Consider the following 57,671-nt stretch of genomic DNA (forward strand, 5'->3'; position numbering starts at 1 on the left):
AGGTCCGCATCATCGCGCAGATATTGGATCAGATCGATGATGGTTTCGCGGGTGGTCTGAAACGTCATAATGCCATCCGGGTTCACTGCATCCCAGATGTTATCGATCCCAAACTTATCGATGATCTTGCCGAGTACGTTTTCGTTCGTAAGCTCCATTGCTTATTTAATGTTGTAAGAGGCTAAAAGGGCCTGGTATTCCGGTGAGTTGCGGCGGCGCAGCGATTCGTTTGCTGCCAGGTCCTGCACGCGCATCAGCCCGTCCAGGATCTGTTCAGGGCGAGGCGGGCAGCCCGGCACGTACACGTCTACCGGTACTACACGATCGATGCCCTGCAGCACGGAGTAAGTATCGAAAATGCCGCCGGAAGAGGCACAGGCACCCACGGCAATCACCCAGCGCGGCTCGGCCATCTGCTCATACACCTGCTTTACCACAGGGCCCATCTTTTTGGCAATGGTACCCATCACCATCAGGATGTCGGCCTGGCGCGGCGAGAAGCTGGGACGCTCCGAACCGAAACGGGAAATATCATAGTTGGCTCCCATGGTAGCCATGTACTCAATACCGCAGCAGGAGGTAGCAAACGGCAACGGCCACAGCGAGTGCTTGCGGGCCAGCCCGATTACTTTCTCGAAAGAGGTGGCAAAAAAGCCGGCACCGGATATGCCATCGGGTGCGTCTACTAATTTGATATCGTTATTTGATTCGCTCATTTTAAGGATAGTTTGATTTCACAAGTGCAGGCGCCTGGTGCCCAATGTTTCAACACCAGCTGACTTGTAAAAGTTTAAAGTCCTATTCCCACTTCAGGATGCCTTTTTTGATCACATAGAAGAAACCGGCCAGCAACAGGCCCATGAACACGAGCATCTGCAAAAAGCCGTCCAGTCCGAAGCTCCGGAAGTTTACCGCCCAGGGGTACATAAAGATGATCTCGACATCAAACAGTACAAAAAGGATGGCCGTCATGAAGTACTTATAGGAGATAGGCGTACGGGCATCACCCACCGACTCGATACCACTTTCCCAGGCGGCGCCTTTTACGGCACTGTTGCGCTTTGGCCCCAGCAGGTGTGTGAGCGTGAGTGCAAAAATCACAAAGCCAAGGGCGGCCATAAACTGAATCAGGATTGGCAGGTAGTCTGATGGCACATACTGCTGATTTACAGCTGGTTCCATAATATGGTTGTATTTTCTGAGATTAGACAGCAAAATTAGGGATAAATCATCAACAATCAAAAGTATAAATCCGAAGTAAAAAGTATAAAATGTGGTGTGCTAGCGGGAGTTAGAAGCAGGAAAAGATACTGATCTGAAGCAGGATTTACAGGACTTTAGGATTTGCAGGATGAAGGGGAAGTATGCACAAGCAGCGGACAAAGGGAAAGTATACATCAACAGTAGCGGAAGACCTCGCAGCGTGCGCAGCTCCTGCGGGTGTCTGGCCGAGAAAAGCTGTTGCTACTTGCACAGACGCTCGCAGGTCTGAAAGACACTGCGAGGTCTTTGGAGGACCCTGCATTTTATAGTGCAAGCGTCCGCTTGTACCTTGCTGCAACCACCTCATGGTGCCAGTACAAGCGGACGCTTGCGCCAGTAGCTGAATTTTCGCCTAAGAGGATAGCTAGTATAAGGCAAGATGCAGCTCAAAAGGCATCCAGTAAATCCGTTCATCCTGTAAATCCCGATGCTGACAAAAACAAAGCGGCCATACTTGCTGGAAGTATGGCCGCTGCTTAAGTATGAAGGCAAGTATAATCTACTTGTCCTCGCCCAGGAACGGATAACGGTAATCAGTGGCGGGAACGAACGTCTCTTTAATAGAGCGGGCCGATACCCAGCGCAGCAGGTTCAGCATAGAGCCGGCCTTGTCGTTAGTGCCGGATGCACGGGCCCCACCGAAGGGCTGCTGGCCAACCACGGCGCCGGTCGGCTTGTCGTTGATGTAGAAGTTGCCGGCCGCATCGCTCAGCTTTTTGGTGGCATGCTCGATGGCATAGCGGTCCTGGCTGAAAATGGCGCCTGTCAGGGCGTAAGGCGACGTGCTGTTTACCAACTCCAGCGTCTCCTCAAAGTTGTGCTCGTCGTACACATAAATAGAGATAACGGGGCCAAAGATCTCCTCGCACATGGTCACATACAGCGGGTTATGTGTTTGGATCACGGTTGGTTCCACAAAAAAGCCTTTCGACTTGTCGTAGCCACCGCCTACTATAATTTCGGCTTCGTTGTTGCTGCTGGCAACGTTGTCGATGTAGCGCGCGATCTTATCAAACGATTTCTCGTCGATCACTGCGTTGATAAAGTTGCCGAAATCTTCGGGCGGGCCCATTTTAAACGACTTCACATCCTCGATCACATACGCTTTTACTTCTTCCCATAGGTTGCTTGGCACGTACACGCGCGACGCAGCCGAGCATTTCTGGCCCTGGTACTCAAACGAACCGCGGGAGATTGCTGTCGCCAGCGCCTTGGCATTGGCCGAAGGGTGGGCAAGTATAAAGTCTTTGCCACCGGTTTCGCCCACAATGCGCGGGTAGGTTTTATACTTGTGGATGTTGGTGCCGATGGTCTTCCAGATGTTCTGGAACACGCCGGTGCTGCCGGTAAAGTGGATGCCGGCAAAATCAGCGTGGTTGAAGATCACATCGCCGGCTGTCGGGCCGTCCACATACACCAGGTTGATCACGCCGCCTGGCAAACCTGCTTCGTGCAGCAGTTCCATGATCATCTGCGCCGCATAGATCTGGGTATTGGCCGGTTTCCAAACCACCACGTTGCCCATCATGGCGACAGAAGTTGGCAGGTTACCCGCAATGGCGGTAAAGTTAAAAGGGGTGAGCGCAAACACGAAACCTTCGAGCGGGCGGTGCTCCAGGCGATTCCAAACGCCCGGCGACGACTCCGGCTGCATGTGGTAGATCTCGGTCATGAACTGCACGTTGAAGCGCAGGAAGTCGATGAACTCGCAGGCAGAGTCGATCTCGGCCTGGAAAGCACTCTTCGACTGGCCCAGCATGGTGGCTGCGTTCAGGCGGGCCCGCCAGGGGCCGGCCAGTAGTTCGGCGGCTTTCAGGAAAATGCTGGCACGCTGTTCCCAGGCCATGTTGGCCCATCCTTCGCGGGCAGCCAGGGCTGCGTTAATGGCTTGTTCCACGTGTGAGGCGTCGCCTTCGTTGAAGTGGCCCAGGATGTGCTGGTGGTCGTGGGGCTGCAGCAGCGGCTTTTTAGTGTCAGTGTATACTTTGTCGCCGCCAATGTACATGGGCACATCTACTTCCTTCGACTTAAGTTCTTTATACGTGCGCTGCAACTCCGCCCGTTCAGGGGAGCCGGGAGCGTAAGCTTTTACTGGTTCGTTAACTGGAGTTGGTACTTTAAAGAATCCGGTTGCCATGCGTTTATAATTAGAATTATAAGTATGAGTTAAGGTATTCAGGAGGCGGCTGCGGTAGGGGCAGCTGCCTCACATGCAAAGGTACGGGGATTTCCGGTAAAAGCCGAATCCGGCCGGGGTATCTGCCTGGCCGCCACGACAGGCACTGCACGGCAAGCGGAGCGCTCCGCCTGCAAAAATTGGATCGATTCTTATCTGCTAAAGTATGACGCCCTGCCGATTGCAGCAACGCGATAGGCTGCAGGAATGCTGTAGCAGGAGGGTTTTTAAACCGGGTATTCTGAAAAAGAGTGGCAGGTACAGAACCATTATTGCACTGTTTCCCGTAAACAACCTTCCGGCACCGCAAATTGGAGCCGTTTTAAAACGAACATACTATGAAAAAGAGCAATAGCACCTACGGTAAAATAATGCTGGCCCTGGCTCTGGGATTTTCCTTCGCCGCCGAGGCCACTAACAATACGTTTACGCTGACCGACAGCGGAAAAGCGGCCATAGAACGCCAGCAGGAAGACAGCGCAACAAAGTTGCAGCAGGAACTGCTGGGACAGTATGCCGATATCAACGCGCTGACGGCAACCAACCTGCGGCAGGCCTATATTACGCTGCTGGAGAACGTGCGCAGCAAGCATGCCACCTGGACCGATCAGGACTGGGCCAAAGCACAGGCTGTGGTTAACAAACTGGACGCTAAGAAAAATACGCTGGAGAAACAGCTGGGCGTAGACGACAAAGGCAAGATCAAGTTACTGCAGGGCGAACTGAGAACCCTCGAAACCAAAGCCGACGCCAAAGACTAAGCGCGCAAGTATAAAGTATAACTAAAGAGCCCGGCCATACTGAACGCAAGTATGGCCGGGCTCTTTAGTTATAACTGAATCTGGCAGGAATGGCGCTACGGGTACGAGGCGCTTACTCTGCCGAGGCGGCGGTAGCAGACTGCTGTTTTACGCGGTACATCACATCCAGCAAGCCTTCGTCAGGGTTATCGCCTGAAAGCTCCCAGAACATGATGCCGCCCAGGTTATGCTTCAGCGCATAATCTGTTTTCCGGGCAATGGACAGCGAATCGTCGTAGGTGGCGAAAAGCTGCTTTTGAGCGTTGTAGCTGTAAGGGGCCTGCGCCGTAGAATCCCAGTAGGTGGTAAAGCCGGTATTGGCCGTAAGATAATTGCCCAGGACGTTGTAGTTTATTGCCTCCTTAAACTTGCCTGGCTGGTACATCCCGTTCAGCTGGTTTGGCACAGCCTCCCACACGCGGGCATAAAAAGCGGCACCCACCACAATTTTGCGGGCAGGCACGCCAATCGAATCCAGGTACTGCACGGCATTGTCGATCGATTCTACCTGACTAGCGGTAGAGTAGAGCGGGGTATGATTGCCTGTTACGGTGCTATTGCCATTTACCAGGTCGTAGCTCATCAGGTTTACGTAGTCCAGCAAGGGCATGATCTTTTCCCATTCCACCGACTGCTGCAGGTACGTGTTAAAGCCACCGGCAGCAAACGAAATGAGGTAGTCATCGCCCATGGTTTTACGAAGCTGCTGCACCAACGCGGTAAAATTCTGTTTGTCTTCGGGCGCAAAACGGTGGCCCGGAAAGCCTGCAATCGTAGGGTATTCCCAATCCAGGTCGATGCCGTCGAGCTTATACTTCTCCGAAATGGCTTTTACGGAACGGGCAAATTCCTCGCGGCCCTGTTGGGTTGCAAACACATCCGAGCAGGTCTCGCAGCCGCCCCAGCCACCCAGCGAGAACATGATCTTGAGGTCCGAGTGCGCTTTCTTCAAAGAAACCAGGTAGGTAAGCGAGGTGCTATCCTGCGGCGTTGGGTGGTTGAGCGCGTTGCCTTCCAGGTGAAAGAAGCTATAGATAATGTGCGTCAGCTGGCTTGCCGACTGGGCATCGATGGTGGCAGGCCGGCCGGTGTAGTAGGCCATGATGGCAAAGTCCTGCCGGCCTGCAGCGTCAGCAGTTGTTTCGGCAGGCGTGGTCTTGCAGGCCATAACAGACAGGGCCAGCACTGCCAGCAGGAGATTTCTAAAGCGTACAGGCACAACGTTCATCGTATAAGTTTGAATGGCATTGTTGGACAAAGGAAATTATGACTAAAGATATCTATGCGTAAAATCTCCTAGTATAGCCACTGAAGGGATGACTATACTCTATCTTGAAGAAATCTGCTGCTGCTAAATTCATAAAGCACGCTAAGCACCTCTCTTCCTGACGTTCGGGAAGACAGCTATTGCTTGGTATGAGCGTACCTGGAAGCCAGCTAGGGCTTTTAAGTTAAGCCAATTAAGTACTTTTTTGCTGAATTTATACTATAAAGTAACGCCTCCTCCTACAATATCTCCATCAACTGGCTCAGGCAGCTGATCTCGTAAGTTGGCTTGGGCCGCAACTTCGCCTTTATCTTATCGGGGTTAAAGTATACCTGGTCGATGCCGCTGGTGCGGGCGCCCTGTATGTCGCATTCCAGGTTATCGCCGATCATCAGGCACTCTTCTGCCTTGCCCCCGATCCGCTCCAGGACATGGGTAAAAATGCGTTTATCGGGCTTTTTGTAGCCGCAGCACTCCGAGGTCACCACCTCCTGGAAATACCCGTTTAGCCGGGCGCCGGCCATTTTGATGTGCTGCATATCTTTAAAGCCATTGGTAATTATATGCAGGCCATACTTGGGTTGCAGGTAGGTGAGCACATCATGCGTAAACGGAAATACGGCTGTTTTGGTGGGGCACAGGTCCGTGTACGCTCTGCTGATATCTTTGGGCACTTCGTGGTGCTGCAGGCCCAGGCCCATCAGGGTTTTATAAAAGCGGGTATCGCGCAGCTCTTTCTGGTCTATTTTGCCTTTGTTGTAAAGGTCCCAGAGGCGGTTGTTCACGGCTTTATACTTCTTGTAAAAGGAGGCACGGTCGAAGCGGCCAAAGCGGGCCAGGTTATACTGCTCGTATAAAGTATACAGGGTTTCTTCGGAGTTCTTCTCAAAATCCCATAAGGTATGATCCAGGTCGAAGAGAAGGTGGGTGTATGTTTTCATATAAGTGGCGCTAACGGCGTATAAGAGATAAAGCGCAGCGGCGGCAAAAGGTTTAGCCGGTGCGCCGGAAAGGCTCCCGGCCCTGGTGCAATAAAAAAGGATCTGAAATGGTTATTAAACGAATTGGCCTGGCCCGTGTCTAAGGAACAGGCCAGCGGCGGGTCAGGATCTTGTTGGCGGCCAGCTCGCGGTTAGAGTACAGGATGCGGTACGTTTCTACATCTTTGTGCAGCAGCGTGTCGCGCTCCAGGTATTTAAAGATCTGCGTTACAAAATCAGCGGCTTCGTCTTTTATGGTATAGTATACCCATTGGTCGAGCTTGCGGGAGGTTACTAGGCCGGCATTGCGCAGGTAAGCCAGGTGGCGCGAAGTTTTGGTTTGCGTAAAGTCCAGCACGTGCTCCAGGTCTGAGGTGCACATCTCTTTGTTCCGCACAATGAGGTGAAGAATGCGGATGCGGGATTCATCAGCCAGGGCTTTAAAAACCTGTTCGCCAAAAGAAAGATTAAAGTGTTTGAGCCTCATAAATTATGTTCGCAGCATAAACAAAATTAGGCAAAAGCTGCTATTATAAAAGAATTAATGATATTATTGTAGAGCATGAACCCACTTCCTCAAAACCATACATGGCGTTTTAAATCCCTGCCAGGGCTGTTATTGCTCTTTTTAATAGGCTTGTGGCTAGCCTTGCCGCAACAGGCAGCCGCGCAGGGGCAGAAGCGGGTGGTGCAATTATCGGGGTTTGTGGCCGTGGGCGATAGCCTCTACGGTGTGGCCGGCGTGAGCGTGTATGTGCCCGGTACCAATCGGGGTACCCAATCTAACCAGTATGGCTTTTTCTCGGTGCCCGTGCTGACGGGCGATAGCGTTGTGTTCAGCGCCATTGGGTATAAAAAGCAGTACCTCCGCATCCCGAAAAGTTACAGCAGCAACAGCTACTCCATTATTATGCAGATGCAGGAAGACCCCACCGAGCTGCCTACGGTGGATGTGTTTCCGTGGGCCACAGAGCGCGATTTCCGCATAGCTGTGGCCAATGTGAAGTTGCCGGACGAAGGCCGCGCCATTGCCACCCGAAACCTGGACCCCGAACGCCTGGAAGAGCTTTTCCGGACAACGCCGATGGATGGCAATGCCAACTTCCGGTTCTGGAGCCAGCAACAACAGCAACAGCAGCAGACACGCTATTTATACCCTACTATCAGTCCCTTTGCTATCCCGGCGCTAATTGATGCCATTTTTAAGGGCAACCCCGATAAGTAAAGTATGCTCATCCGGCAGCAGTACAATGCTGCCATACCTGTAAAAATTCGTTTAGCTTTTCGTTTGCTTGTGCCCGCGCTTACGCGGGTGTCCGGTATTGCCCGTGCGGCAGCATAAAGCCACTGGCGGCTGCCAGGCCATGGCCGTTACAGCTGCCGGAAACCAACATTCTTGTGTTTCGTTATTCGCTTGGGCGGTAAAATGCGTACAATGCTAAAGCGCCCTGATGCAGGCACCTGATACCTGCTGTTGTTAAAGCTAAACTAGAAACACCTATGCTTGAACCTGATAAGCTCTCTCTTAATATTCCGGACACGACAAAACCCCGGGTCGTGATCATTGGCGGTGGATTTGGCGGAATAAACCTTGGCAAAAAACTCAAATGCAAGGATTTCCAGGTCGTTATGTTCGATAAGCAGAATTACCACGGCTTTTGGCCGCTGCTGTACCAAGTGGCTACCGCTGGCCTGGAACCGGACTCGATTGCCGAGCCGCTGCGCAAAATGTTCGGAAGCGATGAATTTGAGGATTTCCACTTCCGCCTGGTGCGCGTTACCAACATCAACCCCGAAATTAAAACGGTTTCGACACTGGTAGGAGACCTGCCCTACGATTACCTGGTGATCGCCACAGGCACTAAACCCAACTATTTCGGCAACGAGCAGATCAAGAAGTTTTCGTTCCCGCTCAAGCAGATACCCGATGCACTGAACCTGCGCAGCCAGATGCTGCAGGTCTTTGAGCAGGCCAATATGACCAACGACCCGGAAATCAGGCAGAGCCTGATGAACTTTGTGATCGTGGGCGGCGGCCCGACGGGCGTGGAGCTGGCTGGTGCGCTGGCCGAGATGCGCCGGCACGTATTGCCAAACGACTACCCGGGCGTGGACTTCCGCAAGATGAATATTTACCTGGTAGAAGGTATGGATCGTGTGCTACCGCCCATGTCGGTGGAGGCAAGCGAGAAAACCTACAAATACCTCCTTGAGAAGGGCGTTATCATCAAGTTGAATACCCTGGTGGAGTCTTATGATGGCACTACGGCGGTGCTCAAGAATGGCGAGCAGATCCAGACCAACACCCTCATCTGGGCAGCCGGCGTGTCCGGGGCACTGATCGACGGCCTGCCGCCGGAGTCGGTGGAGCGAGGCCGGATACTGGTAAACGAGTATAACCAGGTGCTAGGCTTCAATGATATCTTTGCCATCGGCGATATTGCCTTTATGAAAACGGAGGAGTTCCCGCGCGGGCATCCGGGCGTAGCGCAGCCTGCCATACAACAGGGGCAGCTGCTGGCTAAAAACCTGCCAAGGCTTATCCGGGGCGAAGCGCTGGAGCCGTTTAAGTACTTCGACAAAGGTTCATTGGCTATTATTGGACGGAACCAGGCCGTGGCCGACCTGCCAAAGAACATCCACCTGAGCGGCTTTTTTGCCTGGGTTACCTGGCTGTTTGTGCACATCATGTACCTGATCGGCTTCCGCAACAAGCTGGTGGTGCTCAGCAACTGGGTTTACAAGTTCTTTACGTACGAGAACGGCACCCGCCTGATCATCCGTCCTTATGTGCGCAAAGGCGACCGGAAAACAAGGCACTTTATCAACAAGTATAACGCCGATTAACAGGGGAACTGTTGGATGGCTATACTTGCTGCCTGGTTATTTTCTGCGTGCGTGCAGGTGGCGGCCTGACCGGCAAGTATAAAAAAAGCCCCCGGATCATACCTGATCCGGGGGCTTTTTTTATGAAGCAGCAAGGGGTTTACTGCGCGGTGTTCTTTTGAGTGCCGGTGTTGCCGGTGGCGCGCTGCTTTTGCATCGGGTTCTGCTGCTGCCGTTCCTGCTGCTTAAACAACTCGAAACGCGATGGCGCCATGCGGCGTGGGTACGCGTTGTTCGACAGATCGGTGTCGGCTGTTTGCAGGTAAGGGTCCAGCTCGAAGCTGACAACGGGCTTTTCTGTAACAAATACCTTCGTGATCTCCTCGTTGTTATAGCGCCAGATCTCGGCTGGTACGTTTACCACTTCTTCGGAGCCATCTTCGTACTGCATGCGCACGATCAGAGGCATTACCAGACCGCCCAGGTTCTTAAAGCCTACTTCGTAAAAGTTAAGGCCGGATTCCAGTATTTTCTTCTGTTCCGGGGTGATGTCTTTCATAAACGTCTGGTACGTGGCTTTGTCAGCGGCTGTCGTGGCCAACGGGTCGTAGCTGTTGTAAAAATCCTTCAGTTCCGGATTCTGCTCTACCAACGTTTTCTGAATATCCTTCAGGTTGCGCTGCTGCGATAAGGTTTGCGGGGTTTTGTTCTGCTGCTCGCGCTTGCGGGCATTCACAAATTCCGGGTCCTGCGCATCGATCGTGTACCACTTCACGTCACCAATGGCAAGGTCGGTGTGGTCGGTGGTATAAAACCAGCCTCTCCAGAACCAGTCCAGGTCCACACCCGAGGCATCTTCCATGGTACGGAAGAAGTCGGCCGGCATCGGATGTTTAAAGGCCCAGCGGTTGGCATATTCTTTAAAGGCGTAGTCGAACAGCTGGCGGCCCATAATGGTTTCGCGCAGGATATTAAGGCCTGTAGCCGGTTTGCCATAGGCGTTGTTGCCAAACTGCAGGATAGACTCCGAGTTGGTCATGATGGGCACCATGGTGTTTTTGGCACCGCTCATGTAATTTACAATTTTAGCAGGCTCGCCGCGGCCGGATGGGTAGTTGCGCTCCCATTCCTGCTCGGTCAGGTATTGCATAAAGGTGTTCAGGCCTTCGTCCATCCACGTCCACTGGCGCTCGTCGGAGTTCACGATCATCGGGAAGAAGTTGTGCCCTACTTCGTGTATCACCACCGAGATGAGGCCATACTTGGTACGGTCAGAATACGTGCCGTCGGCCTCGGGGCGGTAGCCGTTAAAGCTGATCATTGGGTACTCCATGCCACCTACCGGGCCGTGCACCGAAATGGCTACCGGGTACGGATAGTCGATGGTGTGCTTGGAATAGGTGCGGACTGTGTGGGCTACGGCCTGCGTGGAATACTGCCCCCAAAGCGGGTTGGCCTCTTTCGGGTAGTAAGACATGGCCAGCGTGTTTTTGCCGCCTACGCTTACGTTCATGGCATCCCAGATAAACTTGCGGGAGCTTGCCCAGGCAAAGTCGCGCACATTCTTAGCCTGGAACACCCAGGTCTTTTTACCTTTGGCGTGGTTTTTCTCAGCTTTGGTTGCTTCTTCCTGCGTCACTACTACCACCGGCTTGTCGCTCTTGGCGGCATCGGCCCAGCGTTTCTGCTGCGTAGAGGTAAGCACCTGGCTGGCGTTCTGCAGCTCGCCGGTACCGGCCACCACATGGTCGGCGGGTACGGTCAGGCTCACTTTGTAATCGCCGAAGGGCAGCGCAAACTCGCCGCTTCCCAGGAACTGCTTGTGCTGCCAGCCATTTACGTCGTCGTATACGGCCATGCGCGGAAACCACTGCGCCATTTCATAGAGGTAGTTGCCATCCTCCGGAAAGAACTCGTAACCTGAGCGGCCACCCAGTGTTTTCTGGTTATTGATGTTGTGGTGCCAGTTGATGTTGAAGACAAAGCTCTGCCCGTGCTTCAGTGGGCCCGGCAGGTCCACGCGCATCATGGTGTTGTTGATGGTATACTTCAGGGCCTTGCCATTGCGGTCTTTTACCTGCTCGATCTTAAAGCCGCCGTCAAATTTCTCGCGCGTCAGGTAATCCACTGCCTGCAACGTCATCTTTTCCTTAAGCTCACCCGTCTTGGTAGCATTGCTCATCGAGTTGGGCTCATAGATGTTCTGGTCCAGCTGCACCCACAGGTAAGTCAGCACATCGGGCGAGTTGTTGGTATAGGTGATGGTCTCAGAACCTTTTATGGACTGATTATCGTCGTTAAGCTCGGCTTTGATGGTGTAGTCGGCGCGTTGCTGCCAGTATTGGTGGCCCGGGGCGCCCGAAGCTGTGCGGTAGTTGTTGGGCGTTGGCAGCTCTTGCCCTAGCTGGGCAAATTTAGTGTCCTGCGCCAGGGCCGCAATAGGGCCGGCAACAAGACCTGCCAGCGCCAAACCTGCAAAAAGGTTTCTCATTTGGTTTAGGTTAGGTACTGTTAGGTTAGCGTGATAAGTATAGGATATGGCAATATAATGTTTTAACGTTAAAAGATATTGGTTTCCATCATCAAAATCAAGGCGATGCCTGCGGCGGCGCTGGAAATCACCATGATCCAGTCGCGCTTTTTGGCTTTGAACAGGTTCATGGTCAGGAAACCAAGTATAAGCAGGAGCAATACGATCAGCATCTGGCCCAGTTCAATGCCCACGTTAAAGGCCAGCAACTGCAGCCAGGTATCTGCGCCGCGGCCCAGCAGCGACCGGAGGTAATTGGAAAAGCCCATGCCATGGATCAGCCCGAAAAACAGCGCCATCAGGTTGTGCAGCGATAGGATGGTGGGTTGTTTGGCAGCGGCGCTCTTGAGCTTGAAAAAGTTGGTGATGCAGGTAAAAAGGATCGTAACCGGAATCAGAAACTCAATAAGCGCCGTATCAAACCGGATGATGTTAAACGTAGACAGAGCCAGCGTGATGGAATGGCCAATAGTAAAGCTGGTAACCAGGGCAATTACTTTGCGCCAGTCGCCTAAGGTATAAATGGCGCTCAGGGCCAGCAAAAAGAGCATGTGATCGTAGGCGCCGAGGTTAAAGATGTGGTGGAAACCCAGCTTGAGGTACGTCGAAAATACAGATAACACGAAATGAGCAGCTAGTAAAGGCTAAAAGATAAAGGCAAATTAACCGGAATTGTGCAGAGTTGCAATAAAAGGGTGCTCTGCCGGCGTGCTGAATGTCGGCTCCCTGTTTAAATTATCGACCAACCGGCCAAGTTCCTCTACCAAACCAGGGCAAGTATACTTTCCGGGCGAGGGCTGTAATTTTCTGTGGCGCATGTGCGCAAACTTTATACCTTTAACAAAAGTAGGCCGCAAGCCGGCAATGGTTAAACGCGATCGATATACAGAACCTATACATGAAAAAAATGCAACCCCACACTTCTTCCCGTCTGGCAAAGCTTACAACGCTTGGTTTTGCCGTGTTATCGCTGGCCTTTACGGCCTGTAATTCGTCCGGTACCAAAGAAGCAGCAACCGATACGGCGGCTTCCGAACCTAAAACTGAAACTGACTCTATGGAAACATCGATGCTCTATGTAGGCACCTATGCCGATCCCGACAGCGCAAGCATTTTCCTCTTCCGCCTCAACCCGGCATCGGGCGAGCTGACCCAGGTAAACGCGTTTAAAGGTGGTGAGAACCCTTCGTTCCTGACCCTGGATGCAGAGCGGAAGCACCTTTTTGCCGTAAATGAAACAGGTAATTACGAAGGCCAGAACAGCGGCGCGGTCAGCGCATTTGCCGTAGATCAGCAAACGGGCAACCTCACCTTTCTGAACCGGGTTGCTTCCAGGGGCGGAGCGCCCTGCCATATTTCGGTGGCGGGCGATAATAAGGATGTGCTCGTGGCCAACTACACAGGCGGCAACGTGGCCTCGTTCCGGGTGCAGGATAACGGGCAGCTCAGTGCGGCGGCTGATGTGGAGCAGCACAAAGGCGCCGGCCCGAACAAGGAGCGGCAGGAGGCAGCCCATGCCCATTACATTGCGCCGGACCCGAACAACAAGTTTATACTAGCCGTGGACCTGGGCACCGACCAGGTGCTGGGATACCGCCTTGATGCCGCAACCGGCGCCCTCACGCCGAATGCGCCTGCCGTAGCGTTTGCGGCAAAACCCGGCTCCGGCCCGCGCCACCTGGCGTTCCACCCCAACGGCAAATTTGCTTACCTCATACATGAGCTCAACTCCACCATGACAGCCCTGCGCTACGATGCGGACAAAGGCACTTTTACCGAAATTGAAACGGTAACCACCCTGCCCGCCGGTTTTAAAGGCGAGAGCTACTGCGCCGAGGTGAAGGCATCGGCGGATGGCAAGTTTCTGTATGGCTCCAACCGCGGCGATAACAGCATTGTGGTATATGCCATCGACCAGAATACCGGCAAACTGACCACGGTGCAGCACGTGAAAACGGGCGGCGACTGGCCCCGCGATTTTAACATAGATCGCTCGGGCAGCGTGCTACTGGTAGCCAATGAGCGCTCAAACAACCTTGTAACCTTTAAAATAGACAAAGCTACCGGCAAACTAACGGCCACCGGCCACCAGGTGCAGGTGCACAAGCCTGTGTGCGTGCAGGTAGTGCCGGCGCCTTAACCCGGAAGTATAAAACTGATCTATTCACTAAATAATAATTACAAATTATGTTTGTACACCACGTTTTCTTTTGGTTAGCCAAACCCGATTCGGCAGAAGAAAAAGCGAAGTTGCTGGAAGGTATAAAGCAGCTGCAAGCCGTTGAGCATATCCAGACCATGCATGTGGGCGTGCCCGCCAGCACCGACAGGCCGGTGATCGAGAAAGGATACACTTTTTCGTTGCTGCTCGTGTTCAACGACCTGGCCGCCCACGACGCGTACCAGGTGCATCCTGTCCATAAAAAGTTTGTGGATGATTGCGCCCGCTACTGGTCTAAGGTGCTGATTTATGACGCAGTAGACGCTTAAGGCTAACCTGATCATACCTGCGGTTGCAGGGACGTTTTAGAAGAGCGCCAGCCGAAAGCAGCTGGCGCTCTTTTGTTGGTATGGAAAGCTGCAAACCAAAGTATACCAGTGGAATAGCAGACCTGGGCAAAGCCCGATTGGAGGGAGCCGCCAGCCACATCAGTTGAAAGACCTCGCGGTGTTTTAAAACCCGCGAGTGTCTGGGCAAGTAGCTAGGGCCTAACCACCAGACACTCGCAGGAGCTGCGCGTACTGCGAGGTCTTGAGCACTATCTCAAGTATAAAAACGACTCCTGTCCTAGATCATACCATAGCAATACGTATCCCAGTACCGGGTCAGCAACTTGTCGGCTTTGGCGGTAAAACCGTCTCCCTGGCTGGGTGTGGGGGTAAATTCTCCAAAAACAGCGCCCTTGTCGGTGGCGTAAAAATCTATCCGTACAAAGATCTTATATGCTTTGCTCAGTTGCCGGGCACAGACCAGCATTTCGCCCAGGCACCGGGGCAGGTTTTGCAGCGGTGCAGGCTGGTAAAAGTCGGCTACATTCTCTATTCTCTCCCAATGCTGCGTGTAACAACTGGAAAAACCTGTTTTCGGACTCGTGCGGTTTATAACATCGATAAAGGCAACCTCGCCGTTAAAAACAGAAATTTTATAATCGTCCGGAATCCTGTGAGCCCCGTTTTCATCTTTAACAAATTCTTCGAGCAGGAACTCCAGGTAAGGATTTTCAGCAATAGCCCCGGAGAGTGCCTTTTTTAAATGATCCGGTGTATAGCTCCTGTTATCCATCAGGTTTACGGCCCCGTCCATCAGGAAAACTTTCTGGCTGGAGTGCCCGATGGTAGGCCGGATGACATACTGCGGCGGTAATGCATCAAAATCTATCATGTTTACCTCTCTGCCCCGCCAAAACAGCGCGGGTACACGGCAGCCGTGTTTGCTGGCAAATTCGCGTGCGTTATACTTGTTGCTGAGCTTTCGTTGCCAGTGGGCTACATCCTGCCATTTTTCCAGCGGATCGTAGGCGCGCATCGGGGTGTTACGGATCGTTTCCGCGTCCGGAGCATTCCAGAAGGTACGGTGCCGGTGCTTGATACGCTTGCCGAATTCTTTGGCTTTGATCGAACTTCTAAGTGCTTTAATATTCCGGCCAAGTTTTTTCTGATCAATTCCAACATAGCAGCGCCCTTTAGTCTTACATGATACGGATAAATTAATATTAAAATATTTATAATTATTTGCCTACGTAAGAGATTGTCTCTTTGTTAGGAAGGATGAGCTTGAATATGAGGCAGTAAAGTAAGAGGGGAAGGGAGTGTACACACGAAGGAATGCAAGGGGAAATTATATAAATCTTATGCTCTATTTAAAATATTTATATAAAACAATGTGTAAGTATAAATTTATTTCTATATTCACCATAGGAACTATATTGTTTTAGTTCTAAATAAGAAAGCCTGATCCGTAAACATTTAACATTTAACTCCATGGACTTTATAGATGTTATCAAAGCATTAGGGGAGAAAGCGTCTCGAATGAAAGAAACCATTCAGACGGAGGAAGCTACTAAAATGGCTTTCGTTATGCCCTTTATTTCTGCATTAGGGTATGATGTTTTCAATCCGCATGAAGTTGTGCCGGAATATGTTGCTGATCTAGGTATAAAAAAAGGTGAGAAAGTAGACTACTGCATCCTGAAAGATAATGCGCCAATCGTAATAATAGAATGCAAACATTGGAAAGAGGATTTGAATGTGCACAACTCACAGCTTCATCGTTATTTTCATGTTACCTCTACCCGGTTAGGTATACTTACTAATGGCATTATATTTAAATTTTATACGGATTTGGTAGAACCGAACAAGATGGATGATAAACCATTTTGGGAGTTTAATATCACTGAACTAAGTGAGGCTAATATTTTTGAATTGAAGAAGTATCATAAATCTTCGTTCAGTGTTGAGCAGATCTTGGGTGCCGCATCAGAATTAAAATATTCAAGAGAAGTCAAAAGGATTATGCTTGAAGAATTAGCCAACCCTACGGATGTTTTTGTGAAGCATTTTGTAAAGCAAATCCATTCGGGTGTAATGACGGCGAAAGTATTAGAGCAATTTACGGGAGTAGTTAAAAAGGCGCTGAATCAACTAATTAGTGAAATGATAAGTGATCGTCTGAAACTTGCTCTAGCTACAGAAGAAGATAGAGATAAAATAGTTATTGCCGAAAAAGTAGCAGAAAATACAACTGTAAGCCCGGTGAAAGAGCCCGAGAACAAAGTTATAACCCATGAGATAGAAAAAGAGGCTTTCTTTATCGTTCGCTCTATTCTGAGAACCACAATTGATGCAAATCGCATTTGTCATAGAGACACGCAATCATACTTTGGGATTTTATTAGATGATAATAATCGTAAACCGATTTGCAGGTTTTATTTAGAAGGCACTAAAAAGTATATGGGCATTTTTGATGAAGCCAGAAAAGAAGTAAAGCTGGAGATACCATCATTAGATGATATTTATAAGTATGCCGATCAATTGCTTGCCACCGTGCATGCCTATGAACGAAAACTTGAGAAAGCTTAGCTCCGGCTATAGCAGCAACCGGTACGCTGCCTCCTAAAACAAAAAAGCCACCCAGACGGGTGGCTTTTTTGCGCAACTAAACTCTAAACTAACCTAAACGTCAAACTACCTTTCTGTCGGTAATTCGATGTCCACGTTATTGAAACGTATCGCACCGTTATCTAGTACCGCTTCTACCACAGAATCTTTATTAATCTTACCGGCCAATATTTCTTTGGACAGCTCGTTGAGCACCTGGCGCTGGATGACACGCTTGAGCGGTCGGGCACCGAACTGCGGATCGTAGCCCTGTTCGCCCAGGTAATCCAGTACTTCATCGGTTGCGACCAGCTGGATGCCGGCATCTTCCAAACGCTTCTGGATATGGCCGAACTGGATCGAAACGATCTTGCGGATATCCCCGCGGCTCAGCGGACGGAACATCACTAACTCGTCGATTCGGTTGAGGAACTCCGGCCTTAGCGATTTTTTCAGCAGATCGAACACCTCGTCTTTGGTCTGTTCCAGGATCTCGTCGTGGTTGAACGGTGTCATCTTCTCGAAATTGGCCTGGATGATCTGAGAGCCGATATTCGAAGTCATGATGATGATCGTATTTTTAAAGTTCACCACGCGGCCTTTGCTGTCGGTCAATCGACCATCGTCCAATACCTGCAAGAGGATGTTGAACACATCCGGGTGCGCTTTCTCGATCTCGTCCAGGAGCACCACAGAGTAGGGCTTGCGACGCACGGCTTCGGTCAGCTGACCGCCTTCGTCGTAACCTACATAGCCCGGAGGCGCCCCAATCATACGGCTCACGGCGTGGCGCTCCTGGTACTCGCTCATGTCGATACGCACCATGGCATTCTCGTCGTTGAACAGGTAATCGGCCAGCGCCTTGGCCAGCTCGGTTTTACCCACACCCGTTGTACCCAGGAAGATGAACGAACCGATCGGGCGTTTCGGATCCTGCATACCGGCACGGCTGCGGCGCACGGCGTCCGAGATGGCTTCAATGGCTTCTTCCTGACCCGCTACGCGTTTGCCCAACTCTTCTTCGAGAAACAGTAGTTTTTCACGGTCGCTCTGCAGCATCTTGCTTACCGGTATACCCGTCCACTTGGCTACCACTTCGGCAATGTCTTCAGCGTTCACCTCTTCCTTCAGCATCGGGTTTTCGCCCTGCATCTGGTGTACCTGCTCCTGCAGTTCTTTCAGGTGCGCTTCCGATTCCTGTATCTTGCCGTAACGCAGCTCGGCTACGCGGCCGTAATCACCGGAGCGTTCGGCCTGCTCGGCTTCCAATTTATAGTTTTCGATGTTCTCTTTCTCTTTCTGAATGCCTTCGATGATCTGCTTTTCGTTCTGCCACTTGGCTTTCAGGTCATCACGCTTCGTGGAAAGCTCGGCAATCTCTTTCGAAAGGATAGTTTCCTTGTCTTTGTCGTTCTCCCGGCGAATTGCCTCGCGCTCGATCTCCAACTGCATGATGCGGCGCTGGATCTCGTCCAGTTCCACCGGCAAAGAGTCGATCTCGATGCGCAGCTTGGCCGCCGCTTCATCCATCAGGTCAATGGCCTTGTCGGGCAAAAAGCGGTCGGTGATGTAGCGGCTCGATAATTCCACCGCGGCAATGATAGCGTCGTCCTTGATGCGTACCCCGTGGTGTACTTCATACTTGTCTTTGATACCGCGAAGTATGGAGATGGCATCCTGGGTGCTTGGCTCGTCTACCATCACCGCCTGGAAGCGACGCTCCAATGCCTTATCTTTCTCAATATACTTCTGGTATTCCTTCAGGGTAGTAGCACCGATGGCATGCAATTCACCGCGCGCCAGGGCTGGTTTCAGCAGGTTGGCGGCGTCCATGGCGCTGTCGCCGCCCGCACCGGCGCCGATCAACGTATGGATCTCGTCGATGAAGAGGATGATCTCGCCTTCGGCATCCACCACTTCTTTTATCACTGCTTTCAGGCGCTCCTCAAACTCGCCTTTATACTTGGCGCCTGCTACCAGCAGACCCATGTCCAGGCTCATGATCTTTTTGTGCTTGAGGTTTTCCGGTACGTCGCCGCTCACGATGCGCTGGGCCAGGCCTTCCACGATGGCGGTTTTACCCACACCGGGCTCACCCAGCAGCACCGGGTTATTCTTGGTGCGGCGGCTTAGGATCTGCAGCACACGGCGTATCTCTTCGTCGCGGCCGATCACCGGGTCGATTTTGCCGCTGCGGGCCATTTCGTTTAGGTCGCGGGCGTAGCGCTTGAGCGAGTTATACTTGGCTTCTGCGTTCTGGTCGGTTACCTTGGCGCCACCACGCAGCTCTTTAATCGCTTTCTTCAGGTCTTTTTCATTAAAGCCCACATCCTTCATCAGGCCAGCTACTTTATCACGTCCCGCCAAAATGCCCAGCAGAATGTGCTCGATGGCCACGTACTCATCGCCAAACTCTTTTAAATAGGAGGTTGCTTTCTGCAGGGCCGCTGCCGTGTCGTTTGCCAGGTAGGGGCTACCGCCACTCACTTTCGGATAAGCGGCCACGATCTCGTTCAGCTTGCTGGTAAGAATGTTGCTGTTCACATTCAGTTTCTGAAACAGGAAGTTAGTAACGTTCTCGTCTGTCTGAAGGATGGCTTTTAAAACATGCCCGGTTTCAATTGCCTGCTGCTCATTGCCGCCGGCAATCTCAGTGGCCTTCTGAATGGCCTCTTGGGCTTTGATGGTATAGTTATTAAAATTCATAGCGCTTCGTCTGTTTTCCTCTTAATCTGTTTACGAGGTAGGAAGCAAAGGGTGCACCAATGGGATTATAGGATGATTTTGCTGAAATTATGACAGGCTGTTATTCCTTAAAATGTCCTTTTAAGGACAGAATGGCATAAAAACGTGAATTAAGAGGCGCGATGAAACAACAAAAGGCAGCACTACAGGCTGCCTTTTGTTTTGTAAATGAAAGGTGATTTGCGCTATTCTACTACCTGTAGCTCTACGGTTACCTGCAGTTCATCCTCTACTTTAAACAGACCGCCCATTTTCTTGGGTGAGGCCAACCCTATTTCAGAGAAATTCAGGCAGATGTTGCTTTTTAGGTTACTGACGCCTTTGCCGGCACAAGTATAAAAGCTCACGTTCTGAAGCGGAATAGTTTTACCGCCCACCATCAGGTTTAGGTTGCCTTTGTAGCCTTTGCCCTCCTGCCTCAGGCAAACGACCTCAATTTTGGTGTAGGGGTGCTTGCTGGCGTTCAGCGCTTTCTCAAAATCCCTGTCCAGGAGGATGTTGCCGCAGTTAAAATCTTTGACGGGGATGGCCAGTCTGAGCCTTTCTTCCCGCGGAACCTGCCTGTTCAGGTAAAGCGTATCTTTCTGGCTGCTGCTGGTGTAGGCGCAGTTAATATCGCCCAGCGAAGTGCCTGCTGCTACGGTTACTTTATTTCCCGTGATCACAACAAACGCTTTTTTTTCAGGCAGTACCATCGCGCTCAGCAAAGAGACAGCAACCAGAAAGAGACGAACAGGTAACATGGTTTTAAGTGTTAGAAAGAAATGGCGCCCTCGAACATAAAGCCATTGAACTCGCCGCCGTGGCGGATATCGGAAGCGTCAAAGCCTTTGTACTGCTGCTTCACATATTCGGCTTTGGCCAGGATGTTCTTCGTTACAAACCAGCCGCCGCCTACCTGTATCCTGTTCAGGTTCACTTTGTTGTTCAGCACATCGGGGCTGGAAGCCAGCGGTGCCAGGCGTCCTTCTACCACATTGTAGCGGCCCGCCACGTACAGGTTCTCATTGCTGCCGAAGCGGTACACCATGTCAGTGCCCAGTTGTCGCCAGGTACGGTCTATTAGCTCGTCGTTAGCGCCTAATCTGCCTTTGCCTTTGGCTTGCTCAAAGTTGCCGAAGAACTCCAGGCCGCGGTATTTCACAAACGGGTTCACCACGAAGGCCGTGATGCTGTTGGTAAGGCCCGGGTTGATGTTGCCGGAAGTAAAATGCGTGGAAGGTGTTACGGCTACTCCGCTGGCCACTCTTGCCGGATCCATTACCAGGAAGTAACGGGAGCCGGCACGGTCGCCGCCATACAGGGTGTTTCTTACAGAGCCGGCCGTTGTATATACTGAGCCTGTCAAGCGTACCCGCAGGTCGTTGCTTACCTGGCTATCGTAGCCCAGTTTACCGATGAAAGAGGGCTTGCGCTGGCCCGGGCTCTGGATGCCGCCTTGTACTTCACCTCCTGTAACGGATCCTACTGCCAGGAAATTGCTATACTGGAAGATCGCCTCTGCACCAATTTCGGTGGTGAAGGCATCCATGATGTAGTTTCCTACAAACGGGTTCTGCAGGGCATGAGCATTATCTGTTCTGCGGAAGTGCGCGTCGCCATAGTTAATTTCCATGTGGCCTACTTTGAGGGTCAGGTTTTCAAATACCTTGTCGATCAGGGGGCTGTTGAGGAACTCGGCTTTATCCACCTGAATATAGCCGCCTTTTACCCAGGCCTCGGAGTGGTGGCGGGATGAGAGATAAGTGACCAGGTTTAAGCGAATGCCATCGGCCAGCAGCACATCCAGGTTCAGGTTAGCGGATGCTAGGTTAAAGCCGTTCTCGATAGGCATAAGCTGGTTGAGGTTAACTTCGCTGCCGCCCTGCTGTTGCAGAAGGGCTGTGGCCGTGTTCTTGTGTTTGAGGCCCTGGAACTGCTGGGCAAATCCACCGCCTAGTCGCACTTTAATGCCATCGAAGCCAATTGTGTCCTGCTTAGGTGTTTCGAACGTGTTCAATCCCCTTTTGTCGTAAGGGCGGGCATTGGGCAGGTCGGATAAGGTGATCTGCGCAAAAGCGCTCATACTTAAGCCAAGCAGCAGGCCCAGTGAAAGTGTAAACTTTTTCATGATGATCGGTATTTAATTTCTTTAGTTTTTTGAATAAGTAGCGATGGGCTGGAAGCTTGCCTTGAAGCTCAGCTTAAGCTCGTTGCCGGTTTTTACAGTGCCTAAAAGTGCTGTGGGTGGTTTGATGCCGAAGTCGGTGAATTTGATGTTCGCCTCGCCTGCCAGCTGTACCGTGCCGGATTTTGTGCTTGTCTCCACGTTAAAGGTCACCGGACGTGTGGTACCGGCAATGGTCAGGTTCCCAGTTACCTGGGCGCTGTTATTGTCCAGGGTACGGAAGGAAGTCAGCGTAAACACGATGTCGGAGTATTTGCCTGCCTTAAGCGACTCATAAGCGATCTCGTCCATCTTGGCCGTGCCGCTCTTAACGGAGGCGGTCTTCAGGATAACGGAAGCAGACTTCACGTTTTTAAGCGTGGCACCTTCCAGTGTCATTTCGGCTTTGCCCTGGGCTTGTACCGATGTCATTTCCCAGTCGTGCAGGGTAGAGGTGCCCTGTACTTTCAGTTCGGGCTTGCCGGCCAATTTATACTGGTTCTGGGCGAGCAGCGTGTTGCCCAGGCTTAATCCTAATAAGATGCTCAGCAAGCTGAGCAGTTTTATGGCGCTAATTGTCTTCATGATACAGGCGTTAAGATTGTTGCTGTTTGTATTATTCTGATAGGACAAAGGTAGGCGGCCCTACCCCTGCAAATGATGACAATCGGCAGTGGGGAAGATGATTGAAGTCTCTTTTAGCAAAACCCGGCTATAAACGTTATTTACAGCTTAGAGAGCGGAAAAAATTGGCTTGCTACAACAGGACAGGCAGTGCGTGCAAGACCCGGTAGGAATTGTAAGTAATAAAGGACAGCTGAAGTAAAAATAGGATCGAATGGTTAATGCATTCGATCCTAGTCGTTTAGTGGGGAAGCTGTAGCGTGCAACGAGGTTGATTTTCTGGAGCTGAGTCCGCCAACAGCCGTGTAGGTGCGGGCAGTTTATACTTCACGGCGCAGGCCAAGCTATACTTGTCGCCGTGTCAGAATCCATCAGGCAGCCGGGAGAGACGAAACGCCATTTGACGTTGTACTTGGTGCGCAGCACGTTGGAGATGATTTCATACTTACAGAACAGCGGCCAGATAGAACTCTTCGTTGCGGCTGGTGCTCTATACTTTCCTGCCAGCATATAGCTCAGGAGGCAGGATATTTTGCAATTTCGAATCAGCGCGCTTCCTTTTGATAGGTTTGAATCGCTTCGACCAGGGTGTCGATTTCCTCCTCTGTATTGCACAAGGCAAACGAAACGCGCACCGCTTTTTCCAGGCCCAGGTACTGCATAAGTGGCTGCGCACTGAATTCGCCGACACGCACAGCAATGCCATACTTGTCGTTCAAATATATTTCCAGCGCGCTAACATCAGCGCCTTCCAGCGTAAAGGTTAGCACCGGCTCTCTTTCCGGGGCTGCGCCAAGGATGTGTAGTCCGGCTATCCGCCGAAGTTTCTCCCCGGCATAGTATAAAAGGTGCTGTTCATAGGCCTCGATCGCTTTGTGGCCCACCCGCTCCAGGTAATCCAACAGGGTGCCAAAAGCAATAATGTCGGCATAGGCGGTGGTGCCTGCTTCAAACTTCAGCGGCAGGGGAGCATAGGCGGCATTTTCGAAGGTAACCGTTTCGGCCATTATAGCGCCGCCCTGATAGGGAGGCATTTTATTCAGCCAGGCAGCCTTGCCATAGAGCACGCCCACGCCCGTAGGGCCGCCCATCTTATGTGCCGAGAAGCCGTAAAAGTCACAGTCCAGCTCCTGTACATCTACCGGCATGTGCGGGGCAGTTTGGGCGCCATCCACAAAAACAGGTATCCCTTTTCGGTGCGCCAGGCTGGTAATTTTTTTGATCGGGTTGATGGTGCCCAGCACATGCGATGAATGCACCAGGCTGATGATCCGGGTGCGCTCCGAGATCATACTTTCCAGGGCTTCCATATCCAGTTCGCCGGTTTCGGTAATAGGGACCACCTTTAACACTGCCCCGGTTCTCTGGCAGGCCAGCTGCCAGGGTACAATGTTGGCATGGTGCTCCATTAAGGTGATCAGCACTTCATCCCCTTCCGATAAAAAGGCTCTCTCAAACGCCAGGGCTACCACATTGATGGCTTCTGTGGCGCCCTGCACAAAAATTATCTCTTCCGGGGCGCGGGCATGCAGCAGGTCCGCCACTTTCTGCCGGGTTTCCGCTACTGCTTCGGTGGTTGTTTTACGGGTAGTATGTGCTTCTTCCGGTCTGCCGTATTCAGTGGAATAAAAGGCGGCCAGACGTTCTATCACTTCCTTTGGTTTCTGGCAGGAGCCGGCACTGTCGAGGTATATAAACGGCTTCCCGTTATGTTTTTGGTGCAGCATCGGGAAATCCTGGCGGATGCGCGCCACATCAAAGCCCCCATCGTCTTTGCTGGGTTGGTTTGTTTTGGCTTGTTTCCCTTTTGTTTGTTCCATCGGCTTCTGTTGGGTTTTGTTGTCATTCGGCCGCCACACACCGCTTGCGCAGTTACGGGCAGCTTGCGCGCTGTTTCAGGCACCATTATGCACCAAGACCAGGAATGTATACTTGCTGCCTGGGCGTAAGTTAATGTTTTAGCGAGAATTCCTTCGCTTTAAAGAACAACATCGGGGTTCCAGTTGCCGGCAAAACTTCTCTCCAAAGCGGTACAGACGCCCGGGTTGGCAGGGATTTCTATCAGGCGATTTGCGCCAGAATGTGCACCAGCACATGGTATATGTCCTGCAAAGAAGCAGCGTCGCCGATCGGTTCATCTTTGCGGAACTGCAGGATGGCTGTTTCAGATGCCTCGTCTTCTGCTTCCAGTTTCAGGCTGGCGCTGGTGTGCCGGAGCAGGATGTGGCGAGTCTTTTCGTCAGCGAACAGCTTTTTCAACGTATCAGGCTGGTTGGTGCGGATCATGAAGGCATCATCAAAATCAGGGTAGCCAAGCTTTACATCTTCCATGCCCAGCGCTTTGCCGATCTCGTGCAGGAAATCCTGCTCCTGCAGGTGGAACCGCAGCGGCACCCGGGCCGGTACGGCCGCTTTAAAGGTAGTGGTGGAAATGCCACTTTCAAAACCGCCACCAAGGTCAATATCCAGGTCAAAGAGGGTATGATAGCCGCCCTGGTGCAGCATGGCCGTGTAGCGGATAATGCCTTTCTGCGCCGCCATGTCGGCTGCCACCTGCTGCCAGATCTCCGCCTCGGTGGCGCCTGTAAATTCTTTGATGTTGTCCATTTAAGTCGGGTTGCTATAGTGTTTGCGCCTGCCGGCAATTGGTCTCTTATAAGTATGGCAGCGTGTAAGTATAACTTGCTGCTAGTACAGATGCGAAGTATAAGAACAGCCCTGGTCTGCCGTATAAATAAGGTCCTTGCAGAATGGCAACAGACCTCAACCTGTTTCTCTCCTCATACTTGCTATTTCACTTCGCTTTTAAATACGGCCGCGTAATGATCGGCCAGTCGTGTGGGCTCGGGCAGTTTATACTTTATGGCACAGGCCATGGCTATTTCGGTAGCCGATGCCACGTCCATCAGGTGGCCGGGCGACACGAACACGGGCTTTACGTTGTCGCGGGTGCGGAGCACGTTAGCGATCACCTCGTTTTTGTACACCAGCGGCGATACGGAGCCTTTGGCTGCAGCCGGTTCGGTATACTTGCCTACCAGCACTTTTTTAGCCACACCCATGGTAGGTTTATTTAAATGGAGACCAACATGGGTGGCAATGCCCAGCTTGCGTGGGTGCGAAATGCCGTGTCCGTCCACCATGATCAAGTCGGGCTTTTGCTGAAGTTTTTCGTAGGTTTTTAGCAAGTTGGGCGCTTCGCGGAAGGCCAGGAAGCCGGGAATATACGGCAGCTCCACCGGTCCGTGGTGCCATACTTTCTCCACCACTTCCAGCCCCGGGTAGGTGAGCAGCACGAACACCGATAGGATGGTATCCTCGCCGATAAAAGAGGAGTCGCAGCCGGCAATCAGTTTCAGCTCAAAGTCGGGCTTTTGGATAATGATGCGCTGCTGCAGAACCCGCTGCTGCTCGGTCAGTTCCCGAAGTAAAACCGGGTCTGGTGGCGGAGCATCAAATCTGTTGTAGTAAGCCATATTTTTTAATTACGAATTACGAATTACGAATTACGAATTACGAATTACGAATTACGAATTTTAACCCTAGGCAATCAGCTACTGCATGTAGATTCACTCATTCAAAATTCAGTTATTCAAAATTCAAAGTTACCTCACGCGCTGCAGGGCACCCGCAGGTCTACGAAGAGCAGCTGCCATTGGCTGCCATCATAGCCGAAATGGAAGCGAAAAGAAGTATACGTATGGAGCACGGAGCGTAGCACGCGCTGTTGCAGTTGTTGTACCTGCTGCTCCTGCTGGTGGGGGAGGCTGGCATACTTCCACATATCGTTTTGCCGGAAAGCGGCCCCGGAAGTATAAAAGCAACCATCTTCGGCGTAGCCGGAGCCGCCGTTGTCGGTGCCGGCGCAGTCAAAAGCCGGAAACGGATGCCGCTGCAAAGCGCACGTTTGCATCTGGGCGGCAATAGAAACAAAGGGCTGGCCCTGGTACTGGCGCTTTACGTCCTGCACACGGATATAGTGGCTATAGGCGGGCACGGCGCCCGGCTGCTCAATGAGCCAGAAACCCTCTTTTGGGGAGATAAACGTGTTGAGCAAGGCCGTGTCCTGTGTCTGCAGGGCGGCAAAAAACCTTCCGAAAGCTTCTTCAAAGGCCACCGTGTCGGTGGGCGGTTTTTGGTTTGGGCTGGCGGGCACTATGGCGGGCCGGCGCCCTTCCGCTTCGGGAGCGGGCGCAGGATTGTGTTGGGTTGCCCCGGTGCCGGCATCGCGGGCATGGCAGGCGCTGAGCAGAAGTATAAAGCCGGTCAGGCAGAGAACGTTGTACATAACAGGAAGATCTTATGGGTGCTTACGCAAAGGCTGCCGATTTAAGTTGCCTGCCTTAACCTTGGCCGTAGCAGGTCGTAACTTAAAAAGCATACTTGTTCTATACTTACTGCAGCTATGGCAAACTATATTTTTAACGACAGCGTCCGGATCGATATGCCCGATGTGTCGCTCATCGGGGACCTGGTGATACCCGAACATGCAAAGGGGCTGGTGGTTTTCTCGCATGGCAGCGGCAGCAGCCGCCACAGTACCCGCAACCGCTTTGTGGCCCAGCACCTGCAGCGGTCGGGCTTCGCTACCTTGCTCTTTGATCTGCTGACGGAAGAAGAGGACCGGGATACCCGGAACCGTTTCGACATTGTTAAGCTTACCCAGCGCCTAATACAAACCACCTACTGGCTGCAGCAGGACCCCCGCACCACGGCCTACAACATTGGCTTTTTCGGAGCCAGCACCGGAGCTGCCTCTGCTATCGGGGCGGCTGCGGCCGAAGGGCCCGACATCATCAAAGCGGTGGTAAGCCGGGGCGGCCGCCCCGACCTGGCCGATGCCGTGCTGCCCGATCTGATGGTGCCAACGCTGCTGATCGTGGGCGGCAAGGACGAAGAAGTACTGCAGCTGAACATACAGGCGCACGACCGGATGCAATGCATCAAAGATGTGGAGGTGGTACCCGATGCCACGCACCTGTTCGAGGAGCCTGGCGCCCTGGAGATGGCTGCGCAACTGGCTACCGACTGGTTTCGCAAGTACCTGGAGCCTGCCAAGCAACAGCCGCTGCACCAGAACAGACCCTAGTTAATTTTGACTTTTGAATAACAGAATAATCGAATAGTGAATAACAGAATAATCGAATATGTGCCTGCCAATTAAAGTTAAGGTTTTTAAGGGTTACATTTTCTATTCAGTTATTCAAAAGTCAGTTATTCAAAATTAAATAATATGGAGATGTTGCAGAACCGCCAGGAAGCCGCCGAACTGCTGGCAGATCGCCTGGCCAGGTATAAAGGTGAAAACGGCGTGGTGCTGGCCATTCCGCGGGGCGGCGTGCCCATTGGAGCCGTTATTGCCCGGGCGCTGGCCATGCCCCTGGATATTGCACTCTCGAAAAAGATCGGTCACCCGGCCAACCCGGAATTCGCCATCGGCGCTGTGAGCCTGGAAACCCTGACGGTGGACGAGCGGGCAGAAGTGCCCCGCCAGTACATTGACGCCGAGGTGAAGCGGGTGCGCGAAAGCCTGCAGCAGAAGTATAAACTCTTTATGGGCAATCGCCAGCACCAGTCCTTGCAGGATAAAGTGGTGATCATTGCAGACGATGGCATTGCTACCGGCAAAACACTGCTTACCACTGTAGAACTGGTTAAAAATCAGCACCCGCGCAAAGTGATCATTGCTGTGCCAGTGGCGCCTTTTTCGGCCATTGATAAATTCAGAAAGCTGGTAGATGAGGTGGTCTGCCTGCTTGTTCCGCCTTTCTTCCAGGCGGTGGGGCAGTTCTACAGGGAGTTTGACCAGGTGAGCGACGAAGAGGTGATCGCCTTGCTGCAGGAACAAGCCTGGTAAAACCATCGTACCTGCTTACAAAAGCCCGGCCGGTTTATACCCCGCGTTTATACTTCTGTCAAAAGAAAATGCCTGACAAGATCAATACTTTGCTGACAGCAACAGCCAGATGCCGCTATACTCTGGCGCTCGCCCGCCTTGAGCTACCAAAGCATCCGGCAGCTGTGCCGCAAAGCCCGCCACCGGGCTAGCCTATATCAAAAAGACTCTTATATTTGCTTTTAGAACCTGCTGTGAGCGGCCGGCGCCTTAAACCGGGCCAGGCAGCAGGCCATATACCTTATTGGTGATCAACAGTAACGAAACAGAACAAACATGACGACAAAAACAGCTAAAATTGTTTATACCATAACCGACGAAGCGCCTGCCTTGGCAACGCGCTCTTTTTTACCTCTTGTGGAGACTTTTACCCAGGCCGCAGGCATCGAGGTGGAGACAAAAGATATCTCGCTGGCAGGCCGTATCCTGGCAGCTTTCCCGGAGAAACTGACCACTGAGCAGAAGCAATCCGACGACCTGGCTTACCTGGGCGAACTAGCGAAGACGCCCGAAGCCAACATCATCAAATTGCCCAACATCAGCGCATCCGTTCCGCAGCTGGTAGAAGCGATTAAAGAGCTTCAGTCGCAGGGCTACAACATTCCGGATTACCCGGCAGAGCCAAAGAACGACGAAGAGAAAGAAGCCAAAGCCCGTTATGCCAAAATTCTGGGCAGTGCGGTAAACCCGGTGCTGCGCGAAGGCAACTCAGACCGCCGCGTGGCCGATGCGGTAAAGCAATACGCCAAAAAGAACCCGCACTCGATGGGCAAATGGACAGCAGACTCTAAAACCCGCGTAGCCCACATGCAAGGCGGCGACTTTTACGGCAGCGAGAAATCGGTTGTAGTGGAAAAAGCCAGTGACGTGAAGATCGAGTTTGTAGCCGCTGACGGTACCACCAAAACACTGAAAGAGAAAACCTCCCTGTCTGCCGGCGAAGTGATCGATACGGCGGTGATGAGCAAAAAGGCGCTGCGTTCGTTCCTGGAGCAGGCCATAGAAGAGGCCAGAAAAGAGAACGTGCTGCTCTCGCTGCACCTAAAGGCTACCATGATGAAAGTGTCGGACCCGATCATGTTTGGGCATGCCGTTACCGTTTTCTTTAAGGATGTGTTCGAAAAGCATGCCCAAACCTTCGCGCAGATTGGTGTGGACCCCAACAATGGCCTGGGCGATGTATACGCCAAGATCAAAAGCCTGCCCGCCGACAAGCAGGCAGAAATAGAAGCCGACATACAGGCTGAGTATAAGAAGCGCCCGGAGCTGGCCATGGTGAACTCCGACAAAGGCATTACGAACCTGCACGTGCCCAGCGATGTGATCATTGATGCGTCGATGCCGGCAGCCATTCGCTCGTCCGGTAAAATGTGGGGCACCGATGGCCAGCTGCACGACACCCTGGCCGTGATTCCGGACCGTAGCTACGCCGGTATTTACCAGGAAGTGATCGACTTCCATAAAAAGAACGGCGCCTTTGATGTAACCACCATGGGCACAGTACCTAACATCGGCCTGATGGCACAAAAAGCCGAAGAGTATGGCTCGCACGATAAAACGTTCCAGATGACGGGCAGCGGCACGGTGCGTGTGGTAGATGCATCGGGCAATGTGCTGCTGGAGCAGAACGTAGAAGAAGGCGATATCTTCCGGATGACGCAGACCAAAGACTTGCCGATCCAGGATTGGGTGAAACTGGCTGTGACCAGAGCCCGCATTACCAACACGCCTGCCATTTTCTGGCTCGACCCGCAGCGCGCCCATGATGCGAACCTGATCAAAAAGGTAGAGCAATATTTACAGGAGCATGATACCAAGGGCCTTGAGATCAAGATCATGTCGCCGGTGGAGGCAATGCGCTATACCCTGGAGCGTGCCAAAGCAGGCAAAGATACCATTTCGGTAACCGGCAACGTGCTGCGCGACTACCTGACAGACCTTTTCCCGATCATCGAGCTGGGCACCAGCGCCAAAATGCTGTCTATTGTGCCGTTGCTGGATGGCGGCGGGCTGTTTGAGACAGGTGCCGGTGGCTCTGCGCCAAAGCACGTGCAGCAGTTTATGGAAGAAAACTACCTGCGCTGGGATTCGCTGGGCGAGTTCCTGGCCCTGGCCGTTTCGCTGGAAGACCTGGCACAGAAAACAGGCAACCAGAAAGCCGAAGTGCTTGCCGAGGCACTGAACAAAGCCAATGCCGAGTTCCTGGAGAAAGACAAGTCACCGTCGCGCAAAGTAGGCGGCATCGACAACCGTGGCAGCCATTTCTACCTGGCCCTATACTGGGCACAGGCCCTGGCCGAGCAGAACAAAGACCAGGAGCTGAAAGCTCGTTTTTCGGAATTAGCCAAAGCATTGACCGATAACGAGCAGAAGATCGTGGAAGAGCAGATCGCTGCGCAAGGCAAACCGGTTGATTTGGGCGGTTACTACCACCCGAACGCCGAGAAAGCCAGCAACGCCATGCAGCCTAGCCAAACGCTGAACAAGATTCTGGCTGAGTTCTAGGAGAAAAGTATAAAATATAAAAGCAAAGGCTGCCTGAGAGATCGGGCAGCCTTTTTTGTTGGGTTCCCATTGGTGTATTTGGTGCAGAAATTCTCCCCTTGAGGGGAGTTAGAGGGGTGTTTACAGCTGCGAACTTATACTTCTTATACAATGTCCCAGTTCGCGAAGCACATTATCCATTCTTTTCTTTACTTCTAAATCATCAATCCTGACGAAACATATACCATGCTTTTCTAACTCCTGCTGCCTTTTTTTATCATATCCGACTTTATGTGCATGACTGTTCCCATCAATCTCTATGGCTAAGCCTAACTCATGGCTGTAAAAATCAACAATATAGTTTAACATCGGTACCTGCCGGTGAAACTGAAAGCCAAGCAACTTTCTGTCTTTTATTTCCTGCCATAGCAGCACTTCTGAAAGCGTGCTGTTGTTTCTAAGCTCTCGTGCTTTTAATCGTAAGTCCGGTCGATAAGGGATAATTTTGTTTCGCTTCATAGAGATGCTTGTGATGTATTTTCTCCTATTCCTCTCATACGATTACACCCCTCTAACTCCCCTCAAGGGGAGAATTTCTGCACCGCTCTTTTAGAGTTGTAATCCGAAAGTATGGAAACATAGCTTTAAAAGCCACAAGTTGCGCTGGCGCTAAACTTAGGGCATAACCTGCAACCTTTCCTCCAATAGCCTGTTACAAACCAAAATAACCGGGCAGCTATGGAAAACAACAATACGTCAGCGGTACATGCTCCAACTATAGTGCTGGCAGGAGCTACGGGGCATCTGGGCGGGCTAATTGCCAGAGCGCTGCTGGAAAGAGGGGCTCGTGTGCGGGTGCTGGTTCGTAGCAACAGCAGCAGCGGAAAAGTGGATGCATTGCGCAAAGCAGGCGCCACTATCTGTGAAGTAGATTTCCATAATGCTGCTGAACTGGCTAGGGCCTGTGAGGGCGCAACCTGTGTGATTTCTGCGCTGTCGGGGCTGCATTATGTTATGGTGGGGATACAAAGCTTGTTGCTAAACGCTGCCGTGGCGGCTGGGGTACCCCGTTTTATACCTTCCGATTTTGCCATTGATTTCACCAAACTACCCTATGGTCATAACCGCAACCTGGACTTCAGGAAAGAGTTCAAGGAGCGTTTGGATAAAGCCCCTATCGCTGCAACCTCCATACTGAACGGCATGTTCACGGATCTGCTCACTGGCCAAGCGCCCGTTATTCTCTTCCCCCTAAAACGCGTGCTATACTATGGTGATCCTACCCAACTGATGGATTTTACGACCATCCAAAATACTGCCGATTATACTGCCGCCGCGGCTCTTGACCCAACTACACCGCGTTACCTGCGCATTGCCGGCGATGTGCTTAGCGCTCATGGTTTAAAAGAGGCTGCCAGCAATGCTACCGGAGATGACTTTAAATTGTTTCGGGTTGGTGGTTTGGGCTTACTCAATGCTATCATTAAGATCACAAAAACAGTTACACCCAACAATAACGAAGTCTTTCCGGCCTGGCAGGGCATGCAGTATATGCGCGATATGTTCAGCGGATTGCCAAAGCTAGAGCCATTAGATAACAACCGCTATCCGGAAATAAAGTGGACAGGTGTAGCCGAAGTGCTGGAGAAGCGGTAGAAGCGAACTTAACAAGTATAACTATAAACCAAAAGCGGCAGCCATACTTTGGCTGCCGCTTTTGGTTCTGGTCTAACGTCTAAATACTAGCGTCTAACGTCTGTTCTTAATACCCAAACAACTCCGTTAAGCTCAGCTGCTTCACTTTGCCATACTTGGCCAACTCTTTAAAGTTCAGCTTGTCTTTAGAGCCGATCACCAGGATGGCCTGTGGCTGGGCTTTGATATACTTCTGCTGGAACTCCTTCATCTGGTCAAACGTCATGGTGTTGGCGCTCTGGTATACATCCTGGCGGATGTCGTAGGTGAGACCCAGCTTTTTAGCCCGCTCGTAGTCGAATAAAATGTTGGACTTGGTGATGCGCTCGGTAGAAATGCTGTTGCGCAGGGAGGCGCGGGCGTTCTCGAAGTTAGCATCAGCCAGCGGCATATCCGTTAGCAGCGTCTGCATGCCCGCCATGGCCTCCGACAGTTTATCGGCCTGTGCCCCAATGTAGGAGAGCAGGTAGTTGGCGCGGCCTTGCTTTGTAGCCGGGCTGTAGAACGAGTAAGTAGAGTAAGCCAAAGCTTTGGACTCACGCAAATCCTGGAACACAATGCCGCCCATGTACTCGTTGTAGAGTCGCACCACCGGCACAATGTCCTTGGTATACGGCACCGACTTACTCAAAAACAGCATTTCGGCCTGCACCATGTTGTAGTCGGCCCAGTACACGGTAGGCTGTTTAAAGTCGATCTCGGCGAATATCTTTTCGGCAGGCACCGGTTTCAGGGTGGCAGGCACCAGGTGCTCCTGGTTCAGTACGGTCGTCAGGTTGTCGGTTTCACGTGGACCATAGTATAGCACGCGGTGCTGGTAAGTAGGAATACTTTTGATGATGCTCACCAGTTCCTGCGGCTTCACCGCGTTCAGCTGCTTTTCTGACAGCACCGTTGTGAACGGATTTTTAGGGCCATACTTGGCGTAGTTCACCATGGCCTGCTGCAGGATCACGCCTTTGTTCTTCTTGGCATCCTGGCGTGCTTTCAGCGTGCCTGCCACCATGTCGTTGAGGGCCTGCTGGTCCGGTTTGGGGTTTGCCAGTACGCTTTCAAACAGCGTCAGGCCTTTTTCAAAGTTCTCATCCAGCCCTGTCAGGCTTACATACACCTGGTCGCCGGAAGTGAACACGTCAAAGGAGGTGCCCAGCTGGAAAAACTGTTTCTGCAGCTCCTCGGCGCTATACTTGTCAGTGCCCAGGTACTTGAGGTAATTCACGGCCATGCCCAGCTTCGGGTCGTTGTTGGTGCCCATATCCAGGATGTAGTAAAGCTGGAAGAGGCCGTTATCCTTGTTTTTGGTATACAGCAGCGGAATGTTTTGCTTCAGTTTTGTTTCGGTGATGTCCTTTTTGTAGTCTACAAACACCGGCTGCAGCGGCTGTACGTTGGCCTCTTTGGCCATAAAGGCCTTGTAATAGTCAGATTGCGCGTCGCGGTTTACAGCTACCGGTGTAATGGCGGGCTTGTCTACCTTTTCGGCGTTCGGATCTTTGCCGGTGCGCTTATACACCAGCACATAGTTGTTGGTAAAGTACTTGTTGGCCACATCCACCACTTCCTGTTTGGTGATGGTGCCGAACTCGGCCTCGCGCCCCACAAATTTCTTCCACGGCATATCGTAGATAAAAGCAGTTACAAAGGCATCGGCCCGGTTGCTGTTATCTTCGTAGGCTTTCATGGTGCTGATCTTGTCGTTGTTCACCACCGCCGTGATGAGCGACTCCTCAAACGCGCCTTTCTTAATCAGATCGAGTTGTTGCAGCAGCAGGTCGCGCACCTGGTCCAGCGACTGGCCCTGGCGCGGCATGCCCGTCATCCGGAACGTGCCATAGTCGTGCATCGGGGTGTCATAAGCGTAGGCATTGAGGACCTTCTGCTGCTGGTTCAGGTTCAGGTCTACCAGGCCGGCAGAGCCATTGTAAAGCAGGTTGCTGATCATCTCTACTACTAGCGCCTCGCGGCTGTTTATACCCGGCGTGCGGTAAGCAATCGAGACGTTCTCGGCATCCGGGCCCAGCACTTCCTTCACGATCGGCTGCTGAATAGGCTTTTCCTGGGCTACGTTAAAGGTCGGCACCGGCTTTTTCGGAATGGCACCCCAGTACTTGTCGATCAGGCGAATGGTCTGGTCAAAGTCGATGTCGCCGGACATGGCAATGGCCATGTTGTTGGGCACATAGTAAGTGTCAAAGAAATGCCGGATCTCAGTGATAGACGGATTTTTGAGGTGCTCGATGGTACCGATGGTGGTCTGGGTGCCATACTGGTGCGTCGGGAAAAGCTCCTTATTGATCACCTCGGCCACTTTGCGGCCGTCGCTGTCGAGGGTGCGGTTTTTCTCTTCATACACAGCCTCCAGTTCGGTGTGGAACAGGCGCGGCACCATTTCCTGAAAGCGGTCGGCTTCCTCGGCTACCCAGGGCTCCAGCTGGTTACTCGGAATATCATTCACATACACGGTCTGGTCTACCCAGGTATAGGCGTTGGTGCCTTTGGCGCCCATGTTGGTGGTGAGCTTGTCGTACTCGTTGGCAATGGCGTAAGTGGCGGCTACCCCCGATACGCTATCGATCTGGTGGTAGATCTTTTTGCGCAGGGCAGCATCCGAGGTCTGGCGGTATTTTTCGTACAACGCTTCGATCTTTTCGAGCTCCACTTTCTCTTTAGCCCAGTCGGCGGTGCCCAGCTTGGTGGTACCCTTAAACATAATGTGCTCCAGGTAGTGCGCCAAGCCTGTAGCATTTGCCGGGTCGTTTTTGCTACCCGCATGCACGGCCACATACGTCTGGATGCGCGGCGCCTCTTCGTAATCCGTCAGGTATACTTTCAGGCCGTTGTCCAGGGTATAAATGCGGGCGTTCAGCGGATCGCCGGGCACGGTTTCATACGTGTACTCCTTTTGCGCCGGGGCTGCAGTTGCCGTAGTTTCAGTAGCCGATTGGGTTTGGTATGCTTCCTGTTTGCATTGCGAGAACGTAACGCCCAGTGCCAGCAGCAACAGAGAAGATCCTCTTTTTATAGTCATAGTTTTTGATGATAAAGTATGACTATAAATATAAGGAAATTAACGGAAGGGTGCTAGTATAATAGTGAAGGTGATGAGGTGAAGAGTACGGAAGGCTTGCCGCACTCTGCTGGCTTTTCGCCTCGCCGGCGGGGCCCTACTTTTTTTCTTGACAAAAAAAGTAAGCAAAAAAGTCAAGACAATTCGAAACTCGCTGAACGCTCAAACATCGAATCGTCAAATGAGGGCACCTGGCAGAAGCTATACTTTGTAGCTTCTGTTGAAAAAATGAATTTATACGAGCCTTAGCACGCTGTTTTGCTTTGTTGCTGTGAGAGGATGCATTGTTGTGAATAGCTGTTCCGGATGCTTAATCCGGAACTATTCCTGAAGCGGATTTCCTAATCCGCTTTAACAGCAAAGCTGGGATTAGGAAATCCCTTGCAGAGGGCTTTCGGATTTGGAAGTCCGAAAGAGCAGGATCCTTCCCCATATTCCCCTCCTGGGAGGGGTAAGGGGTGGGTTAAGCTATAGCACAACTCCTTACAAGAGCGCAATAGCAACATCGATAATGATAGCAATATCAATATTGAGTAAGTATAAACCCGCTGCTCAAAAGACCTCGCGGCGTCTTGCAGACCCGCGAGCGTCTGATGCCTATAGCCGTTCTTTTATACTTCCTAGACCTCGCTAAAAGTCCGTATCTAGCCCGATCCGTTGCCGCAGTTCGACCAATACCGGGTATTTCTCGGATAGGTACTGAAACTTGTCCTGCGAAGTATAAAGTTTACGGCCTTCGTCCTGCACTTCCATCACCTCAGCCTTAAGTTTTATACTGCGGTTGCCGAGCTCCTTTTTCAGCTCTGCCAGCAGGGCCGGGCGCACGGTGGTGAACTGGTCCAGCATCACATGGTTCTCCAGGTGCAGGGTCAGCTCGTTCTGGTCGCTTACGTGGTACTGGCGGTTCAGGAGCGTATACTCCATCATGTTCTCCGAGCGCTTGCGGCGCAGAATGCCGTGCCATACGGTTTTCAGGCGCGCCTGGTCTACGGGTACAAACGTTCCGTAACCGGCATCCTCTTCTTCCTCCGCTACGGTTGTATCCGTTACAGCGGCCTGGGCATTCTGCAGGTCTTTCAGGCTGGGTAGCTTGCTCAGCTTTTTGGGCGGCGGCAACTGCACCCCGGCGCGCGGCGTGTGGGCACTGGGTATGGGGCTGCTGCCCGGCGGTGTTTGCGGGTTGCCCGGTGCAATGTGCGCATCCGGTGTTACATGCTGCGGCTTGGGCGCCTGCTGCAGGTCCTCGGAGGGTATGTGCGTTGGCGTATGAGGCGGCTGTAAGCCCTCCGACGGAGTGGTGCCGGGAGCATGCTGCTGCAGCTCCTCCGACGGCACATGGTTTGGCTTGTGTTGCGGCTGTAAACTGGCCGACGGAATGGCACCTGTACTTGTACCGGTAGCGGCTGGTGCCGTGGCTGCTACCTTAGCTTTTTTTGCTACTGCTCCGTCTTGTGCAAAGCTCAACGCGGCATTCAGGTGCGCCAGTTTCATCAGGCACAGCTCTACGTGCAGGCGTTGGTTTTTGCTGCTCTTGTAGTTGGTATCGCAGGTACTTACCAGGTTCAGGCCCGAGAGCAAAAACGATACAGAAGATTTCTGCGATTGCTCCGCATACTTTGCCTTGATGTTATCAGATACTTCCAGCAATTGCACGGTTGCCTGGTCTTTGCACACGAGCAAACTGCGGAAGTGCTCGCCAATGCCGATCAGGAAGTTATGGGCGTCAAAGCCATTCTTCAGAATCTCATCAAACAGCAGCAGCGAGCCCGAAAGGTTTTCCGTCAGCAAATGGTCTGTTAATCGGAAGTAGTAATCATAATCCAGGATGTGCAGGTTCTCGACTGTGGCTTTGTAGGTAACCTTGCTGCCTGAGAACGTCACCATCTGGTCGAAGATCGACAAAGCATCACGCAGGGCACCGTCCGCTTTCTGCGAGATCAGGTGCAGGGCATCGGGCTCGGCAGTTATACTTTCTTTGGTGGCGATGCTGCCCAGGTGGCGCACCATGTCTTCGATGCGGATGCGGTTAAAATCAAAGATCTGGCACCGCGACAGAATGGTCGGGATGATCTTGTGGCGCTCGGTGGTAGCAAGTATAAAGATGGCATAGGAAGGCGGCTCCTCCAGCGTTTTCAGAAACGCGTTGAAGGCCTGGTTTGAGAGCATGTGCACCTCATCTATGATGTAGATCTTATACTTGCCCGTTTGCGGTGCATAGCGAACCTGTTCCACCAGGTTACGGATGTCCTCTACCGAGTTGTTGGAGGCCGCATCGAGCTCATGGATGTTGAACGAACTGCTGGAATTAAAGCTGCGGCACGACTCACACTCGTTGCAGGCTTCTGTCTCGGGAGTGATGTTCTGGCAGTTAATGGTTTTTGCCAGAATACGGGCACAGGTGGTTTTGCCCACGCCGCGCGGTCCGCAGAAAAGGAAAGCCTGCGCCAGGTGCTTGCTGCTGATGGCGTTTTTAAGGGTATTGGTTATATGGTGCTGCCCTACCACACTGTCGAACGTGGTGGGGCGGTATTTACGCGCTGATACTACGAAATTTTCCATTACACAAAGATAATCAATCCGAAGCTGAGATGGGAGTGCTTTTTATCCAGCAGTTATCCATAGACTTATCCACGGACGCAGCCTCAGACCCTGCAACAAAGGATGGGCAGAAATGGTGGCAGCAGGTCGCGCTCAGTAAGGTTTGTGGGCAAGAAGCCCCGGGCTTTTATCTCACCGCTTCATAGCCGCCTACGATACCTTTTTTGGAAAGCACCAGTTGCCAGAGCTGGTTGTTACGGGCCCGGAATGAGCCGGCGCTGGAGAGCAGGTAGTATTTCCACATGCGGTAAAACCGGTCGCCGTACTGTTGCTGTAACTGGGGCCAACTCTGGTCGAAATTGTGGAACCAGGCCATAAGCGTATTATCATAGTATGGACCGAAGTTGTGCCAGTCTTCCACCACGAAAAGGTGCTCCATGGCTGCGCCCAGTTGTTTGATAGAAGGAATCAGGCAGTTGGGGAAAATGTAGGTGTCGGTAAACGGGTCGGCAGAGGTGCGGGAGAAGTTATTGCCGATTGTGTGGAGCAAGAACAAGCCATCCGCTTTCAGGCAGCGGGCAGCAGTTTGCATATACGTGCGGTGGTTGCGGTAGCCTACATGCTCGGCCATCCCCACCGATACCACGTGGTCAAACGTTTCGCGCACATCGCGGTAATCCTGCAACCGGATCTCTACGGGCAAGCCTTTGCAGCGCTCCCGCGCCATTGCTGCCTGCTCCTGCGATACCGTGACGCCTACTACCTGAGCGCCATACTTCTCGGCGGCAAACCGGGCAAAGCTGCCCCAGCCGCAGCCAATGTCAAGCACCCGCTTGCCGGGCTGCAGGCGTATTTTGCGGCAGATTAGGTCGAGTTTGTTTTCCTGGGCCTCGTCCAGGGTGTCGGCATTTTTCCAGTAGCCGCAGCTGTAGGTCATTCGCTTGTCCAGCATCAGTTGGTAGAGGTTGTTGCCGATGTCGTAGTGCCGCTGCGCATTGCGGGCGGCTTTGCCTTTGGCCTGCAGGTTGAGCAGTTTTGGCAGCAGCAGGCTCAGCACCGAGCGCCAGCCCAGCCGGGCCGTTTTATACAGATCCGCCCGCAGCGCCTGAAAAACGAAGGCATCCAGTTGTGCACAGTCCCACCAGCCGTCCATATACGATTCGCCCAGCCCCAGCGTGCCTTGCGTGAGCACGCGTTTGTAGAACCGCTCGTCGTGCACGTGTAAATCCCACGGACGGGAACCGTTTATCTTCACATCCGCTGTTGCTAAAATATCGGATACAGGCTGTTGCAGACGAGAGGTGCTCATAGCGCTTGGTTGAGTATAAGTGACTGGTATATAGTTGTATACTTGTATTGGCTATGAACGCTTTAGAAGTAGAAGGGTTAGGAAGATAGCGGCGTGGTAAAAACAAAGGCAGCCTCTGTAAAAAGCTGCCTTTGTGGTAAGCTCTGGTATTTATCCCTGCAAACAAGTATAAACACTGAAAACAGAAAAGGTCGCGCAAGCAGGTACGGCTTTTCCAGTGAAGACCTTATTCAATTTTATACTAATGCCATATAAGCTTCCGTACCTGATTTTGAATGGATGCCGCTTTAGTAGGGTTTTGCGGAATGAGAGTCCTGCTGGGCCTGCTGCACGCCTTCTTTGGTAGCAGTATTGCCGATCGGTCCGTCAGTGCCTGCCACTTTATCCTGGTGCATCTTCTCACGCATCTGCTTGATGCCTTCGGCCACCCGACGGCCATATTCTTCATCGGCCTGGGTAAAGTACTCCACCATTTTATCCTGGATGCGCTTGTCGCAGGCAGCCAGGGTGTTCGACAGGTTCATGATGAGCTCGTCACGCTCCCAGCCTTCGAAGTTGCGGAACGTTTCACCGGCCTGCTTAAAGTCGTTGGCCCGGTCTATCTTTTGGCGTACAAGGTTGGCTTCGTAGCGTGGTGTATAATCTTTGCCCGCTTTCTGCGCTTCTGTCAGTCCTCCCAGCACCGATGGCTCATAGTTTACGTGGGGGTTCTGCCCCTCGGCAAAATCTGTTTTGTACGCCATTTGGCCGCCGCGCTGGTTGGTCGCTACGCGGGTTCTGGGGGCGTTAATCGGCAACTGTAAATAGTTTGAGCCCACGCGGTAACGCTGGGTATCAGAATAAGAGAACGTACGGCCCTGCAGCATTTTATCGTCTGAGAACTCCAGCCCGTCTACCAGCACGCCCGTGCCGAAAGCGGCCAGTTCTACTTCGTTAAAATAATCCACGGGGTTTCTGTTCAGGGTCATTTTGCCTACCGGCAGGAAGGGGAACTGGTCTTTTGGCCAGAGTTTGGTGTCGTCGAGTGGGTCGAAATCCAGTTCCGGGTGCTCATCGTCGCTCATGATCTGCACGCAGAGTTCCCACTCCGGGTAATCGCCTTTTTCAATGGCTTCGTAGAGATCCTGGGTGGCATGGTTAAAATTCTTGCCCTGCACTTCTTCCGCTTCTTTCTGGGTCAGGTTGCGGATGCCTTGCTTCAGCGGCTCCCAATGATATTTTATCAGCACAGCCTCGCCATCCTGGTTCACCCATTTGTAGGTGTTTACGCCGGAGCCCTGCATCTGGCGGTAGTTGGCCGGAATGCCCCAAGGCGAAAAAAGGAAAGTAGCCATGTGCGTAGCTTCCGGGGTGCCGGCAAAGAAATCGAAGATCCGTTCGCCGCTCTGGATGTTGGTTACCGGGTCAGGCTTTTGCGAGTGGATCAGGTCCGGAAACTTCATGGCATCCCGGATAAAAAAGATTTTGAGGTTATTGCCTACCAGGTCCCAGTTGCCGTCTTCGGTATAGAATTTAACAGCAAAACCGCGAGGGTCGCGCAGGGTTTCGGGCGAGTGCGTGCCATGGCCTACTGTGGAGAAGCGCACAAAGACCGGCGTCTGCTTTCCTTTTCCCTGAAACAATTTGGCGCGCGTATACTTGGCGATAGGTTTATCGCCTACTTTGCCGTAGGCTTCGAATACGCCATGGGCACCGGCACCTCGGGCATGTACCACCCGCTCCGGCACCCGCTCCCGGTCGAAGTGCGAGATCTTTTCAATAAAGTGATAGTTTTCCAGGGTTGCCGGTCCGCGGTTGCCCACCGTGCGGATATTCTGGTTATCGGTTACCGGGTGGCCTTGCCGCGTAGTTAGCGTGCGGCCCTGTTCGTTTTCATTTGCTGCGCCAGAAGAATTTGCCTGGGAGCCCTGCTGCTTTTTATTGTTTTCAATCATGGGTACATGCTGCTAAGTTGAAATAAAGGGTAGCCTATACTTCTTTAACTACAGCAATGTGCAATTAGTTGTGTTTAAAATTATATTTAATTGCTTTGTGCCTTAGATAGGTGTGAGGAAGCAAGCGTTAGTGATCTGTAGCGTTGTTCTTCGCGCGCAAGGGGAGTGAAGCTTAACCAGAATTGACAATCCTAAACTATACTTGCTTACGGATTCCCGATAGATTTAAAGCTTTAAATCGTATACAAGGTGGCTATCACAACTACAAAGCCGCTCAAAAGCAGCAGCCCACTGTAGGCAAAGAACAGCACGAAAAACTTATAGACGGTGCGCCATCGTCTGCTACCGTAGTAATTGCGCATAGAGCGGTAAATGTACCATAAAGCTACCAGCGCGCCTGCTAATTGTAGCCAATCCTCCATAAAAGGCAGCACCCAGCTTAGCAGGATCAGGATCGAAAAGAACAGGAATAGAAAAGAATGTACGTGTATAGAGTAGATCAGGTGCTCTGTGTAATACTTTGATGATCGGAAGCTTACCAGTTTCAGGATCAGGGCAAAGAGTGGCAGCAGGATAAACATCATTTTAGGCACATGGCTTACCAGCTTGATCTTAAAGAGCTCCCATTTCAGTTCATCATCCTCTAGCACCTTCCATTTTGCTTTAAGAGAGTGTGATACAGCATTGTCGCCAAAAATTTTGACTGACAAATTTGATGGTGTTATGTGAGTGGGGGCAGCAACGGCCGCCTCGTTTTTCTTGCCGGTACTGTCTGAAATTGCCTGGCCTTTGTCGAGGAGGTTGTACGTGGCTTCTCCCGCTTCTGCAGAAACGGCATTGCCAACAACTTTTTTTACTTCTTCAGCTTCTGCTTTGGTCATGGTATTCTCCGCTGCAGCTTTGTCTTTGATGACTTCCTTTTTGTTGCTGTTTGAGTTGAGGTTGAAAAGCGAAAAGAACACGATGCTGATGAAGATGTACATGCTGATCGGGCTGAGGTGCGAAGCGCGCCTGCCGGCAAAATACTCTTGTGTCAGAAACCCTGGTTTTGTGAAGAGTGGAACCAGGCTATTGAAAAGCTTTGACTCGAAATGAAAGTAGTGGCTTATGCTGTGTAATGCCAGGTGCAGAAAATTTTCGTGCAGCTCCAGGTTCTCCTGGCCACAGGCAGAACAAAATTTATCAGAAACAGTGGTGCCGCAGTTAAGGCAGTTTTTATCAGATCGGTAATGCTTTTTCATAGGGGCTTCTGCCTTAAGGGCTCTAAAGTAAGCAACCCAATCTTATTTTTTTGATAAACTCAAATGAATATTTAATTTATACGATATAGGTAGCTTTTTGCGGAAGTTTAACAGCCTGGCGGAATGCCCGAACCTGCTGTGTGTTAGCATGAGCGCTGGCTGCCAGGTGTTACCTGCAAGCCCTAAAACACCAGCTTGAATATACTTCCCACGCCTTCTTTGCTCTCTACCTGTATACTTCCCTTGTGCAGCAGCATGATGTGCTTGGCCAGGCTGAGCCCGATGCCCGAGCCGTCTTTGTGGGAGGTGAAAAAGGGGATGAAAATGCTTTCGAGCAGCTCTTCCGGAATGCCGCTGCCATTGTCCTGCACCTCTATCAGCACGCTGCCATTGTCGAGAGGGCCGGCGGCAAGTATAATGTGCGGGTCCGGCCTGTTTTGCACTGCCCGTTTGGCATTCAGCAGCAGGTTAATGAGCACCTGTTCCACCAGGTTCACATCAGCCTGAATGGTGAGGCTGCCGGGGTGCACATGGCATTCTAGTGCAATGCCCTGCGCTTCGAGCTGCGGACGCATCAGCCCGTTTATACTTTTAAAGAGCTCCTGCACATACACGGTGGTCACCATCAGCTCCTGCTGCTTGTTTAGGTTGCGGTAAAAATGGGCAAACCGGAGCAGGCCTTCGCTGCGCTTTTTAATGATGCCAATGCCTTCTTCCGTGTCCTGCAGCAGTTCCAGGTCAGGTTTGGCCTGCGGGTCGGCGGTATACTTCTGGTGGGCGGCATGCACGTGGCGCTCCAGGCTGTCGGCCAGCGAGGCAATGGGGGCTACCGAGTTCATGATCTCGTGCGTCATCACGCGCAGCAGTTTCTGCCAGGCCTGGGTTTCGGTGGCGTCTACGGTGGCGCTCACGTTCTTAACTGCTATCAGCAGGATGTCGCGGTGCTGCTTGGTAAAAGCCGTAGCCGAAAGCAGCAATTGCGAGGAGCCGCCGGGCAGCTTCAGTTTCAGCAATTTGTTGTCGTTCGGGGTCAGGGTAAGTATAGCCGCGTACAGGTCGGGGTAGCGGGGCTCCAGGCCAGCCAGGTTTTTGAGGTAGGGTAGGCCCAGGATCTTTTTAAACGCATCGTTTACCCATTCCACTTCGCCCGTTTCCTCATCCAGGGCCATAATGCCCGTGTCGATCAGTTGCAGGATGGTTTGCATGTACTGGAACTGCGCTTCCCGCTCGATGTGCAGCTGCTTAAAGCTGTCGTTGATGAGGTTGAAAGCCGTGTGCAGTTGCTGCAGCGAGCTGTTGGTGGTATGCTCGTTAAACCGCTGCGAGAAATCGCGTTGTTTGACGGCCTGCAGGAATTTGGCCAGCTCGTTGTTGCTGCGGGTGATGTAATTGGCCAGTTCTCCTACCTGGGCCAGCATAATAAGTATACCCGATGTTACCTGCAGCCAGGTAAACTGCACCAGGTAGTGCAGCGTCAGAAACATCATCCCGAAAATAAGCAGCAGGCGGATGAAGAGCCCGAGTTCGAGGCGCTTAAATATCATGCTTGTTGAGGCGGCGGTAAAGGGCGGTGCGGGTCAGGCCAAGTTCTTTGGCCGATTTGGAGATGTTGCCGTTGTTTTTCTCGATGACGCGGATAATTGTCTCGCGCTCAATCTCGCGCAGCGGCAGCGTCATGTCGGGTACAAAAGCCGCAGCAGGCTGAGCGGCTACAGGCGCTTCCATGGCCGAGAAGCTGAAATCTTCGGGCTGCAACACGTCACTTTCGGCCATAATGATGGCGCGCTCTACGGCGTGCTGCAGCTCGCGGATATTGCCCGGCCAGGTATGATGGTTGAGCTTGCGGAGGGCGGCATCCGAAAAATCAGGCACCGGTTTATGGTTCTTGGTGGCATAATATTGGGCAAAGTGGCGGGCCAGCAACTCCACGTCGCCGTGGCGCTCGCGCAGCGGCGGCAAGGTGATCTCGACGGTATTGATGCGGTAGATGAGGTCTTTGCGGAACAGGTTGCGGGCAGCCAGCTGGTAAATGGGCTCGTTGGTTGCCGTGATCAGCCGGATGTCTACGGGGATGGGTGTGTTGGAGCCCAGCGGAATGACCTGGCGGTTTTGCAGCACCGTGAGCAGCTTGGCCTGCATGGCCGGCGAAATATTACCGATCTCGTCGAGGAACAACGTGCCGCCGTTTGCGGCTTCAAAGCGGCCGGGGCGGTCTTCTTTGGCATCGGTAAACGCGCCCTTTTTGTAGCCGAACAGCTCGCTTTCGAACAGCGTTTCGGTCAGGGCCGCAATATCCACGCTCACAAAAGGCTTGCCGGCCCGGAAAGATTTCTGGTGCAGCGCACGGGCTACGAGTTCTTTTCCGGTTCCGTTCTCGCCCAGTATGAGCACATTGGCCTCGGTTGGAGCGATCTTGTCGAGTTTGCGCAGCACCTGCTGTATGGCTTCCGACTGGCCAAGTATGGCGGTGGCATCGGCGGCTTTGGGCGTGCTGCTCGGGGACTTGGTGCCGCGCTTTTTCTGCTGCCGGTGCTCCAGGGCATTGTGCAGCGTTTCGAGCAGCTTGTCGTTCTGCCAGGGCTTGATAATAAAGTCAAAGGCCCCAATCTTCAGCGACTTCACGGCCAGAGCCACATCGCCGTAGGCAGTGATCAGTATAACGGTGGCGTTCTTGTCTTTCTCCAGGATCTGGCTGAGCCAGAACAAACCTTCGTTGCCGGTGTTGAGGGCACTTTTAAAGTTCATGTCCAGGAAAATGACATCGAACTGCTCCCGCGCAAGTATGGCCAGCAGGTTGTCCGGGTTTTTCTCCGTCACCACTTCTTTCACCTCGGGTTTGAGCAACATCTTAAAAGCGAAAAGCACATCGGTTTCGTCGTCAACCACCAACACGCGGGCATTTTTTAACTGCGCCATACTTGCCAGAAATCTAATTTATACTTCGAAGATACTAATTCCTTTGAAAATGTCTGAATCAGCCAGAGCAGGATGAATTTTCTGAATCAGGATTTGCAGGATTTTAAACTCCAAGCTGCATTATTCTAAATTTATACTTTAATCCTGCCAATCCTTTCATCCTGTAAATCCTGATTCAGACGATGACCTGTACCACAAGCGCACAGGTGTAGCAAGTAGAAGTGTATCGAAAGCGGACAGGTTTTAAAGGTATGAAGTGCGAAATGCGCTGACAATCAAATATTTGCCCTTGTGGCATGCAAATTTCTTAGCTATTTTCAGCGCAGCCCGCTTTTCCAGGCTTCTGAAAACGAACAAACGAATTCCGATACCTCTTAACACCTAAAACTATGTTTAAGAATTACCTTAAAATGGCGTACCGCAACCTGATGCGCCACAAAGTCTTTTCCCTGATCAACATTCTGGGACTGGCGCTGGGCATGACCTGCTCCATCCTGATCCTGCTGTGGGTGAAGGATGAAGTGAGCTTCAACCGCTTTCATGCCGACATCGACAACCTGTACCGCATCATGGAAGTGCAGCATTACCCGGGTGGCGACGACCTGACTGTGGATGCCACACCCGGTCCGCTGGCCGAAGCGCTGGAGGCCGAGCTGCCCGAAGTGAAGCATGCCGTACGCAGCACGACCTGGGATTGGAAGCAGTTGTTTTCCTATCAGGATAAGGTGCTGAAGGTAAATGGCCGCTACGCCGATCCGGAGTTCTTCGAGGTGTTCTCGTTTTCGCTGCTCTACGGCGATGCCACGCAGGTGCTGAAGCAGCCCAACTCGGTTGTGATTTCGGAAACGGTCGCCCGGCAGTTCTTCGACTCGCCGGCAGAGGCCATGGGGAAGGTGTTTAAGATCAACAATGACAAGAGCTACAAGGTAACGGGCGTGGTGCAGGATGTGCCTAAGAACTCGAGCATGCAGTTCGACTACGTAATGCCGGTGCAGGACTGGATCAACAGCCCTGGCAACGAATGGCTGAAAGAGTGGGGAAGCAACGCCCTGCGCACGTTTGTGCAGCTGCAGCCCGGTACCGACATTGTGTCGCTGAACAAAAAGATCAAGTCTTTTCACCAAAGCCACGTCAAAGATTCTAAAACAGAAATATTTGTGCAGGCGGTAGGGGATATGTACCTCTATTCTGATTTCCGGAATGGCAAAGTAGGCGGCGGCCAGATAGAATATGTGCGCCTGTTTATCATTGTGGCTGTTTTTATCCTTGTAATTGCCTGCATCAACTTCATGAACCTGGCTACGGCGCGCTCGGCCAAACGGGCCAAAGAAGTGGGCGTGCGCAAAGCCATCGGGGCAAGCCGGCCGGCTCTTATCCGCCAGTTTATGGTAGAGTCGCTGCTGGTAGCTTTTTTGGCGCTGTTTGTGGCCGTAAACCTGGTAGGCATCCTGCTGCCGCACTTCAACGACCTGACCGGTAAGTATATTGAACTGAACTTGGCCGATCCGCAATTCATTTTCCTGCTGCTGGGCGTGGCCATACTTACCGGCGTTATCTCGGGCAGCTACCCGGCGTTCTTCCTTTCTTCGTTCGACCCAGCCGTGGTGCTCAAAGGCACCGTGAAGCTGAACCGAAACGTGGCCGTGTTCCGCAAAGGGTTGGTGGTGTTCCAGTTCATCCTTTCGGCGCTGCTCATTATCAGCACGCTGGTGGTATACCTGCAGCTGCACTACATCCGCACCAAAAACATCGGCCTGAACCGCGAGAACCTGGTATACGTGCCGATAGAAGGAGAGATGAACAACCGTTATGAGGTGATCAAGCGCGAGCTGCTCAACACGCCGGGCGTGCTGGCCGTAACGGCGGCTAACCAGAACCCGCTCATGGTGGGTAACTCGACGGGCAGCATTAACTGGAACGGCAAAGATCCGAATGCCGATATCCTGTTTAGCGTGATGACGGTAGATTACGATTTCCTGAAAACCATGGGGATCGCGCTGAAGGAAGGCCGTGACTTCTCCAGGGAGTATGGCACCGACACGGCCGCTTTTATTGTGAACGAGGAAGCAGCTCGCCTCATGCAGCTGAAAGAGCCGGTAGGCGAGTGGGTGGAGTGGGGCAACAAGGGCCACATTATCGGGGTGATGAAGAATTTTTACTCTACCTCCATTCACATCCCCATGCAGCCCCTTATTCTGCGCCTGCAGCCCAAGGACGAAAATACCCTGTTTGCCCGCGTTGCCGGTGGCCGGACACCTGAAACCATGGCCACCATCGAGCGCATCCTGAAGCGGCAGAACCCGGCTTTCCCCTTTGAGTACCACTTTATGGACGACGATTACGAGCGCATGTATAAAAGCGAGGCCATTATGGGCGCGCTGACAAGGTACTTCGCCTTTATCGCCATCTTTATTTCCTGTATGGGCTTGTTCGGGCTGGCTCTGTTCACCGCCGAGCAGCGCACTAAGGAGATTGGCATCCGCAAAGTGCTGGGCGCTTCCGTGGCGAGCATTGTGCTGATGCTGAGCAAGGATTTCCTCAAACTGGTGCTCATTGCCAACGCCATTGCGCTGCCGCTGGGCTGGTACTTTATGAGCAGCTGGCTCAACGACTATGCCGACCGCACAGAGCTGAGCTGGTGGATCTTTGCGGCTGCTTTTGTGGCCACCTTCCTCATTGCCATGCTCACGCTCAGCTTCCATGCCATTAAAACAGCGGTAGCCACGCCGGTTTCCTCGCTGCGCACCGAATAAAATTTTAATATCCGACCCATTTGTACAAAACAAAACCATGAAAAAATCTTTAGTAGTACTGTTTGCCTTGCTTGTTTACTTTTTGCCAGCCTACGCCCAGAAAACCTACAAAGGCCTGCCGGTGATAGAAGCGCGCACAACCCTGGCCGACTACCGGATCGGCAACGACTGGGTAAAAGGAAGCTGGAACATTTCGCCGCAGATTTCGCCGGATGTGCTCAAAATTCCGGTGCACGGCAAAAAGGCGCAGGTCGCTTTTTATACCGATTCTGATTCTATCCGCTTTGCTGTAAAACCAGGGAAATCCTACCCGTTCTATGTACTCCTGAACGGCCAGTATGCCCTGACCGAGTTGCAGGGATATGGCTTTAAGGCCCTGGCGTTCGACACAAAAAGCAAGGTGCCGGCTTATACTATGCAGTATGAAAAAAATGCCGGTAACCCTTACCTGAATACCCTGCGGGAGCAGTATCAGCTGGATGCCCTGGTGGCAGGCGCTGTTAACGATACCGAAAAGGCCCTGCGCATGGTACACTGGGTGCATCAGCAGTGGCAACACAACGGCATGAATGAACCCAGCAAGCCGGATGCCCTCACGATCCTTTCCGAAGTAAAAGAAGGCAAGCAGTTCCGTTGTGTAGAGTATGGCATTGTGACCACTGCCTGCCTGAACGCGATCGGGTTGCCTGCCCGCACCATGGGGTTAAAAATGAAGGAGGCCGAAACGATTGAATTTGGAGCAGGCCACGTGTTGCTGGAAGTATACTTGCCCGACCTGCAAAAGTGGGTGCTGCTGGATGGCCAGTTTGATGTGATGCCGGTGCTCAACAATGTGCCCCTGAATGCCGTGGAGTTTCAGCAGGCCATCGCCAGCAACTATGATCAGCTGGAGATCCGCAGCCTCTCGGGTGCCAGCAAGGCACAATACGCCAACTGGGTATACCCGTACCTGTATTACTTTGACGTGAAGTTCGACAACCGCGAAGGAGCAGACTTTACCCGGGAGAAAGTGGATGGCAAACAGTCGCTGATGCTGGTGCCCACCGGAGCCAGGCAGCCAAAAGTGTTCCAGCGAATTAAACCGATCGATTACTGTAAGTATACCAACTCGGTGGCAGACCTTTACGCGCCACCCGTTATGACAGGCCAGGCGGCCGCGGCTCTGAAGTAAACCAGGTAGATGCTTTTATACTTAGCGGAGCGGAAACCTTTTCTAAGTATAAAAGCGTTTATTATTTACAAAAGCAGCGATCAAATGCCGTAAATATGCGTATCTTTGTGGCATGTTTCTTGAAGAATAAACAGCAAGAAAACGTTCTTTAACTTACGGGGATGACTGGAATTGACAGCTTGTGCAAATAGCGTGTAAGCATGTCGGGTGATGAACGTACCACCTGTTAAAAAATCCGTTCGAACAATAACTGGCGAATATAACTACGCCATGGCTGCTTAATCCAAGTATTAAGCAATTGCCATAGTCTCGTGCAGGTTTCGTGAATCTGCTTGCACATAGAGGCTTCGATCCGATTTACTAGCCTGGGCAAGGGTGCGGTGCCCAGTCGAAACCAAAGCATCTAAGGAGTGCGCATAAGCCTGACTTATACTTGCAAGCTCCCGACAATCCGAATAAGTCTAAGCATGTAGAAAGCCCGTTGATTTCCTTGTCTGGACCAGGGTTCGAATCCCTGCATCTCCACAGTACCATTAAAAAGGCCTGCTGATCACTGATCGGCAGGCCTTTTTGTTTTATGCCGCAGCATGCGTACTGCGGCGTTTATACTTGCTTTCTGCTATAGCGCCTCTACCAGGTCCTGGTAATAGTCCAGGCCCAGGTGCGTGATCAGGTCTTCGCCCATCATGTGGCGCAACGTGTTCTGCAGCTTAATAAGCTGCTTGAAAATGTCGTGCTCGGGACGCAGGCCTTCGGCGGTTTGCGGCGATTTGAAATAGAACGACAACCACTCCTGTATGCCGCTCATGCCGGCACGCTTGGCCAGGTCGCTGAACAGGGCCAGGTCCAGCACAATAGGCGCTGCCAGGATAGAATCGCGGCACAGGAAGTTGATCTTGATCTGCATCGGGTAGCCCATCCAGCCAAAAATATCAATATTGTCCCAGCTCTCTTTGTTGTCGCCGTGAGGCGGGTAGTAGTTGATGCGTACCTTGTGGTAAAGCTCTCCATAGAGTTCCGGGTTAACTTCGGGCTGCAGAATATCATCCAGCACGCTCAGTTTGGACACTTCTTTTGTCTTGAAGTTATCCGGGTGGTCGAGCACATATCCGTCGCGGTTGCCCAGGATGTTGGACGAGAACCAGCCTTTGATGCCCAGTGCGCGGGCATGCAGGCCGGGCGCCAGGATGGTTTTCATCAGCGTCTGGCCGGTTTTAAAGTCTTTGCCGCCGATGGGGGTTTCCGTTTGTTTTGCCAGCTCGATCAGGGCCGGAATATCGCAGGTGAGGTTCGGGGCGCCATTCATGAACGGAATGCCCAGTTTGATAGCGGCATAGGCATAGATCATACTTGGCGAAATAGCCGGATCGTTTGCCTGCAGACCTTCTTCAAACGCTTCAATGGTTTGGTGCACTTCCGATACCTCGATGTATTTCTCCGTAGAGCCGCACCAGACCATCACCAGGCGCGAGCAGTCATTGGCCTCTCTGAAATTTTCAATATCATCCATTACCGCTTTGGCCAGGTCGGCTTTGGTAGCCTCCTGTTTTACATGCTGGCCGTCGAGGTTGGCGACATACGATTTATCAAAAACCGCTTTCATGGGCTTTATGGCTTCCAGTTCGGCTTTCACGGCATGCAGCATCATGGGCTCCAGCACACGGGCGTTCATGGCCGCTTCAAACACATTGTCGTTATACAGGTCCCAGCCGCCAAAAACAATGTCCTCCAGGCTGGCAAGCGGCACAAAGTCCTTGATCTTGGGGAAACGGTTCTCGGTTCTTTTTCCCAGGCGGATGCTGCCCATCTGGGTTAAAGAGCCGACCGGCTGCGCCAGGTTCTTTTTTACGGCTTCTACACCGGCAATAAGCGTGGTGGCGACAGCGCCTAAACCAGGTATTAAGATGCCCAGCTTACCGTCTGCTTTTTCTATGACATTCTGCATGTGACTTATAGTTGACAGGGTTGAAAATAATTTTGAGAGGAAGTATACACGTCAGGCCCTTAGTATTTTAGCTCCCCGGTATCGTTTACCAGAAGAATCCTAGCCGTTTCATCGTAAATTTCAATTACGCTTACGGAAGCCGGGCTTATTTCGATGCGTTGAAACAGATCTAGATGAATACCTGCATAATAGGCCACGGCCGATTTGATCAGATCGGCATGACTCACCACGGCTACCGTTTGCTGTGAATGCTGTGCCCGCAGTTTCTCCAGGCCACCGATCATGCGGGCCTGTGCTTCCGGCATCAGCTCGCCCCCCGGTATGCGGGAACTGCTCCGGAACGTATTGAAGCGTTGGAAGGCTGGCTGGCCGCTCAGTTCCTCAAACGTAACGTTGGTCCAATCTCCAAAATTGATCTCTATAAAGTCTTCGCATACGGTATGTTCCAGGTGATGGCTGGCGGCAAGAGGCGCAGCCGTTTCCTGGGCCCGCTCCAGGGGGCTGCTGTAAACGGCAGCAAGCGGCACGCCTGCCAGCCGTTCGGCCAGTTTCCGGGCCTGGGTTTTTCCTTCTTCATTCAGGGAGATGCCAGCCATGCGGCCGGTGAGGCGCTTGCCAACCGTATCGTTGGTGGCATGGCGGATGAGGAGAAATCGGGTCATTTAAATCGGTTAATCTGTTTTGTATCAGGTACTATACTTTGCTGCCGGCATTTACAGCATAACTAAGGGCTTTCGGGCAACGTAGCCATTACCTGTGTTTCATCCTGCTCCGGCAAGGCACACAAGGGTACGCAACTCCTGCCGTTCCCGTTGTAGCCGGCAAGCCGCAGAGGAAAGAACGAAGTATAAACCAGGGCTTTTTCAGAGAAGACAAGGAAGAGAGAACGCACATGACAGCTTTAAAAATCGGAGTGCTTACATTTCATCGCTGTATCAATTACGGCAGTTACTGGCAGGCCCGCTGCCTGGTAGAAGGGCTCCGCGCCCGCGGACACGAGGCTGTTATACTGGATCATGATTCGCAACCGGTAAACAGGGCCGAGTGGACGTGTGCCTTTCAGCCGGTGCTGCCCACGCATGTGCCCAAATCGGATTACCCGCTTTACCGCGAAAAGATCCTCAAGTTCTTCGAAGCCTTCCGTACCCTGCCGCTCTCGCCTCGTTTTCAGCTCGACAATCCTGCCGAAATGGAGCCCTACGATGCGGTGGTGGTAGGCAGCGACGAAGTATGGAACCTGGCGCACCCGTGGTACAACCAGTGCCCGTTGTTTTACGGCGAAGGCCTCCGGGCAGAGCGCCTCATCTCGTATGCGGCCAGTTTCGGGAATTACGATGCTGCCTGGGGGCTGGAACAAGTATGGGCCGAAAGGCTGCGGAACTTTGATATGATCTCGGTGCGCGACGAAAACTCCCAGGCTATAGTGCGCAATGCCCTGGGCATAGAACCGGACATGGTGCTAGACCCGTGCCTGCAGTTTCCGATACAAGCCGAGGCGCACAACCTGGATAAACTTCATAAACCGTATGTGGCTGTGTACGGGCATAACTTTTCCGATTTCTTTACTCAGGAAATACGCGAGTGGGCAAGCAAGAGGCAGTTGCCGCTTATCAGCATTGGGTACCGCAACGATTGGGCCGATGAACAATGGCTCACTGCCGACCCGCACGAGTTTGCCCATTTTATAGCCGGCGCCCAAGCCGTGGTTACCAACTTCTTTCATGGCTGCGTTTTTTCGCTCATCAATGCCAAACCGTTTGCCTGCGAGGCATCACCTTACCGCAGCAACAAGCTGAAAGGGCTGATGGCGAAGGTCGGCGGCGAAAAGCACCTGATCTGGGAAGGCACGCCTGCCGCTGTATTTGATGCCCGCCTGGGAGAGCCACTCGATCCGGATATCCTGCAGAAGATCGAACAACTGCGCCATACTTCCGATGCTTTCCTGGACCGGGCTTTAAGCTTGAAACAACTGAACTACGCATGAACGAGCTGCTCAGCCCCCATGATATTGTCCGTTCCGGTTTGTGCATCGGGTGCGGGAGCTGCGTAGCCCAAACCGGCACCCCCGATACGCAAATGGGATTCGATGCCTTGGGAGAACTTAAACCGCATGGCGACCGCGACTGGTATGCACAGCCCACCGAGCGCTTTACTAATACCTGCCCTTTCTCGCCGGAGGCAAAGAACGAAGACGAACTGGCGGCCAACCTTTTCCCGGAAGCCCCACACCACGATGCGGCCTTGGGTAGTTTCCAGACGGCGTATGTAGGGTATGTGGCCGAAGAGGAGTTTCGGTTGCAGGGAAGCTCGGGGGGCATGGTGACCTGGGTGGCAACGGAGCTGCTGCGCAAAGGCCTGATTGATGGCGTAGCGCATGTGGTAGCCACCCAGGATCCGCAACAGGATGGGCGGTTCTTCCGCTACCGCATTTCCCGCACCGAAGCCGAGATCCGGGAGGGAGCCAAGTCGCGCTATTACCCCATCGAGCTGTCTGAAGTGTTGCGTATGATCCGGGAAGTGCCCGGCCGCTATGCCGTCATCGGGATTCCCTGCTTTATCAAGGCGGTGCAGCTGCTTCGGAGCGAGGAGTCGCTTTTCCGTGACAGGATCCGCTTTACGCTGGGGCTTTTTTGCGGGCATATGAAGAGCGCCCGCTTTGTCGAAAGCTTTGCCTGGCAGATGCAGGTACCGGTTACCGATATTCAGCGGGTCGAGTTTCGGCACAAAGACCCCAGCCGCCCGGCCAACTGGTACAATGCCCGCCTGACTCTGCGCAACGGCCAGGAGGTGAACAAAGACTGGTGGCACCTGGCCGATGGCGATTGGGGCGCAGGCTTTTTCATGAACTCGGCGTGTAACTTCTGCGATGACGTGATGGCCGAAACCTCGGACATTTCGTTCGGCGATGCCTGGGTGGAGCCTTATTCTTCCGACGGTAGAGGGACCAATGTAGTGGTGGTGCGCTCGCCGGAAGTGGCGCAACTGGTAGCAAGCGCCATTACGGAAGGCCGGTTGCAGCTGGAAACGGTGAATGACGAGTTCGTGGTGCAGACACAAGCAGCTGGTTTACGGCAGCGGCGCGAGGGACTGGCTTACAGGCTCACCTGGCACCGCCGGGGCGTACGGCCGCGCAAGCGGGTGGCTCCGGATGCTATCACGCCTGCACGGCAACGGAAGCTGATCTACCGGATGCGGTATTATATTTCGGCCTGGAGCCTGCATGTGTTCCGGTTAGCGCGCCGCCTGCAAAATCCGCAGCTCTACCTGGGCTGGGCCCGGTTGGCTATTTCCATTTATCACGGGTATGCTTATTATCAGGGTAAATTAAGCGAAATGGTGAATCGGTTTAAAGGCTTAAAGCAATAGGTAAATTGCTTTACTGGCTGAGTATACTTCACCTGTTATGTGCATTCGGTTTACTTGCCCCTGCTTAACACGTATGGCAACCTGACACGGAAGTGGTAAATAAATAGATTTATGTCGCAGATCTTTTTGAAGGTGCTTTTGTTTTCATTAATCCCGGTTTTTACCATGATTGTGGGAGGTGGATTTGCGACGCTACGAAAACCAGGGGCGAACTTACGCAGCATTATACTTCATTTTGCTGCAGGTGTTGTGTTTTCTGTTGTAGCTGTTGAGATCCTGCCAGACGTGATCCGCAATCATTCACCTGTTCTGGCTACCATTGGTTTTGTACTGGGGTTCATGGCCATGATTGGCATAAGGAAGCTGACAGAGCCAAGTGAAACGGTTAGGAAACGTAGCACAGAAAACAGTTTGCCATGGGGCTTGCTTATAGCTGTTGCTGTTGATGTATTGATAGACGGGCTTCTGTTGGGTATAGGCTTCTCTGCCGGAAACACAGAAGGGATGTTGCTTGCCTTCGCTCTGTCGGTTGAGCTGTTATCGTTAGGTATGGCAACCGCCACCGAACTTGGCGAAAATTACGCAAGTAAGAAACAAGCCTTCGGTTTGGTTGTGGCTCTTGCTTCCGTCTTTTTAGTAAGCGCCATATTAGGTGTTACTTTTTTGCAAAGCCTTTCGCACCAGGTACTTCAAATAGTTTTATCTTTTGGGCTATCTGCCTTGCTGTTTTTAGTAACGGAAGAATTGTTAATTGAAGCGCATGAGATAGAAGAAACCACCTGGCATACCTCCGCATTCTTTGCCGGCTTTTTATTGTTTATGATTTTGGGGATGTATGTCTGACACAAAACTACCGGGCCTTCAGAATAAGCAGGCTTTGTGGTATGTTAAGGCAATTACCAGCCGTATTGTTGGTTGCTAAACAGTTAATTTTAAGCTACTGGGTAGTTTCTCCAGTTCTGCGGTTACCTCCCGGATCACATTTTCCCAATCACCCGGTTGGGTTTGCCGGAAAAGCCGCATGGTAGGGTACCAGGGGCTGTCGTCGCGGTGCTCCATCCAGCGCCAGTCCGCCTCGGCATGCAATAAGGTCCAGACAGGTATGCCCAGGGCGCCAGCCAGGTGTGCCGGCATCGAATCCACGGTGATCAGCAAATCCAGGCCCCGCAGCACCCGGGCATACTCGTGCAGCGCAAACTCTCCGGGATGCTCGCCAAAGCCTTCCTGCCACCCGGCTGCTTTTGCCCCGGCCTGCAGGATGTATAGCCGGATGCCGGCCACTTTTGCAATCGGCGCAAGCACAGAAAATGGCACAGAACGGCGTTCGTCCCAGTCTCCTGCCTGCCACACAAGCCCCACGGCAAGCGTATCTTTCTCCGAAGAGAGCGGCAGCGGCGCTGCGTGCAAGTAGGGCTTGTCGGCAGCGGGAATGGTGTGTAAGGTAGTCCGGAAAACATGGGGCAGCTCCATGATCTCTACGTCTGCGTCATATTCCGTATCGGGCGTGCCGTCGTGCAGCGGCAGCAGCTCGTCGATGCCTGCCACCGTTTGCAGGAGCGGCAGGAGCGGGGGCTGGGCCCATACTTTCACCTCAGCGGCAACTTGCTTTAAAAGGGGCGCATAGCGGATAAACTGGATCGTATCACCCAGGCCATGGTAGCAGCGCACCAGCACGCGTTTCCCTTCCAGCGAGGCACCATCCCAGATATACTGGAAATGGCGCGGCAGGTGCCAGCACGGTTTGCCGGCCCGGGCTCTGAGCGTTTGGTCGCTGTTTTGCCACGCTTCTTCAAACGCGCCCCGGCGCATGTGGCGCATCCACGCAGCGGCAGAATCGTCGGGTTTGTTAGCAGCCATACCTGTCTTTTAGTAGTATAGCCCCTTAACGCGCATAGCGGCGCATCATTTCGCTGCAGAAATCGGCAAACTCTGTTATGTTTTGCGGCGGACTGGTGTGGTGCGGCTGTACGCCTTTTGCTTCCGGCGTAAAGCAGAACGTTACGGTCAGGTCAAATTCTTCCAGTGCTTTCATCATTTTGTCGAACCACTGTTCGGCATCCGGTCGCAGCCAGTCAGCCCAGCTTAAGCCGGTGCGTAATTTTTTTACCCCTAATTTCCGGAGCCAGTCCACGGCGGCCTCCAGGCGGTGATCTTCGAAGTGGAACCACTGGCAGATGCCCATTTCGGGCGTATAATCCGAGAAGTGCTTCAGGGCCAGCTTTGGGGTGCCGTCTTCGCGCAGCAGGCCCATATGGAAGTGGCGGTAGTATGAAGAGCCTTCAGCTTCGCGGTGGCGGGTGGTAGCTTCCCAGGCCTGTGGCAGGTCATAGAGGCTGTACCAGAAGATCCTGTCCACGCGGCCCAGCAACAGTTCGGCTGTGCGCCGAAGGCCAAACTCCTGCACTTCTTCCGCGCCAAAGGTAGAGACGCCCACTTCGGTTACCCACACCGGCAAATGAGTTACCGCTTCGATCTCTGCAATTTTAGCAGGCCAGTCGTGTATCGACCAGAGATTCCAATCCAGCGGAAAACCGTGCACGGCTACGGCATCCATGTTCTCGAGCGCCCCGTGTTTTTCCAGCGTTTTGATAAAATGCGGGTCGATGGGCGAAATGCCGCCGAGCACACGAAGCACAGCAGGGTTCTCGGCTTTCACAGCCTCCGCTGACTGCTTTACCATTTCGGCGTAGATCCGCCATTCCGGGTCGATCTCAAAAGCCCAGTGTGATTTGTTGTTCGGTTCGTTCCAGAATTTAACGGCTTCAATCATATGTTAAAATTTGCGTATTTTTCGAAATAAACGGCATCCGCCCGCTGCTCACAAAGTGGCAAAGCAGGCCTGTGGCAGCAGTCCGCTGCCAGGTATAAAAGGGGCGTTTCTGCCCATGGCCCTTGCTGATGA

At 52.5% G+C, this 57,671-nt stretch carries 46 protein-coding genes and 1 other RNA gene (1 of these 47 running past the window's edge); 16 read left to right on the forward strand and 31 right to left on the reverse strand.

Annotated features, from left to right (window positions below; genetic code table 11):
* The 4 genes from LWL52_RS00470 to pruA form a co-directional block, all read right to left on the reverse strand.
* Positions 1-158, reverse strand: the 5' end (the start) of a protein-coding gene (locus tag LWL52_RS00470; RefSeq protein ID WP_242916161.1) for an NADH-quinone oxidoreductase subunit C. 349 nt of this gene lie to the left of the window's left edge; only the first 158 of its 507 coding nucleotides appear in the window; the start codon lies at positions 156-158; the stop codon falls past the left edge of the window.
* A gap of 3 nt (positions 159-161) precedes the next feature.
* Positions 162-716, reverse strand: a complete 555-nt coding sequence (locus tag LWL52_RS00475; RefSeq protein ID WP_242916162.1) for an NADH-quinone oxidoreductase subunit B — start codon at positions 714-716, stop codon at positions 162-164.
* Between the two features lie 82 nt (positions 717-798).
* A complete protein-coding gene (locus LWL52_RS00480) occupies positions 799-1,182 on the reverse strand; it encodes an NADH-quinone oxidoreductase subunit A (protein ID WP_242916163.1) in 384 nt (127 codons plus the stop codon).
* A gap of 580 nt (positions 1,183-1,762) precedes the next feature.
* On the reverse strand, positions 1,763-3,400 hold the full coding sequence (pruA, locus tag LWL52_RS00485) for an L-glutamate gamma-semialdehyde dehydrogenase (RefSeq protein WP_242916164.1): 1,638 nt from the start codon (positions 3,398-3,400) through the stop codon (positions 1,763-1,765).
* A 377-nt stretch (positions 3,401-3,777) separates the two neighbouring features.
* Here pruA and LWL52_RS00490 point away from each other — a divergent pair, with 377 nt between their 5' ends.
* Positions 3,778-4,200 (forward strand): hypothetical protein, encoded by a 423-nt coding sequence (locus LWL52_RS00490; RefSeq protein WP_242916165.1) that lies wholly within the window; start codon positions 3,778-3,780, stop codon positions 4,198-4,200.
* 112 nt (positions 4,201-4,312) lie between these two features.
* Here LWL52_RS00490 and LWL52_RS00495 read toward each other — a convergent pair whose 3' ends face one another.
* The 3 genes from LWL52_RS00495 to LWL52_RS00505 form a co-directional block, all read right to left on the reverse strand.
* Positions 4,313-5,467, reverse strand: a complete 1,155-nt coding sequence (locus LWL52_RS00495; RefSeq protein WP_242916166.1) for a glycoside hydrolase family 18 protein — start codon at positions 5,465-5,467, stop codon at positions 4,313-4,315.
* 278 nt (positions 5,468-5,745) lie between these two features.
* A complete protein-coding gene (locus LWL52_RS00500; protein WP_242916167.1) occupies positions 5,746-6,447 on the reverse strand; it encodes a YjjG family noncanonical pyrimidine nucleotidase in 702 nt (233 codons plus the stop codon).
* 139 nt (positions 6,448-6,586) lie between these two features.
* Positions 6,587-6,973 (reverse strand): ArsR/SmtB family transcription factor, encoded by a 387-nt coding sequence (locus LWL52_RS00505; protein WP_242916168.1) that lies wholly within the window; start codon positions 6,971-6,973, stop codon positions 6,587-6,589.
* A 75-nt stretch (positions 6,974-7,048) separates the two neighbouring features.
* Between LWL52_RS00505 and LWL52_RS00510 the strand changes: the two genes are divergently transcribed.
* Together LWL52_RS00510 and LWL52_RS00515 are read left to right on the forward strand one after the other, a co-directional pair.
* On the forward strand, positions 7,049-7,711 hold the full coding sequence (locus LWL52_RS00510; RefSeq protein WP_242916169.1) for a carboxypeptidase-like regulatory domain-containing protein: 663 nt from the start codon (positions 7,049-7,051) through the stop codon (positions 7,709-7,711).
* 275 nt (positions 7,712-7,986) lie between these two features.
* Positions 7,987-9,333 (forward strand): NAD(P)/FAD-dependent oxidoreductase, encoded by a 1,347-nt coding sequence (locus LWL52_RS00515; protein ID WP_242916170.1) that lies wholly within the window; start codon positions 7,987-7,989, stop codon positions 9,331-9,333.
* A 139-nt stretch (positions 9,334-9,472) separates the two neighbouring features.
* Here the strand turns inward: LWL52_RS00515 and LWL52_RS00520 are convergent, their stop codons facing one another.
* Both LWL52_RS00520 and LWL52_RS00525 read right to left on the reverse strand, forming a co-directional pair.
* A complete protein-coding gene (locus LWL52_RS00520; RefSeq protein ID WP_242916171.1) occupies positions 9,473-11,803 on the reverse strand; it encodes a M1 family metallopeptidase in 2,331 nt (776 codons plus the stop codon).
* A gap of 68 nt (positions 11,804-11,871) precedes the next feature.
* On the reverse strand, positions 11,872-12,465 hold the full coding sequence (locus LWL52_RS00525; protein ID WP_242916172.1) for a HupE/UreJ family protein: 594 nt from the start codon (positions 12,463-12,465) through the stop codon (positions 11,872-11,874).
* A 275-nt stretch (positions 12,466-12,740) separates the two neighbouring features.
* Between LWL52_RS00525 and LWL52_RS00530 the strand changes: the two genes are divergently transcribed.
* Complete coding sequence (locus LWL52_RS00530; RefSeq protein WP_242916173.1) at positions 12,741-13,982, forward strand: lactonase family protein; 1,242 nt, start codon at positions 12,741-12,743, stop codon at positions 13,980-13,982.
* A 47-nt stretch (positions 13,983-14,029) separates the two neighbouring features.
* Positions 14,030-14,332 carry a Dabb family protein gene (locus LWL52_RS00535; RefSeq protein ID WP_242916174.1) on the forward strand — a complete coding sequence of 101 codons (303 nt, stop codon included), beginning with the start codon at positions 14,030-14,032 and terminating at the stop codon, positions 14,330-14,332.
* 298 nt (positions 14,333-14,630) lie between these two features.
* On the opposite strand, the gene LWL52_RS00540 is transcribed toward LWL52_RS00535, so the two are convergent.
* On the reverse strand, positions 14,631-15,368 hold the full coding sequence (locus LWL52_RS00540) for an ATP-grasp fold amidoligase family protein (protein WP_242916175.1): 738 nt from the start codon (positions 15,366-15,368) through the stop codon (positions 14,631-14,633).
* Between the two features lie 455 nt (positions 15,369-15,823).
* Between LWL52_RS00540 and LWL52_RS00545 the strand changes: the two genes are divergently transcribed.
* Complete coding sequence (locus LWL52_RS00545; RefSeq protein WP_242916176.1) at positions 15,824-16,921, forward strand: type I restriction endonuclease; 1,098 nt, start codon at positions 15,824-15,826, stop codon at positions 16,919-16,921.
* A gap of 105 nt (positions 16,922-17,026) precedes the next feature.
* Here the strand turns inward: LWL52_RS00545 and clpB are convergent, their stop codons facing one another.
* From clpB to LWL52_RS00585, 9 genes are all read right to left on the reverse strand, one after another.
* Positions 17,027-19,645 (reverse strand): ATP-dependent chaperone ClpB, encoded by a 2,619-nt coding sequence (clpB, locus tag LWL52_RS00550; RefSeq protein WP_242916177.1) that lies wholly within the window; start codon positions 19,643-19,645, stop codon positions 17,027-17,029.
* 224 nt (positions 19,646-19,869) lie between these two features.
* Positions 19,870-20,427, reverse strand: a complete 558-nt coding sequence (locus tag LWL52_RS00555) for a hypothetical protein (protein WP_242916178.1) — start codon at positions 20,425-20,427, stop codon at positions 19,870-19,872.
* Positions 20,428-20,438: 11 nt separating this feature from the next.
* Positions 20,439-21,794: a hypothetical protein gene (locus LWL52_RS00560; protein ID WP_242916179.1), complete on the reverse strand. Its 1,356-nt coding sequence runs from the start codon at positions 21,792-21,794 to the stop codon at positions 20,439-20,441.
* Between the two features lie 21 nt (positions 21,795-21,815).
* Positions 21,816-22,415 (reverse strand): YceI family protein, encoded by a 600-nt coding sequence (locus LWL52_RS00565; protein WP_242916180.1) that lies wholly within the window; start codon positions 22,413-22,415, stop codon positions 21,816-21,818.
* A gap of 366 nt (positions 22,416-22,781) precedes the next feature.
* On the reverse strand, positions 22,782-22,964 hold the full coding sequence (locus LWL52_RS20605) for an endonuclease V (protein WP_367615629.1): 183 nt from the start codon (positions 22,962-22,964) through the stop codon (positions 22,782-22,784).
* A 35-nt stretch (positions 22,965-22,999) separates the two neighbouring features.
* Positions 23,000-24,274, reverse strand: coding sequence for an aminotransferase class V-fold PLP-dependent enzyme (locus LWL52_RS00570; RefSeq protein WP_242916181.1), 1,275 nt, complete (start codon positions 24,272-24,274; stop codon positions 23,000-23,002).
* A gap of 241 nt (positions 24,275-24,515) precedes the next feature.
* Positions 24,516-25,061, reverse strand: coding sequence for a hypothetical protein (locus tag LWL52_RS00575; RefSeq protein ID WP_242916182.1), 546 nt, complete (start codon positions 25,059-25,061; stop codon positions 24,516-24,518).
* Between the two features lie 182 nt (positions 25,062-25,243).
* Positions 25,244-25,930, reverse strand: a complete 687-nt coding sequence (nfi, locus tag LWL52_RS00580; protein WP_242916183.1) for a deoxyribonuclease V — start codon at positions 25,928-25,930, stop codon at positions 25,244-25,246.
* Between the two features lie 134 nt (positions 25,931-26,064).
* A complete protein-coding gene (locus LWL52_RS00585; RefSeq protein ID WP_242916184.1) occupies positions 26,065-26,742 on the reverse strand; it encodes a hypothetical protein in 678 nt (225 codons plus the stop codon).
* Positions 26,743-26,859: 117 nt separating this feature from the next.
* On the opposite strand from LWL52_RS00585, the gene LWL52_RS00590 reads away from it, so the two are divergent.
* From LWL52_RS00590 to LWL52_RS00600, 3 genes are all read left to right on the forward strand, one after another.
* Positions 26,860-27,543: a dienelactone hydrolase family protein gene (locus LWL52_RS00590; protein WP_242916185.1), complete on the forward strand. Its 684-nt coding sequence runs from the start codon at positions 26,860-26,862 to the stop codon at positions 27,541-27,543.
* A 144-nt stretch (positions 27,544-27,687) separates the two neighbouring features.
* Complete coding sequence (locus tag LWL52_RS00595) at positions 27,688-28,311, forward strand: phosphoribosyltransferase (RefSeq protein WP_242916186.1); 624 nt, start codon at positions 27,688-27,690, stop codon at positions 28,309-28,311.
* Between the two features lie 315 nt (positions 28,312-28,626).
* Complete coding sequence (locus LWL52_RS00600) at positions 28,627-30,855, forward strand: NADP-dependent isocitrate dehydrogenase (RefSeq protein ID WP_242916187.1); 2,229 nt, start codon at positions 28,627-28,629, stop codon at positions 30,853-30,855.
* Positions 30,856-30,975: 120 nt separating this feature from the next.
* Here LWL52_RS00600 and LWL52_RS00605 read toward each other — a convergent pair whose 3' ends face one another.
* Entirely contained in the window at positions 30,976-31,353 is a 378-nt protein-coding gene (locus LWL52_RS00605; protein WP_242916188.1) for an endonuclease domain-containing protein, read from the reverse strand.
* A 219-nt stretch (positions 31,354-31,572) separates the two neighbouring features.
* On the opposite strand from LWL52_RS00605, the gene LWL52_RS00610 reads away from it, so the two are divergent.
* A complete protein-coding gene (locus LWL52_RS00610) occupies positions 31,573-32,490 on the forward strand; it encodes an NmrA family NAD(P)-binding protein (RefSeq protein WP_242916189.1) in 918 nt (305 codons plus the stop codon).
* A 106-nt stretch (positions 32,491-32,596) separates the two neighbouring features.
* Here LWL52_RS00610 and LWL52_RS00615 read toward each other — a convergent pair whose 3' ends face one another.
* The 7 genes from LWL52_RS00615 to LWL52_RS00645 all read right to left on the reverse strand — a co-directional run bounded on the left by LWL52_RS00615 (position 32,597) and on the right by LWL52_RS00645 (position 45,534).
* Positions 32,597-35,557, reverse strand: coding sequence for a M16 family metallopeptidase (locus LWL52_RS00615; protein ID WP_242916190.1), 2,961 nt, complete (start codon positions 35,555-35,557; stop codon positions 32,597-32,599).
* Positions 35,558-36,226: 669 nt separating this feature from the next.
* On the reverse strand, positions 36,227-38,155 hold the full coding sequence (locus LWL52_RS00620; protein ID WP_242916191.1) for a DNA polymerase III subunit gamma/tau: 1,929 nt from the start codon (positions 38,153-38,155) through the stop codon (positions 36,227-36,229).
* Positions 38,156-38,321: 166 nt separating this feature from the next.
* The gene (cfa, locus tag LWL52_RS00625; protein ID WP_242916192.1) at positions 38,322-39,443 is read right to left on the reverse strand and encodes a cyclopropane fatty acyl phospholipid synthase; all 1,122 of its coding nucleotides are present in this window, start codon (positions 39,441-39,443) and stop codon (positions 38,322-38,324) included.
* A gap of 287 nt (positions 39,444-39,730) precedes the next feature.
* Positions 39,731-41,377, reverse strand: coding sequence for a catalase (locus tag LWL52_RS00630; protein WP_242916193.1), 1,647 nt, complete (start codon positions 41,375-41,377; stop codon positions 39,731-39,733).
* 233 nt (positions 41,378-41,610) lie between these two features.
* Positions 41,611-42,618 carry a DUF3667 domain-containing protein gene (locus LWL52_RS00635; RefSeq protein ID WP_242916194.1) on the reverse strand — a complete coding sequence of 336 codons (1,008 nt, stop codon included), beginning with the start codon at positions 42,616-42,618 and terminating at the stop codon, positions 41,611-41,613.
* Between the two features lie 182 nt (positions 42,619-42,800).
* Positions 42,801-44,162: a sensor histidine kinase gene (locus LWL52_RS00640; RefSeq protein WP_242916195.1), complete on the reverse strand. Its 1,362-nt coding sequence runs from the start codon at positions 44,160-44,162 to the stop codon at positions 42,801-42,803.
* Complete coding sequence (locus tag LWL52_RS00645) at positions 44,152-45,534, reverse strand: sigma-54-dependent transcriptional regulator (RefSeq protein ID WP_242916196.1); 1,383 nt, start codon at positions 45,532-45,534, stop codon at positions 44,152-44,154. The genes LWL52_RS00640 and LWL52_RS00645 overlap by 11 nt, the downstream gene beginning before the upstream one ends.
* Before the next feature lie 389 nt (positions 45,535-45,923).
* On the opposite strand from LWL52_RS00645, the gene LWL52_RS00650 reads away from it, so the two are divergent.
* From LWL52_RS00650 to ssrA, 3 genes are all read left to right on the forward strand, one after another.
* Positions 45,924-48,287 carry an ABC transporter permease gene (locus tag LWL52_RS00650; protein ID WP_242916197.1) on the forward strand — a complete coding sequence of 788 codons (2,364 nt, stop codon included), beginning with the start codon at positions 45,924-45,926 and terminating at the stop codon, positions 48,285-48,287.
* Between the two features lie 37 nt (positions 48,288-48,324).
* Entirely contained in the window at positions 48,325-49,458 is a 1,134-nt protein-coding gene (locus LWL52_RS00655) for a transglutaminase-like domain-containing protein (RefSeq protein ID WP_242916198.1), read from the forward strand.
* A 157-nt stretch (positions 49,459-49,615) separates the two neighbouring features.
* Positions 49,616-49,986, forward strand: a transfer-messenger RNA (tmRNA) gene (ssrA, locus tag LWL52_RS00660).
* A gap of 91 nt (positions 49,987-50,077) precedes the next feature.
* Here the strand turns inward: ssrA and LWL52_RS00665 are convergent.
* Together LWL52_RS00665 and LWL52_RS00670 are read right to left on the reverse strand one after the other, a co-directional pair.
* Complete coding sequence (locus tag LWL52_RS00665) at positions 50,078-51,403, reverse strand: inositol-3-phosphate synthase (RefSeq protein WP_242916199.1); 1,326 nt, start codon at positions 51,401-51,403, stop codon at positions 50,078-50,080.
* A gap of 59 nt (positions 51,404-51,462) precedes the next feature.
* Positions 51,463-52,065 carry a histidine phosphatase family protein gene (locus LWL52_RS00670; RefSeq protein ID WP_242916200.1) on the reverse strand — a complete coding sequence of 201 codons (603 nt, stop codon included), beginning with the start codon at positions 52,063-52,065 and terminating at the stop codon, positions 51,463-51,465.
* A 230-nt stretch (positions 52,066-52,295) separates the two neighbouring features.
* Between LWL52_RS00670 and LWL52_RS00675 the strand changes: the two genes are divergently transcribed.
* The 3 genes from LWL52_RS00675 to LWL52_RS00685 all read left to right on the forward strand — a co-directional run bounded on the left by LWL52_RS00675 (position 52,296) and on the right by LWL52_RS00685 (position 55,612).
* Positions 52,296-53,387, forward strand: a complete 1,092-nt coding sequence (locus LWL52_RS00675) for a polysaccharide pyruvyl transferase family protein (RefSeq protein WP_242916201.1) — start codon at positions 52,296-52,298, stop codon at positions 53,385-53,387.
* Complete coding sequence (locus LWL52_RS00680; protein WP_242916202.1) at positions 53,384-54,769, forward strand: Coenzyme F420 hydrogenase/dehydrogenase, beta subunit C-terminal domain; 1,386 nt, start codon at positions 53,384-53,386, stop codon at positions 54,767-54,769. The genes LWL52_RS00675 and LWL52_RS00680 overlap by 4 nt, the downstream gene beginning before the upstream one ends.
* A gap of 111 nt (positions 54,770-54,880) precedes the next feature.
* The gene (locus LWL52_RS00685) at positions 54,881-55,612 is read left to right on the forward strand and encodes a ZIP family metal transporter (RefSeq protein ID WP_242916203.1); all 732 of its coding nucleotides are present in this window, start codon (positions 54,881-54,883) and stop codon (positions 55,610-55,612) included.
* Between the two features lie 75 nt (positions 55,613-55,687).
* Here LWL52_RS00685 and LWL52_RS00690 read toward each other — a convergent pair whose 3' ends face one another.
* Together LWL52_RS00690 and LWL52_RS00695 are read right to left on the reverse strand one after the other, a co-directional pair.
* Positions 55,688-56,626 (reverse strand): glycosyltransferase family 9 protein, encoded by a 939-nt coding sequence (locus tag LWL52_RS00690; RefSeq protein ID WP_242916204.1) that lies wholly within the window; start codon positions 56,624-56,626, stop codon positions 55,688-55,690.
* A 25-nt stretch (positions 56,627-56,651) separates the two neighbouring features.
* Positions 56,652-57,539 (reverse strand): glycosyl hydrolase, encoded by an 888-nt coding sequence (locus LWL52_RS00695; protein ID WP_242916205.1) that lies wholly within the window; start codon positions 57,537-57,539, stop codon positions 56,652-56,654.
* Positions 57,540-57,671: the final 132 nt, after the last annotated feature.

The sequence above is a fragment of the Pontibacter liquoris genome, assembly GCF_022758235.1.
GTDB lineage: Bacteria > Bacteroidota > Bacteroidia > Cytophagales > Hymenobacteraceae > Pontibacter > Pontibacter liquoris.

Coding starts and splice junctions, on each gene's coding strand:
- LWL52_RS00475 (WP_242916162.1), bottom strand. CDS start 716: ATGAGCGAATCAAATAACGATATCAAATTAGTAGACGCACCCGATGGC.
- LWL52_RS00480 (WP_242916163.1), bottom strand. CDS start 1,182: ATGGAACCAGCTGTAAATCAGCAGTATGTGCCATCAGACTACCTGCCA.
- pruA (WP_242916164.1), bottom strand. CDS start 3,400: ATGGCAACCGGATTCTTTAAAGTACCAACTCCAGTTAACGAACCAGTA.
- LWL52_RS00490 (WP_242916165.1), top strand. CDS start 3,778: ATGAAAAAGAGCAATAGCACCTACGGTAAAATAATGCTGGCCCTGGCT.
- LWL52_RS00495 (WP_242916166.1), bottom strand. CDS start 5,467: ATGAACGTTGTGCCTGTACGCTTTAGAAATCTCCTGCTGGCAGTGCTG.
- LWL52_RS00500 (WP_242916167.1), bottom strand. CDS start 6,447: ATGAAAACATACACCCACCTTCTCTTCGACCTGGATCATACCTTATGG.
- LWL52_RS00505 (WP_242916168.1), bottom strand. CDS start 6,973: ATGAGGCTCAAACACTTTAATCTTTCTTTTGGCGAACAGGTTTTTAAA.
- LWL52_RS00510 (WP_242916169.1), top strand. CDS start 7,049: ATGAACCCACTTCCTCAAAACCATACATGGCGTTTTAAATCCCTGCCA.
- LWL52_RS00515 (WP_242916170.1), top strand. CDS start 7,987: ATGCTTGAACCTGATAAGCTCTCTCTTAATATTCCGGACACGACAAAA.
- LWL52_RS00520 (WP_242916171.1), bottom strand. CDS start 11,803: ATGAGAAACCTTTTTGCAGGTTTGGCGCTGGCAGGTCTTGTTGCCGGC.
- LWL52_RS00530 (WP_242916173.1), top strand. CDS start 12,741: ATGAAAAAAATGCAACCCCACACTTCTTCCCGTCTGGCAAAGCTTACA.
- LWL52_RS00535 (WP_242916174.1), top strand. CDS start 14,030: ATGTTTGTACACCACGTTTTCTTTTGGTTAGCCAAACCCGATTCGGCA.
- LWL52_RS00540 (WP_242916175.1), bottom strand. CDS start 15,368: ATGCGCGCCTACGATCCGCTGGAAAAATGGCAGGATGTAGCCCACTGG.
- LWL52_RS00545 (WP_242916176.1), top strand. CDS start 15,824: ATGGACTTTATAGATGTTATCAAAGCATTAGGGGAGAAAGCGTCTCGA.
- clpB (WP_242916177.1), bottom strand. CDS start 19,645: ATGAATTTTAATAACTATACCATCAAAGCCCAAGAGGCCATTCAGAAG.
- LWL52_RS00555 (WP_242916178.1), bottom strand. CDS start 20,427: ATGTTACCTGTTCGTCTCTTTCTGGTTGCTGTCTCTTTGCTGAGCGCG.
- LWL52_RS00560 (WP_242916179.1), bottom strand. CDS start 21,794: ATGAAAAAGTTTACACTTTCACTGGGCCTGCTGCTTGGCTTAAGTATG.
- LWL52_RS00565 (WP_242916180.1), bottom strand. CDS start 22,415: ATGAAGACAATTAGCGCCATAAAACTGCTCAGCTTGCTGAGCATCTTA.
- LWL52_RS20605 (WP_367615629.1), bottom strand. CDS start 22,964: ATGCTGGCAGGAAAGTATAGAGCACCAGCCGCAACGAAGAGTTCTATC.
- LWL52_RS00570 (WP_242916181.1), bottom strand. CDS start 24,274: ATGGAACAAACAAAAGGGAAACAAGCCAAAACAAACCAACCCAGCAAA.
- LWL52_RS00575 (WP_242916182.1), bottom strand. CDS start 25,061: ATGGACAACATCAAAGAATTTACAGGCGCCACCGAGGCGGAGATCTGG.
- nfi (WP_242916183.1), bottom strand. CDS start 25,930: ATGGCTTACTACAACAGATTTGATGCTCCGCCACCAGACCCGGTTTTA.
- LWL52_RS00585 (WP_242916184.1), bottom strand. CDS start 26,742: ATGTACAACGTTCTCTGCCTGACCGGCTTTATACTTCTGCTCAGCGCC.
- LWL52_RS00590 (WP_242916185.1), top strand. CDS start 26,860: ATGGCAAACTATATTTTTAACGACAGCGTCCGGATCGATATGCCCGAT.
- LWL52_RS00595 (WP_242916186.1), top strand. CDS start 27,688: ATGGAGATGTTGCAGAACCGCCAGGAAGCCGCCGAACTGCTGGCAGAT.
- LWL52_RS00600 (WP_242916187.1), top strand. CDS start 28,627: ATGACGACAAAAACAGCTAAAATTGTTTATACCATAACCGACGAAGCG.
- LWL52_RS00605 (WP_242916188.1), bottom strand. CDS start 31,353: ATGAAGCGAAACAAAATTATCCCTTATCGACCGGACTTACGATTAAAA.
- LWL52_RS00610 (WP_242916189.1), top strand. CDS start 31,573: ATGGAAAACAACAATACGTCAGCGGTACATGCTCCAACTATAGTGCTG.
- LWL52_RS00615 (WP_242916190.1), bottom strand. CDS start 35,557: ATGACTATAAAAAGAGGATCTTCTCTGTTGCTGCTGGCACTGGGCGTT.
- LWL52_RS00620 (WP_242916191.1), bottom strand. CDS start 38,155: ATGGAAAATTTCGTAGTATCAGCGCGTAAATACCGCCCCACCACGTTC.
- cfa (WP_242916192.1), bottom strand. CDS start 39,443: ATGAGCACCTCTCGTCTGCAACAGCCTGTATCCGATATTTTAGCAACA.
- LWL52_RS00630 (WP_242916193.1), bottom strand. CDS start 41,377: ATGATTGAAAACAATAAAAAGCAGCAGGGCTCCCAGGCAAATTCTTCT.
- LWL52_RS00635 (WP_242916194.1), bottom strand. CDS start 42,618: ATGAAAAAGCATTACCGATCTGATAAAAACTGCCTTAACTGCGGCACC.
- LWL52_RS00640 (WP_242916195.1), bottom strand. CDS start 44,162: ATGATATTTAAGCGCCTCGAACTCGGGCTCTTCATCCGCCTGCTGCTT.
- LWL52_RS00645 (WP_242916196.1), bottom strand. CDS start 45,534: ATGGCGCAGTTAAAAAATGCCCGCGTGTTGGTGGTTGACGACGAAACC.
- LWL52_RS00650 (WP_242916197.1), top strand. CDS start 45,924: ATGTTTAAGAATTACCTTAAAATGGCGTACCGCAACCTGATGCGCCAC.
- LWL52_RS00655 (WP_242916198.1), top strand. CDS start 48,325: ATGAAAAAATCTTTAGTAGTACTGTTTGCCTTGCTTGTTTACTTTTTG.
- LWL52_RS00665 (WP_242916199.1), bottom strand. CDS start 51,403: ATGCAGAATGTCATAGAAAAAGCAGACGGTAAGCTGGGCATCTTAATA.
- LWL52_RS00670 (WP_242916200.1), bottom strand. CDS start 52,065: ATGACCCGATTTCTCCTCATCCGCCATGCCACCAACGATACGGTTGGC.
- LWL52_RS00675 (WP_242916201.1), top strand. CDS start 52,296: ATGACAGCTTTAAAAATCGGAGTGCTTACATTTCATCGCTGTATCAAT.
- LWL52_RS00680 (WP_242916202.1), top strand. CDS start 53,384: ATGAACGAGCTGCTCAGCCCCCATGATATTGTCCGTTCCGGTTTGTGC.
- LWL52_RS00685 (WP_242916203.1), top strand. CDS start 54,881: ATGTCGCAGATCTTTTTGAAGGTGCTTTTGTTTTCATTAATCCCGGTT.
- LWL52_RS00690 (WP_242916204.1), bottom strand. CDS start 56,626: ATGGCTGCTAACAAACCCGACGATTCTGCCGCTGCGTGGATGCGCCAC.
- LWL52_RS00695 (WP_242916205.1), bottom strand. CDS start 57,539: ATGATTGAAGCCGTTAAATTCTGGAACGAACCGAACAACAAATCACAC.